Below are 42,966 nucleotides of genomic sequence, written 5' to 3' on the forward strand. Positions count from 1 at the left end.
CTTATAGAGAATCCGGCCCGCAGGGCCGGGTCCGCGAAGCGGACTCAAGCCGGGGTCGCGGGGCGGAGCGCCCGCGAGCGGCCGTCGCGCGTAGCGCGCTCCGGGCGCAGCCCGGGCAGGCCGCCCAAGCCCCCTGCGGCTTCTTTCCCCCATTTCTTGTCCGTATAAGAAATGGGGCCGCCCGCCGGGGCGGGACCCGGCAAACTATACCGCTCACTGAGCGGTGAACCTAAGGTCCGCCGTCGGTCGACTACCGACAGGCCCTCCGCCCCCGGGGCGGAATATCTAAAACGGCCGTCGGTCGACTACCGACAAACTCCGCCGATCACTGAGCGGATAATCTAAACCCGCCGTCGGCCGACCACCGACAAGCTCCGCCGCTCACGAGCGGCAAAGAAAAACCCGCCGGTGACGATCACTCGTCATCGGCGGGTTTGCGCTCCGCGGAAGAAAGATCCGGAACCAGAGCACAATCGGGATTCCTCCGCGCTCGGATGGAATAGATCGGCTGGCCGAGATTGGAAAAATACCGCTCGTATTCGGTCATGATGTTGCCCTCCGCGTATTCACTGCGGTGCAGGTCGGTGGTGGAAAAATACCGCTCCATGCAGGCGTCGAATTCAAAGGTGGAAAAATGGTAGAGCATATAGTTGTCCGTCTTGAACCACACCTCGCCCCCGTCGGCGAGTAGGGCGTTGTAGACGGCGAGACGGCCCCGGTAGGTGAGGCGGCGCTTAAACTGCCGGTGCTTGTGCCAGGGATCACAGAAGTTGATATAGATGCGCCCGACCTCGCCGGGCAGGAAGATTTCCGGCAAATGGTCGGCGTCGTCGAGAATGAAGCGCAGGTTGGGCAGCCGGGCCTCCATGGCGCGCTCGGTGGCGATGACGGCGACGTTAGCCTCCTTCTCCATCGCGACGAAGTTGATTTCGGGATGCAGGGAGGCAAGCGCGCAGATAAACGCGCCCTTGCCGCAGCCGAGTTCCAGGTACAGCGGCGCGCCGGGGTTGGGAAACTCCTCGCGGATGCGGCCCTTCTTTTCCTCCGGGCTTTGGATGACGACCGGCGCGCAGGCCGCGAGCCGGGGGGCGAGATTCGGTTTTTTTCTCGGTCTCATGGCATTTCCTCCCTGATGTCCGGATTGGTGGCGAGTACGTCGGAAGCCAGCCGCACCGCGTCCTCGTAGGTGCAGAGCTCGCCCGAACGCTTGCGGAAGGCGGCCGCGCCGCGCATCCCCTTCATATACCAGGCGGCGTGCTTGCGCGCCTCGCGCATCCCCTGGCGCTCCCCCTTGTTTTCGCAGATGAGCCTCAGATGGCGGAGCATGACCTCCATGCGTTCCGCGAGCGGCGGCGCGGGCAAAACGCTGCCGTCGTCAAAATAGCGGTCGACCTGCCGGAAAAGCCAGGGACTCCCGAGCGCTCCGCGGCCGATCATGACAAGGTCACATCTTGTATAATCATACATGTGCAATACGGATTGTATATCAACGCAGTCCCCATTTCCGATCACGGGGATCGAAACGGCGGCCTTTACCGCGGCGATGACGTCCAGATCGACGGGCGGGGAATAGAACTGCTGGCGGGTGCGGCCGTGCACGGTGAGCGCGGCCGCGCCGCTCTCCTCCATGATGCGCGCAAATTCCACCGCGTTGACATGCTCGTCGTCCCAGCCCTTGCGGAACTTGACGGTGACCGGCAGGGGAACCGCCTTGACGACCGCCTCGGCGATCCTGCCCGCGAGGGCGGGATTTTTCATGAGCGCGCTGCCGCCCCCGTTGCCCGCGATCTTGGGCGCGGGACAGCCCATATTGATGTCAATCACGTCGGGACGGTAATCGAGCGCCTTTTTTGCCGCCTCCGCCAGGATGTCCGGCTCGTCCCCGAAGAGCTGCACCGCGACCGGCCGTTCGGCATCCTGTACGCCGAGCAGCTTGGCGGTCTTCTTATCGGAGTAGTGCATCCCCTTGGCGCTCGCCATCTCGCCGACCATATAGGCCGCGCCGAACTCCTTGCAGATCTGGCGGAAGGCGCTGTCCGCCACGCCCGCCATCGGCGCGAGTGCCGCCGTCCGTTTGATTTCGATGTCCCCGATCTTCATGGGAGCCTCCCCGTGCAAAACTTTTTCAAATTCCACATGATATCTTAACAGAAATTTGACTGTCAGGCAATGTTTTATGCTATAATATCCAGTATGTAAGCGGGAAGGGAAGAGACGCATATGGAGATTCGGACCGCCGTGGAGGCGGATATTCCGCGAATCGTGGAGATTTACAAGCAGCTCTTCGCGCTTTCGGCGCGGATGCAGCCGGAACGCTTTCGCGATACCCCGCAGGACGAGACGTTTTTGCGGGAGGTTGTCGCAGCCGGGGATCAGGAGCTTTTTGTGGCGGACGACGCGGGGGAGGTCTGCGGGTTCGCGCTGGCGCAGGACCTTGCGACGCCGCCCTACGACTGTGTCATCCCCTACCGCTACGCCTACCTGATGGACCTCTGCGTCGACGAGCGGCACCGAAACGGCGGCGTCGGCGCGCTGCTGATGGAGAGCGTCAAATCGTGGGCGCGCGGCCGCGGGCTCCGGTATGTCGAGCTCTGCGCGCTGGCCCAGAACGAGGGCGCCGTCCGCTTTTACCGCAGGAACGGGTTCGCCGAGGCGCGGCGGATTATGCAGTTCGACCTCTAGCGCGGCTGGGCGGAAAACCGGGCGGCGGAGCCGCCCGCGCGCGCTTCGCGCGCGGACGCGCCTGCGGCGCGTCGTTTTCCGCCGCCCTGTTTTGCGGGGCGCACTGTCCGGCGGCGGGGAGACTGCCCCGCCTCACGTCTCGCGCCCGCGGTGATGGGACGGGGCCGGCCTGATAAAAGTTTTCGGGGTCCGGGGGACTTTTTCAAAAGCCCCCCGGAGAAAGGATTGTTGCTTATGAAGCTGCTTGCGATCGACGGCAACAGCATTTTAAACCGCGCCTACTATGGCATCAAGGCGCTGACGACCAAGAACGGAGAGTTTACCAACGGCATCTACGGGTTCCTGAGCATCCTGCTCAAGGTGCTCGACGAGGTGCAGCCGGAGGCGGTGGCGTGCGCGTTCGATCTGCACGGACCGACCTTCCGGCATGAGATGTACGACGGCTACAAGGCTCAGCGCAAGGGGATGCCCGACGAGCTGGCCTCCCAGATGGAGCCGCTCAAGGAGCTGCTGGACGCGCTCGGTTTCACGATCGTCACCTGCCAGGGCTACGAGGCGGACGATATCCTCGGCACGCTCGCGAAGGCGTGCTCCGACGGCGGGAACGACTGCGTCATCGCGACCGGCGACCGGGACAGCCTCCAGCTTGTGGGGGGGCATGTGTCGGTGCGGCTGGCGACGACCAAGATGGGCCAGCCCGCCTCCACCCTCTACGACCGCGCGGCGGTGATGGAGAAATACGGCGTCGAGCCGCCCCAGCTCATCGACGTGAAGGCGCTGATGGGAGACGCCTCGGACAACATCCCGGGCGTGGCGGGCATCGGCGAAAAGACGGCGCTGGCGCTCGTCTCTCAGTTCCACGACCTCGACGCGGTCTACGAGCACCTCGACGACCCGTCCGTCAAGCCGGGCGTGCGCAAAAAGCTCGCGGAGGGCCGCGAGATGGCCTACACCAGCCGCAAGCTGGGGGAGATCTGCTGCGACGCGCCGATCGACGCGGAGCCGGGGCATTACCTCCGGGGGCCGGTCGATCAGAAAAAGGCGGCCGCTCTCTTCGCGCGGCTGGAGATGTTCAAAATGATGGAACGCTGGGGCGTCGACCCGCAGGCCGCCGCCGGGGAGGGCGGCGACGTGCCGCCTGCGGCGGCGTGCGAGCCGTCCAGGCCGCTTACCGTCTCGGCGGGCCCTGCGGACTTTGCCGGGCGCGTGGCCGCGGCGGGCGGGGCGGATGTGATCGCCGGCCTGGACGGCAGCGGCGACATTGTCGCCGTCGCCGCCGTTCTTCCGGACGCGCTGCTGCTCGCGGGCAAGGACGCGGCGGCGGAGCTGCTCCGTTCGGACGCGCCGCTGCGGGTGTGGAGCAGCAAGCCGTTCCACCGAATTGCGTATAAAGAAAACCAATATATACAGAATGTAAAGTTCGACGCCGAGCTGGCAGCCTACCTGCTCAGCCCGACGAGCGCCGTCTACGACCCGCTGCAACTGGCGGCCCAGTACGGCATCGCGCCGCGCGAGCTGGCGGGCGAGGTGCCGGAGGATTTTGCAGCGCTGGCGGGGCAGGCGGCGGTACTGGACGAGTTGTGCGGCCGGCTGGCGGCGGAGATCGCGGAGAAGGGGCAGGAGAAGCTGCTCTTCGAGATCGAGATGCCGCTCGCGCGGGTGCTGGCGGGTATGGAGTGTGAAGGCTTCTCCCTTGACGCCGACGCCCTGCGGGAGTACGGCGGTGAGCTCGACGACCGGCTGGAGGAGCTGCACGCGGGCATCGTGGAGTACGCGGGGTACGACTTCAACCTCAATTCGCCCAAGCAGCTGGGGGACGTCCTCTTCGTGAAGCTCGGCCTGCCCGCCAAAAAGAGGACCAAGACGGGCTATTCCACCAACGTGGACGTGCTCGAGGCGCTGCGGCCCCACCACCCGATCATCAACCTGATCCTCGAATACCGCAAGCTCTCCAAGCTCAAGTCCACCTATGTGGACGGGCTCCTCAAGGTGGTCGGGCCCGACGGGCGGGTGCGCTCCACCTTTCAGCAGACCGAGACGCGCACCGGCCGGATCAGCTCGACCGAGCCGAACCTCCAGAACATCCCGGTGCGCACCGAGGAGGGCAGCAAGCTGCGCCGGTTCTTCCGCGCGCGGGAGGGCTGGAAGCTGGTCGACGCCGACTATTCGCAGATCGAGCTGCGGGTGCTGGCCGACCTCGCGGACGATGAAAACATGATCGCCGCCTTCCAGAGCGGCGAGGACATCCACACGACCACCGCCGCGCAGGTGTTCGGCCTGCCGGAGGAGATGGTCACGCCGGTCATGCGCTCGCGCGCCAAGGCGGTCAACTTCGGGATCGTCTACGGCATCGGGGCGTTTTCCCTCTCGCAGGATATCGGCGTCTCGATCGCCGAGGCGGACAGCTACATCAAGAATTACCTGGAGCACTACGCGGGCGTCCGGAAGTATATGGAGGACACCATCAAATTCGCGCGGGAAAACGGCTATGTGAGAACTCTCTTCGGCCGCCGCCGCTATCTGCCCGAGCTGGCCGCGTCCAACAAGGTGACGCAGGCATTCGGGGAGCGGGTCGCGCGCAACACCCCCATCCAGGGGACGGCCGCCGACATCATCAAGATCGCCATGGTGCGGGTGTTTGAACGCCTGCGCCGGGAGGGGCTGCGCGCCCGTCTCATTTTGCAGGTGCACGACGAGCTGCTCGTCGAGGCGCCCGCGGAGGAGGTCCCGGCCGCGACCGCGATCCTCAAGGAGGAAATGGAACATGCCATTACGCTCAAGGTCCCCCTCGTGGCCGACGCCAACGTCGGGGACAACTGGCTCGAAGCCAAATAGACCGCGCCGCCTCCGGCTGATTTCCCGCCTCTCGGGAACGCCCCAGTACCTCGTCCGCTTTGGGCGGATGACCGGGGCGGACGTGGCGGGGGTGGCCGAAATCGAGGCGGAGTGCTTCTCCCAGCCGTGGAGCGGGCGCACCCTCGCGGGGGAACTGGAAAACCCCTGCGCGGTCTTCTTCGTCGCCCGCAGCGGAAGCCGGGTGGTCGGCTACGCCGGGATGCACCGGGTGCTGGACGAGGGATACATCGCGAACGTGGCGGTCACGGCGGAATTCCGCCGCCGGGGGATCGCCACCGCGCTCATGCGGCGGATGTTCCTCTACGCCCGCCGGGAAAAGCTCGGCTTTCTGACCCTCGAGGTGCGGGAGGGGAACCGCGCGGCCATCGCCTTCTATGAGAAGCTCGGCTTCGGCGCGGTGGGCCGCCGCCGCAATTTTTACGCCAACCCGGCGGAGGACGCCATCCTGATGACGGCGTTTTTGACGCGGGGGGCGCGGGAGGAAACAGCGACATGAAAATTTTAGCGATCGAAAGCTCCTGCGACGAGACGGCCGCCGCCGTGGTGGAGGACGGGCGCAGGGTCCTTTCTTCGGTCATCAACTCGCAGGTGGCGGAGCACCGCGTCTACGGCGGCGTGGTGCCGGAGATCGCCTCCCGCCGCCACTGCGAGAACATCGTGCCGGTGGTACAGGGCGCGCTCGACGAGGCGGGCGTCCCGCTCGAGGGGATCGACGCCGTCGCGGTGACCGCCGCGCCGGGGCTCATCGGCGCGCTGCTCGTGGGGGTCAACTACGCCAAGGGGCTCGCCCTCGCGGCGGGAAAGCCCCTCGTGCCCGTCCACCACATCCGCGGGCACATCGCCGCCAACTACCTGGCCCATCCCGAGCTGGAGCCGCCCTTCCTCTGCCTCGTGGTGTCGGGCGGGCACACCCACATCGTCGAGGTGCGCTCCTACACCGAATTCCGCGTCGTCGGCCGCACGCGGGACGACGCGGCGGGGGAGGCGTTCGACAAGTCCGCCCGCGCGATGGGGTTCCCCTACCCGGGCGGCGTCTACATCGACGAGGCCGCCGGGCGCGGCGACCCGGGCAGATATAAGCTCCCCAAGCCCCGCGTCGAGGGCGCGCCCTACGACTTCAGCTTTTCGGGGCTCAAGACGGCGGTCATCAACCTGCTGCACAACGCCGGGCAGAAGGGGGAGGAGGTCGACGCCGATTCGCTGGCCGCGAGCTTCCAGAGGACGGTCTGCGAGGTGCTGACCAGCCACCTCGAGGCCGCGGCGAAGGAGCTCGGATACCGCGTCGTCGCGGCGGCGGGCGGGGTTTCCGCCAACAGCGGCCTGCGCGCCGCGCTCGGGGAGATGTGCCGGAAAAACGGCTTTGCGCTTTACGTGCCGCCCCTCTCCCTCTGCGGGGACAACGCCGCGATGATCGGCGCGCAGGGCTACTATGAATTCCTTGCAAATCCGCCCGCGGCGCTCTCCCTCAACGCCGCCCCGTCCATGGATATCGCGGCGGCGTTTTCGGCGCGGGACTGACAAAATGCAGGAGGGAACTTTGCCCTCCTGCAAAACTTTGACGAAAAATTAACACAAATTCCAGAAAACCCATTGCAATTTCAAAAGGTTCGGTCTATAATGATAAACGTGGGAGATTTCGATTTTCTAGGGAAACTCCACAGAAAACCGACCAAATTCCCCCGCATTCCGGCATGGTTTTTATAAATTATTCCAAATACACCGAGAGGAGAACAATCATGACAAACAACAAGAATGTCCTCAACTGGATTGAGGAGATGAAGGCGCTTGTAAAACCCGACAAGGTTGTTTGGATCGACGGCAGCGAGGCCCAGCTCAAAGAGCTGCGCGACCAGGCTCTCGCGACCGGCGAGATGGAGGCTCTCAACCCCGAGAAGCTCCCGGGCTGCCTGCTCCATCGCACCGCCATCAACGACGTCGCGCGCGTCGAGGGCAGGACCTTTATCTGCTCCCGCAGGAAGGAGGACGCCGGCCCGACCAACAACTGGGAGGACCCGCAGGTCATGTACGCCAAGCTGCGCACCCTCTTCGACGGTGCGATGCAGGGCCGCACCATGTATATCCTCCCCTACTGCATGGGCCCGATCGGCTCCCCCTTCTCCAAGGTGGGCGTTGAGCTGACCGACTCGATCTACGTCGTGCTCAACATGGACATCATGACCCGCATGGGCCAGCAGGCGTTCGACCAGCTCGGCGACACCTCCAACGACTTCGTCCGCGGCCTGCACTCCAAGGCCAAGATGGAGGAGGAGAACCGCTACATCGTCCAGTTCCCCGAGGACAACACCATCTGGTCGGTCAACTCGGGCTACGGCGGCAATGTCCTGCTCGGCAAGAAGTGCTTCGCCCTGCGCATCGCCTCCTACCAGGCGAAGAACGAGGGCTGGATGGCCGAGCACATGCTCATCCTCGGCCTGGAGAACCCCAAGGGCGAGATCAAATACGTCTGCGCGGCGTTCCCCTCCGCGTGCGGCAAGACCAACCTGGCCATGCTCATCCCGCCGAAGAAATTCCAGGATGCCGGCTACAAGGTCTGGACGGTCGGCGACGACATCGCCTGGCTGCGCGTCGGCCCGGACGGGCGCCTCTGGGCGATCAACCCGGAGAACGGCTTCTTCGGCGTCGCCCCCGGCACCAACATGAAGTCCAACCCCAACGCGCTGATCTCCACCCAGAAGAACACGATCTTCACCAACGTGGTCCACAACCTCGACGACAACACCGTCTGGTGGGAGGGCCTCGACAAGAACCCGCCCAAGAACGCGCTCAACTGGAAGGGCGAGAAGTGGGACTGCACCGACGGCTCCAAGGGCGCGCATCCCAACTCCCGGTTCACCGCTCCGGCGGTCAACTGCCCCTGCATCTCCTCCGAGTTCAATAACCCCAACGGCGTGCCCATCTCCGCGATCATCTTCGGCGGCCGCCGCGCCAAGACCGCTCCGCTGGTCTACCAGGCGAGGGATTGGAAGCACGGCGTCTTCGTCGGCTCCACCATGGCCTCCGAGACGACTGCCGCCGCCGCCGGCGCCGTGGGCGTCGTCCGCCGCGACCCGATGGCGATGCTGCCCTTCTGCGGCTACAACATGGGCGACTACTGGGCGCACTGGCTCGAAATGGGCGAGAAGCTCGGCGACAAGGCCCCCAAGATCTTCAACGTCAACTGGTTCCGCACCGACGACGAAGGCCACTTCATCTGGCCGGGCTTCGGCGACAACATGCGCGTGCTGAACTGGATCATCGACCGCTGCGAGGGCAGGGCCGAGGCGGTGGAGACCCCGATCGGCTACGAGCCGAAGCCGGAGGATATCGACGTGGAGGGTCTCGGCGACGTCACCACCGACACCGTCAAGGACCTGCTGACCGTCGACAAGGCCCTCTGGAAAGAGGAGGTCAAGGGCATCAAGGAGTTCTATGCGAAGTTTGGCGACAAGCTGCCGAAGGAACTCGAAAGCCAGCTCTCGACCCTCGAAGCCAACCTCGACAAGTAAGGTGCCGTTATGATGAAAGAACTGCGGCTCTTCAACCCCTGGCGCGGGATCGCGGCCACGGCCCTCGTGGGCGCGGCCGCGGCGATCGCCGTGACGTTCGGCGTCATGGCGGCGCTCATCCTCCGCGACAAAAGATAGCTCTTTCAACGATGTCAAAAGGCCCCGGACGCAAAGCGTCCGGGGCCTTTTTGCGTCCCTCCGCGGGGGATGACGCAAAGAGCGCCGGGCGCATTCGCGCCCGGCGCTCTTCAGATGCTTGTGGAAGTCAGGCGCCCACGGGGATGCGGGTGAACTGGGAGCCCGGATGCAGCGAGGTATAGGTCTCCACGAACTGGTTGACCGCCGCAAGAATGGCCTTCTGGGCCTCCTGGCTCGCCTTGACCGACTTATCGTAGCTGGCCTTGGAGGGGGAGCGGGTCATCGCGGTGAAGCTGTCGTAGTAGGCGGCGGTCTTTTCCGCGGCCGCGGCGAAGAGCTTGTGGGCCTCCTGGTACTCGGCGGGGGCGGCGGCCGAAGCCAGCTCGGAGAGCAGGTCCCGGCTCGCGGCGATCTCGTCGCCGATTTTGCCGAAGGTGCGCTTGTCGCGGTAGTCGTAGCCCTTGAGCGCGCCGCCGAGGGCGGCGCTCAACTCGGTGGCCATGTTCACATAGCCGAGCTCGTATTCTGCGGCGGTCAGCGCGACGGTAGGCGCCGCGGCGGTCGGGACCAGCTCCTCGGGGATGACCGGGGTCTCGTCCTCCACTTCCACGGCGGCGGGCGCCGCCTCCTCGATGGGCTTGAGCAGGCGCTCGGCGAAGACCGGGCAGGAGAGGGAAAGCAGCATTGCAAACGCGATTACCGCGCTAATCCATTTTTTCACAGTCAGCACTCCTTTTGTCACAATTTTCCACACTTATTGTACCATTTGTGACCAGAATGTCAATGAACTGTGAAGAAATTTATAGGGAACCGGCGGAAATTTGAAGACCGCTCAGCGGGCGAGCAGCTCGGAGATTTCGCGGGGGAGACGGCGCTTGACCAGCTCCAGCCAGGATTTCTCGAGGTTTTTGGCGGTGACGACCGCCGGCACGGTGACGATGTGGGGCAGGGGCTGCTTGCCGAGCAGGCTGCACGCGCAGGCCAGCGCGGCGGCGCGTCCGGTCTCATAGGAGCGGGGGCAGCTGACCGCGGTGATGTTTTTTTCGGCCGCGAGCAGCTTGGCCACGCCGTAGTCGAGCCCCGCGGCGACGACAGCGACATCCGGGCGCGAAAGCTCGCGCAGCGCGGCGGCCGCGTCGGCGGCGAGCCGTTCGTCGCTCGCGTAGAGGCCGTCGATTTCGGGGTGGGCCTCCAGCAGGCCGCGGATGAGGGGGGCGTTCCCGCAGGGGCTGTAGAAGTCCCGCCGCGCCACCGTCTCGAGCTGGGGGAACTCCTCGGCGATGATGCCGGTGGCGGAGAGGTCGCGCTGCCGGGTACAGAAGGACTGCGCGCTGCCGTAGAGGAAGCCGAGGCAGCTCCCGCCCCGGCGGAGCACCTCGGCGGCGAGGAGCTTGCCCGCGGCGCGGCCGTTTTCCGACTCGTTGGCCGCGACGCAGGTGTCGTAGGAGAAGGGCGGCATCGAGGCGGGCACATCCCCCGCGAAGACCAGCCGGATGCCGCTCCGGCAGAGCTTGCGGTAGCGGTCGAGCTCCCGCCCCTCCAGCACGGGCAGGCAGACGATCGCGTCGGGGTGCATGGCGGCGAGGCTGTCCAGCTGGATCTTCTGGAGCTGCGCGTCCTGCTGGGCGTTGACGGTGCCGAGCACCCCGATGCCGAGCGCGGCGAAGCCGTCCCGCATCCCCTGCGCGAGCAGGCGGGAGGAGAGGGAGCGCTCGTCGTTGATCGAGATGCAGACCGAATAGCCGCGGTGCTGCACCTCCTCGATCTCCGCGTCGGTGAGCTCCAGCAGCTCGGCCCGCCCGGCCTGCGCGCCCGACGGGCCGCGCGCCAGCGTGCGGGTCGATTCCCCGAGGATGAAGTCGGCGGAGATCAGCCGGTGCCGCCGCTCGTTCCCGCCGAGGATGAGCTCGCGGATGCCGGCCACCAGCTCGCGCACCTTCATATCCACCCGCGTGATGTTGGGGAAAAAGACCTTTGCGATGTACATGTCGCCGATCGTGATGAGGGAGAGGTCCTGCGGGAACTGCAGGTCGTTGAGGCGGATGTAGTCCATGATGTGCATGGTGGCGCCCGTCTCGGCGGTGATGACCGCGGTGATTCCCGGATGCGCCTGGAAGCAGGCGCCCAGCTGGCGGACGAGCTCGTCCCGGCTGTAGGTGTCGTCGATCGTCCAGAAGTGGCCGTCGTCGAAGGCGAGCCCGTACTGGCGGCAGGTCTCATGCGCGGCGGAGAGGACCGACTGGTTGATGAAGGAGCTGCTCTGGCAGGCGAGGAAAGCGATGTCGGCGTGCCCCCGGTTAAGCAGGTGGCGGAGGGCGAGCCCCACGGCGTGGGGATAGTCGAAGTTGATGTAGTAGCAGTTTTCCCGCTCGGTGGGGATGTGGTTGATGAAGATCGTCTGCACCGGCGGCGGGGCGCCGCCGTCGTCCCGGATCTCAACCGAGTAGTGCACGATGGCGGTGTCGAGGTGGTAGAGGCGGACATACTCGAGGAAATCCTTCCACGCCAGGCGCTGCTCGGTGACGATCGCGACGATCCGCACCCGCTTGTCGAGCAGCTCGGCGGCCAGGCAGTCGGCGAGATCGGAGGCGTAGCTGCCCCGGATGCTGCTTAAAAAGATGCCGGCCACGCGCATCCCGCAGAGCTTCTGCCGGTGGGAGACCCGCAGCGGGGTGTAGCCGAGCTCTCCGACGGCGCGCATCACCCGGTCGGCAAGCTCGGGGCGCACATAGCGGGTCTTGTTGATCACATGGGAAACGGTAGTGGCGGACACGCCGCACCGCCGCGCCACGTCCTGGATCGTTATCATCTGCATCCCCCCTTTCCATGATAAACCGGCGGCGGGGCCCCGTCAATTTGAAAGGGGGCCGCGGTGAAAAATCGGAGCTTTCCAGTAAAGGGCAGGGGGGCGCTTTGTTCACAATGACCATCCGGCGGGTAAGAAATGGAACAAATGAAGTTAAATGCGCAAATAAAGATGTTTCGTTGTGATTCTACGAATCGGTCTCCGGTCTAAAACGCCGGATTTCGGCCGCCGGGCGGAAAAGCGGCCGAATAAAAAGTGCAATTTCCGATTCCGAATTGTGGTTTTTTCATATCCGTCAGGGCCGGATTGGGGGTATGGAAAATTAAATGCGCAAATAAAATGGGGATTTGAACGAAAAAACCATAAAAATCATGGAATATATTGGGAGTATTATACAAGCGTGATTTGACAGGCAAAATTCCTGCTGATACGATGGGTTCAAATGCGGGGGATCGGCAAAAAAAGAGACAGATTTGGCGATTCACCACAGAACGAATAAGGAGGGTTCCTATGAAACTGGAACGGGAAGGCATCCAAATCATCCCCGAATCGGAACAGAAAACCGGACTTTGGGACATGGCGTTCGTCTGGTTCTGCGCCAACGTGGCGGTTCCGCGCCTGCTGATGGGCGGCTCAATGGCCGGGCTCGGCTTCGCGCGCGCGGCCGCCATGCTGCTGTGGGGCAACGTGCTCGTCATCCTTCCGCTGCTCGCGCTCGGCGTCATCGGCTACAAGGTGCGCATCCCGACCATGGCGGCCGCCCGCATGACCTTCGGCATCAAGGGCTCCTACGTCCCCGCCATCGCCAACGCGGTTCAGCTGATCGGCTGGGGCGCGTCTGTCACCGTCGTCTGTGGCAGCTCGATCGACGCGGTGGTCTCCGCCATGACCGGCTACAGCAACATCACGCTCTGGATCATCCTGACCGGCATCGTGCAGCTGCTCATCACCGCCTACGGCTTCCGTTCGATCACCTGGCTTCAGCGGGTGTCGGTGCCGCTGCTGGCGCTGCTGTCGATCTACGCGGCCTACCTCATGATCAAAAACTACGGCTGGAGCAACCTCACCGCCTTCCGCCCCGAGAGCCCGATGCCCATCATGCTCGGCATCGACGTGCTCGCGGCCAACGCGTTCGCATGGGGGCCGATGGTGTGCGACTACACCCGCTACGCGAAAAACAAGTCCTCCTCCAGCGTGGGCACGCTGATCGGGTCCCTCGCGGGCGCGGCGGGCTTCATGTTCGTCGGCATGATCTCCTCAATCGTGACCGGCGACCCCAACCCCTCCTCGATGCTCGTGTCGCTCGGCCTGGGCGTCCCCGCCCTGCTCATCATCATCCTTTCGAGCGTCACCACCAACGTCATGAACCTCTATTCCTCCGCGATCTCCTTCGTCAACGTCTTCCCCAAGATCGAGCCGTGGAAGATCATCGTGGGCGGCGGCGTCGCGATCACCGGCGTGGCGGTCATCCCCAACCTGATCGGCCACTTCATCCAGTTCCTTACGATCGTCGGCTCGATCTTCGTGCCGCTGATCGCCATCCTGCTCGTCGACTACTTCCTGCTCAAAAAGCAGCAGGTCGACGCGGAACAGCTGTTGGTGGACAACGCCTCCTCCAGCTACTGGTATAAAAACGGCTTCAACGTCCGCGCGATCGTGATCTGGCTTGTCGGCGTGGCGATCTTCAACATCCTGCCCCACGTCGCCCCGACCATCGGCGCCACGGTCCCGACCTTCCTGCTGATCGCCGTCGTCTACTTTGCGGTCGAAAAGCTTTCGCCGCGCAAGGCGTAAGGAGGAGAGAAGATGCGGGAAGAACTGTTCGTCAAAAACGCTCGTCTGCGCGCCAGGGACGCGCTGCATGACATCCACATCCGCGAGGGGAAATTTTACCGCGTCGCGCCCGCCGCCGTGCTGGCCGCGCCCGAGGACGCGCGGGTGATCGATGCGGGCGGAAGGCTCGTGATTCCGCCCCTCTGCGACCCCCACCAGCATCTCGACGCCACGCTGAGCGTGGGAAATCCCCGCTACAACATGAGCGGGACCCTGCTGGAGGGCATTCAGATCTGGGGGGAGCGCAAGCGGACGCTCACCAAGGAGATTATCAAGGAAAACGCGATTAAGGCGATCAAATGGGAGGTTGCCAACGGTGTGCTGCGCATGCGCACCCACGCCGACGCGACCGACCGCAGCCTGCTCACCGTGGAGGCGCTCGCCGAGGTGCGCGAGGAGATGAAGGACCTCGTGGACCTGCAGATCGTCGCCTTCCCACAGGACTGCGTCTTCACCTTCGAGGGCGGGACCGACCTGATGGACCGCGCGATGCGGATGGGCTGCGACGTGGTCGGCGGCCTGCCCTACATCGAGTTCTCGCGGGAGGACGGGGTCGCGGACGTCAAGTTCGCCTTCGACCTCGCGGAGAAGTACGGGGCGCTCGTGGACATCCACTGCGACGAGAACACCGACGACCAGTCGCGGTTCGTCGAGGTGGTGGCGCGCGAGGCGATCGTGCGCGGCATGGAAGGCCGCGCGACCGCCAGCCACACGACCGCCATGCACAACTACAACAACGATTACGCCTTCAAGCTGATGGGGGTTTTGCAGCGGGCGAGCCTCAACATCATCACCAACCCCTATCCCAACTCGGTGCTCCAGAACCGGACCGACGGCTACCCCCGCAGGAGGGGCTGCACGCGGGTGGACGAGCTGCTCGCGGCGGGGGTCAACGTCTGCATCGGGCACGACGACCTGATGGACCCCTGGTACCCGATGGGCAAGGGCTCGATGCTCGGCGCGGCCAACCTGCTGATGCACACCGCGCAGCTCAGCGGCTACGACCAGATCGGCCAGCTGCTGGACATGATCACCGTCAATTCCGCCCGCACGATGTGCCTGGAGGATTACGGCATTGAGGAGGGCAACTCCGCCGATTTCGTGGTGCTCGACGCGGACACCCCCTTCGACGCGGTCCGCCTCACCTGCGAATGCCTCTATGTGGTTCGCCGCGGAAAGATCGTCTGCGAGACGGAGCCCGCGCGCCGCGAGCTCCGGTTCGGCGGGCGGACCGAAACCATCGATTTCAAGCTCTGACCGCCGGATACGGCGGAGAACCATAACATCTGGAAAGAAGGGTCCGTATGTCACTGCAAAGGGAGGATTCCCGGAGTAAAAAGATCATCTTCGTATCGAGCTGCCTGCTCAACACCAACAACAAGGTGCGCGACCTCGCGCGGTACGGCGGGTTCAGCCTCGACGTGGTCAAGATCCTGCACAAATACGACCTCGGCATGCAGCAGATGGACTGCCCCGAGACGCTCTACCTCGGCATCCAGCGCTGGCAGCACACCAAGAACCTCTACGACAACGTCGGCTTCCGCCGCTTCTGCCGCCAGATCGCCGTGCGCAACGTCGACTACATGGAGAGCTACGTACAGATGGGCTACCAGACGGTGGCGGTGCTCTCCTGCAACGGCTCCCCGACCTGCGGCGTCACGCTGACCAGCCACAATGACGACTGGGGCGGCCCGCCCAAGGACCTCGACTACGGCGACGCGCTCGTCGAGGGCACCGGCGTCTTCATCGAGGAACTGCAGAAGGAGATCATGGAGCGGGGCATCCTGATGCCGCCCTTCTACGGCCTCAACCTCGACGAACCCGCGAAGCCCTTTGAAAAAATCCTTTCCGAGTTCGAGCAGTTCATCGCCGACCTCATGGAAGCCTGAACCGGCGAACCGATCCTCAACGAAAGAAGCGCCCGGCGCGTATGCGCCGGGCGCGTGTTTTTTTTTTAATAAGAGGGCCCGCCCCCCCGCCCCGCCGATGCGCGCCACCCCCGCCCCGACCCCGTCGGGCCCGGCCGCCGCGTCCGCGACGGCGTTCGCGGCGGCGAGGTAGGCGGGCCGGCGGGCGTCGAAGAGCGCCCGCAGCTCCCCCGGGGAGCTGCGCCGCACGATCGGCCGGTCGCTGCCGCTGATGCGCGCCAGACAGACGTCAAACGGCGCGTCGAGGAAGACGACGAGGTCGCGCGGGGAGAGGGCGGAAACGTTGCGCGGGACTGCCAGCGCGCCGCCTCCCGTCGAGACGACGCAGTCCGCGCGTCCCGCGAGGGCCCTGACCGCCTCGTGCTCGAGGTCGCGGAAACGCGCCTCGCCGTATTCGGCGAAGATGGCGGGGATCGCCATGCCCGCCTCCGCCTCGATTTCGGCGTCGAGGTCGGCGTACTCCATCCCGAGCCGCCGGGCGAGCAGGGTGCCCACGGTTGTCTTGCCGCAGCCCATGAAGCCGCAGAGGATGATGTTGTTCATGGCGTTTGCTCCTTCAGCAGCAGGTACGCGGCCATCTCCTCGACGATCCTTCCCACGGCGCGGTCGGAAAACCGGGTGCCGTGCCAGATCTCGTGGGCGATCGCCGCCTGCCAGACAAGCATCTCCATGCCGCCGACCGCCTTGACGCCGCGTTCGCGCGCATGGCGCAGGAGCAGCGTCTCGGAGGGGTTGTAGACGCAGTCGAAGACGGTGTCCACCCCGTCGAGGAGGGCGGGCGGCACCGGGCAGGCGTCCGTGTTCGGGTACATGCCCACGGGGGTGCCGTTGATGAGCAGCGAAAAGCGGCCGTCGAGGGCGTCGATGCCGCGCACCGAAAGCTCCGCCCCAAGCTTTTCCCGCGCCTCGCGCAGGAGCTCGGAGGCCTTTTCGCGCCCGCTCTCCCGCACGGCCACGGTCACCCGCGCGCCCTGCCGCGCGCACTCGAGGGCGAACATCCGTCCCACCCCGCCCGCGCCGAGCACGCAGATGTCGCCCGCGATGGCGACGCCGTGCGCGCCCAGGGCGCGCAGAAAGCCGCCACAGTCGGTGTTGTCACCGACCAGGCGGCCGTCCGCATTATGCACGGCGTTGACCGCGCCGAAGAGGCGCGCGGCATCGCCGAGGGAGTCGAGCAGGGGGATGACGGCGCGCTTGTGGGGGATCGTCACGTTGAAGGCGGCGAGCTCCCGCAGGGTATCCGCCCGGGACGCGAGCTCCTCGGGAGGAATATCGAGAAGCGCGTAGTCCGCGTCGAGGCCCTCCAGCGCGAAGAGGCGCCGGTGGATCTCGGGGGAGAGCGAATGTCCGAGCGGGTGTCCGATCAAAGCATACCGTTTCATAGGGCCCGGGCTCCTTATATCAATTGTCGGGAATTACAGGGTTTCGCGCAGCTTTTCGACCGCGCTGGGCTTCTCGATGTTGCAGGCGCTGACCTGCTTGAAGCCGCGCTTGATGAGGGAGGTGAGCACCTTGTTGGGGCCGAGCTCGATGAACATGTCGACGCCGTCGGCCACCATGTCGGAGACCTCCTCGTGGAAGTGCACGGGGGAGACGAGGTGCTGGATGAGGTACTGGCGCAGGTCGGCGTCCGGATGGATCTGCCGGCCGGTGATGTTGGAATAGAAGGGGATCGCCAGCGGGTGGAAGGCGACGTCCGCGATCGCCTCGGAGAACTCTTGCGCGGCGGAGGCCATCAGCTTGGAGTGGAAGGCGCTGGACACCGCCAACTTCTTGGCCTTGTAGCCCATCTCGGCAAGCGCGTTGGCGGCGGCCTCGGCGGCGGCGTTTTCACCCGCGATGACCGTCTGGGTGGCGTTGTTGTAGTTGACGGGCAGGACGTAGCCAGGGGTCTCCTTGCAGACGCGGGCGATCGTCCGCTCGTCGCTGCCGAGGATCGCGTACATGCTGCCGGGGTTCTTGTCGGCGGCGCGCTGCATCGCGATTCCGCGCGCCGCGATCATCCGGAAGCCGTCCTCGAGCGAGAAGGCGCCCGCCGCGGTCAGCGCGGCGTATTCGCCCAGCGAGTGGCCCGCCACGGCGGAGGGCTCGCACATCTGGGAGACGACCGAATAGGCGGCCATCGAAACGGCAAAAATAGCGGGTTGGGAAATCTTCGTCTGCGCGAGGGTTTCGGCGTCGCCTTCGAAGGTGACCTTCGCCAGGTCGAACCCGAGCACGTCGCTGCCGCACTCATAGACGTTGCGGACCGACTCAAAGCTGTCGTACAGCTCCTTGCCCATGCCCGGGTACTGGGAGCCCTGGCCGCTGAATACAAAAGCTAACTTCGACATCAATAACCCCTCATTCCTATAAAAGTTGACCGTGTTCGGGCAAAAAAAGAAAATATTCACAAATTAATAGTTGACAAATTGGCCCGGTTGACGGTATGATAACAATCGAAATATAACAACTGTTACATTTTTGCCCATTATAGCACAAAGAAATTCATGATGCAATAGGCAAAATGTAAAAACGATAATGAGGAGACGCCATGACAGGAATCAGATTTTGCGGTACGGGCAGCTATCTGCCACCCCTGACGGTCGACAACGGCGAGTACGCCAAGATCGTGGACACCTCGGACGAATGGATCCGTCCGCGCACGGGCATCGTCACCCGCCACATCGCCAACGGCGAGACCACCTGGCGGATGGGCGCGCGGGCGGCCAGGGCCGCGATCGACGACGCGGGCATCGACCCCGCGGAGATCGGGCTGGTGCTGGTCACGACGGTCACCGCCGATTTCGCGACCCCCTCGATGAGCTGCTGCATCCAGCAGGAGATCGGCGCGAAAAACGCGATGTGCATCGACGTCAACTGCGCCTGCGCGGCGTTCGTCTACGCGGTGGACATGGCGCGGCGGTACCTCGCCACCGGCGACGGCGTCGACACGGTGCTCGTCGTGAGCACGGAGATGCTCTCCCGCCTCACCAACTACGCCGACCGCAGCACCTGCGTGCTCTTCGGCGACGGCGCGGGCGCCTGCGTGATCAGGGCGGAGGAAAACGCCATGTACGGCGCGATGGTCGGCGCGGACGGCTCCGGCTACGGGCTGATGTTCTGCAAAAACCCGCCGCCCGCCTCCCCCTGGACCACCAACCCGCCCGAGCCGGATGAGGTCTACACCCGTCCCGAGCTGCCCGGGCAGATGGTCATGGGCGGGCGCGAGATCTACAAGTTCGCGACCAAAATGATGCCGCAGGCGATCAACACCGCCTGCGCGCGGGCGGGGATTACCTCCGGAGAGCTCGACTGGATCGTGCCGCACCAGGCCAACGTGCGCATCGTCCAGACGGCGATGAAAAATCTCGGCCTGCCGATGGAAAAGGCGTTCATGACGATCGACCACACGGGCAACACCTCGTCCGCCTCTGCGGCCATCGCGCTCGACGAGCTGAACCGGAGCGGCAGGCTCCGCCGCGGCGACAAGGTCGGCATCGCGGGCTTCGGCGCGGGGCTCACCTACGGCGGGGCGGTCTTCACCTGGTAAAAAATCTGCAAAATCCTGCTGGACGCGCGCGTGAGGCGCGATTATCATAGAGATGAAGCGGCTACGCCATGGGCGGCGCCGGAGGGGCGCGGCCCCACAGTCTTACGTGGAGGAGAAAACCAATGCTGAAAACAAGAATTACCGAACTGCTCGGCATCCGCTATCCCGTCTTCCAGGGCGGCATGGCGTGGGTGGCCGACGCAAAGCTGGCGGCGGCGGTGTCCAACGCCGGCGGCCTCGGGCTCATCGGCGCGGCGGCCGCGCCCGGCGAGGTGGTCGAGGCGATGATCCGGGAAGCGAAGTCCCTCACCGACAGGCCCTTCGGCGTGAACGTCATGCTCATGAGCCCCTTCGCGGACGATGTGGCGCGCATCTGCGCCGAACAGAAGGTCGCGGTCGTCACAACGGGCGCGGGCAACCCCGGCAAGTACATGGAGGCGTGGAAGGCCGCAGGCATCAAGGTGATCCCGGTGGTCGCCTCGGCGGGAATGGCCAGGCGGATGGAGCGTGCGGGCGCCGACGCGGTCGTCGCGGAGGGCACCGAATCGGGCGGCCACATCGGCGAGCTGACCACCATGTGCCTCGTGCCGCAGGTCGTGGACGCGGTGAGCGTGCCGGTCGTCGCGGCGGGCGGCATCGCGGACGGGCGCGGCGTGGCCGCGGCCATCGCGCTCGGCGCGCAGGGGGTGCAGTGCGGCACCATCTTCGTCTGCGCCGACGAGAGCCCGGCCTGCGCCAAGTATAAGGAGCTCGTCGCCGGGGCCAAGGACACCGACACGATCGTCACCGGACGGGAGGGCGGCGCGCCCATCCGGTCGCTCAAGACCAAGTTTACGCGGAAGCTCGCCAAGCTCGAGCATGAGGAGGTCAGCCGGGAGGAATTCGAACGGATGGCGGCCGGCAGCCTGCGCAAGGCGGTGCAGGACGGCAACCTCGAGGAGGGCACCTTCATGGCGGGGCAGATTTCGGGGCTCGTGAAGGGCGCCGCGCCCGCCAGGGAGATCGTGGAAAACCTGATGGCGCAGGGGGAGCATCTCCTCCGCAACTTGCTTACGGAAAGGGGTATCACCATTGAATAAGACGGCGGTAATCACCGGCGGCGGCACCGGCATCGGCCGGGCGATCTCGCTGAAACTGGCGGAGGACGGCTTCAATATCGCGGTCAACTGCCTCGAAAGCCTGCTGCCGCAGGCGCAGGCGGTCGCGGAGGAATGCCGCGCAAGGGGAGTCGAGGCGGAGTGCTTCGTCGCGGACGTGTCCAAATTCGACGCGTGCGCGGAGATGGTGAAGGCCGTGCAGGAGCGGTTCGGCTCGGTCGACGTGCTCGTCAACAACGCGGGCATCACCCGCGACGGCCTGATCGCCCGCATGAGCGAGGACCAGTACGACAGCGTCGTGAACGTCAACCAGAAGGGCGTTTTCAATATGATCCGGCACGTCACGCCGGTGATGATGAAGCAGCGTTCGGGCCGCATCGTCAGCATGGCGTCGGTGTCGGGACTCTACGGCAACGCAGGGCAGCTCAACTATTCCGCCTCCAAGGCGGCGATCGTGGGCATGACCAAGACGGCGGCCAGGGAGCTCGGCGGGCGCGGCATCACCGTGAACGCGGTGGCCCCCGGTTTTATCCAGACCGACATGACCGCCAAGCTCTCCGACAAGGCGAAGGAGGCGATCCTCGGCGGCGTGGCGCTCAAGAGGATGGGCCAGCCGGAGGACGTGGCGAACGCGGTGGCGTTTCTGGCAAGCGACGCGGCCGGTTACATCACCGGGCAGGTGCTCGTCGTCGACGGCGGCATGGGCCAGTGACATTTTGAAAAACAGGAGTATTTGCATATGAAACGAGTCGTAATCACCTCGACGGGGGTCGTTTCCCCCGTCGGCATGAACACAGCCGATTTCTGGCGGAACGTGGTGCAGGGCCGCCACGCCTTCAGACCGATCACCTCCTTCGACACCTCCCGCATCAAGGTCAAATGCGCGGCCGAGATCGACAGCTGGGACCCCGTCGCGCAGGGGCTCAACAAGAAGGAGGCCCGCCGCATGGACCGCTACACCCAGTTTGCGATGGCCGCCGCGAAGCAGGTCGTCGAGGGCGCGGGGGACCTGAGCGGCATCGACCCCTTCCGCGCCGGCGTCATCGTGGGCAGCGGCATCGGCGGGTTCCAGACCACGCTGGCCGAGCACCAGAAGTTCCTCGAAAAGGGCCCCGACCGCGTGAGCGTCTTCATGGTGCCGATGATGATCTCCAACATGGCCGCGGGCCAGATTGCGATCGAATACGGCTTCAAGGGGGACAACTTCGCGGTGGTCACCGCCTGCGCGACCGGCTCCCATTCGATCGGCGAGGCGTTCCGCAAGATCAAGTACGGTTATCTCGACCTGGCGATCGCGGGCGGCGCGGAGGCGCCGATCACCGAGGTCGCGGTCGCGGGATTTTCCAACATGAACACCCTGACCGAGTCGGAGGACTGCGACCGGCTGTCGATCCCCTTCGACAAGGAGCGCAGCGGCTTCGTGATGGGCGAGGGCGCGGGGCTCGTGCTGCTTGAGGAGCTCGAGCACGCCCGCCGCCGCGGCGCGAACATCATCGCCGAGGTCGTGGGCTACGGCGCGACCGACGACGCCCACCACATCACCGGGCCCTCCCCCGACGGCGAGGGCGCGGCGCACGCGATGATGAACGCGATGGCGGACGGCGGCGTTTCCCCCGAGCAGGTCGGCTATATCAACGCCCACGGCACCTCCACCCAGCTCAACGAGAAGTGCGAGACGCTCGCGATCAAGGCGGCGTTCGGCGAACACGCCTACAAGCTGGGGGTCAGCTCGACCAAGTCGGTGACCGGGCACATGCTCGGCGCGGCGGGCGGCGTCGAGACGATCGCCACGGCGCTCGCCCTGCGGGACGGCGTCATGCCGCCGACGATCGGCTACAGGGTCCCCGACGAGGACTGCGACCTCGACTATGTGACCGAGGGCGCGCGCAGGACGGACATCCGGTACGCGCTGTCCAATTCGCTGGGCTTCGGCGGGCACAACGCGAGCCTGCTCTTCAAAAAATACGAGGGGTGATCGAATGGCGCTCTATAATAAGGAACAGATCATGGAGATCATCCCCCACCGCGATCCCTTCCTGCTCATCGACGAGGTCGAGGAGCTGGAGGTCGGCAAGCGGGTGGTGGCCACAAAGTTTATCAGCCCCGATTCCTTCTGGTTTCAGGGGCACTTCCCCGGGCATCCCGTCACGCCGGGCGTGCTGATCATCGAGATGCTCGCGCAGGCGGGCGCGGTGTGCGCGCTGTCGATGCCGGAGAACCAGGGCAAGATCGCCTTTTTCGCGGGCATCGACAAGGCGAAGTTCCGCCGGCAGGTGCTCCCGGGCGACACGCTCCGCCTCGAGGTGGAGATGCTGCGGGTGCGCGGGAACTTCGGCATGGGCAAGGGGACCGCGACGGTCGGCGGCGAGCGCGCCGCGAGCGCCGAGATCACCTTTGCGCTCATGAAATAGACGCCTGTGCGCGGGCGGGAAACAGCCGCCGCGGGGGCTTTTCCAAAGTTTGTGTGGCCTGGCCAAATGCAAATTGGAAAACCCGACAAAATATGTGCAAATACCTATTGCCAAACCGTGGCAAAACGGGTATGATAGTTGTCGTTAGCAAGGCGGGTCCGCCCACGGCGGCCCCTTCCGTCAGATCATACGAGGTACCGATAGAACGAATTATAGGAGGAAACAATCATGGTATTTGAAAAAGTCAGAGAGCTTCTCGTGGACCAGCTGGACGTCGAGGAAGACGTCGTCACAATGGAGGCCAACATCCAGAGCGACCTGGGCGCCGACTCGCTGGACATCGTCGACCTGGTCATGTCCCTCGAGGAGGAGTTCGACTGCGAGATCCCCGACGAGGAGATCGAGAACATCAAGACCGTCGGCGACATCGTCAAATATATCGAAGACCACGCCAACTGACGCGTTTCGGAATCCCCGCCGGGACGGCGGGGATTTTATTTTTTCACTTCATTAGGAAAGGATGAACCCGGATGAACGAGAACGGCTACGGCGGCTTCCAGGACGGCGCCGACCTCGACGCGGTCCGCCAGCAGGTGCAGACCCCCCTCTACCGGCATGTGGCCAAAACCTACGGCTGGATGTTTTTGGGGCTCCTGCTCACCTTCGTCACCTCCTTTTTGCTCTACGCGACCCGGATGGTGCTCCTCTTCTTTATCACCCCCTGGCTGCCCTTCGCGCTGCTGATCGGCAAGCTCGCGCTCGTCTTCTACCTCACCTCCCGCATCCGGAAGTATTCGGTGACCACCGCGCGGGTGATCTTTCTCTGCTATTCGGTGCTCACCGGCATCGCGCTCTCGCCGCTCCTGCTCCTCTACGACGCGGGCAGCGCGATCTTCGTCTTCGGCGTCGTGTCCGTCTTCTTTGGCGTGATGGCCGCGGCGGGCCTCATCACCAAGCGCGACGTCTCCGGCTTCGCGCCGCTCATCCTTTTCGGCCTGCTCGCGCTGCTGCTTATGGGGGCCGTCAACCTCTTCCTCGGGCTCGAGGGCTTCGAGACGGCGATCTGCTTTATCGGCGTCGCGATCTTCCTCGGCGTCACCACCTACGACTCCAAGAAGGTCAAGGACTACTACCACGCCTTCGAGGGCGACGCGGAGATGCTGGAAAAGGTTTCGATCTATTCGGCGCTCAACCTCTATCTCGACTTCATCAACCTCTTCCTCTATCTGCTGCGCCTGCTCGGCAAGCGCAAGTGACCGGAGCGCGGAAGGCCGCCGTCCTGCGGACGGCGGCCTGTTTTGCGGTTCCCGGGGAAGCCGGGGCGGGAAACCGGCGGGCGGGGAAGGCCGGGCCTTGCAATTCGCGCGAAAATTCGTTATGATACAAGGGTAATGCCGCGGCGGCCCCGGGTCGCCGATCATATTTTGGGGCGCCCCGCGGGACGCCGAAGGAGAACATGCTTTATGGCGGACAAGAAAAAGATGGTGGAAGCGATCACCTCGATGGAGGAGGACTTCGCGAAATGGTACACCGACATCGTTAAAAAGGCCGACCTGGCGGACTATTCGTCGGTGCGCGGCTGCACGGTCGTGCGCCCCTACGGCTGCGCGATCTGGGAGAACATCCAGCACGACCTCGACGGCCGCTTCAAGGCGACGGGGCATGAAAACGTCATGATGCCGATGTTCATCCCCGAGGGCCTGCTCCAGAAGGAGAAGGACCATGTCGAGGGCTTCGCGCCCGAGGTGGCGTGGGTGACCCACGGCGGCGAGGAGAAGCTCACCGAGCGCCTCTGCGTGCGCCCGACCTCCGAGACCCTCTTCTGCGAGCACTACGCGAACATCATCCACTCCTACCGCGACCTGCCCAAGCTCTACAACCAGTGGTGCTCGGTCGTGCGGTGGGAGAAGACCACCCGCCCCTTCCTGCGTACCTGCGAGTTCTGGTGGCAGGAGGGCCACACGATGCACGAGACGGCCGAGGAGGCGATGGCGGAGACCGAGCGGATGCTGAACGTCTACGCCGACTTCTGCGAGGAGAGCCTCGCGATCCCCGTCACCAAGGGCCGAAAGACCAAAAAGGAGCAGTTCGCGGGCGCGGAGGCCACCTATACGATCGAGGCGATGATGCACGACGGCAAGGCGCTCCAGTCGGGCACCTCCCACTATTTCGGCGACGGGTTCGCCCGCGCGTTCGACATCACCTTCCAGGGCCGCGACAACAAGCCCCAGTACCCGCACCAGACCTCGTGGGGGATGTCGACCCGCATCATCGGCGCGATCATCATGACCCACGGCGACAACGACGGGCTGGTGCTGCCGCCCGCCATCGCGCCGGTGCAGGTGATCGTCGTGCCGGTCGCCCAGCACAAGGAGGGCGTGCTCGAAAAGGCGGGGGAGATCACCGAAAAGCTGAAATCCTTCTGCCGCGCGAAGATGGACGATAGCGACAACTCGGCGGGCTGGAAGTTCGCGGAGTACGAGATGAAGGGCGTGCCGCTCCGGCTGGAGATCGGCCCGCGCGACATCGAGCAGAACCAGTGCGTGCTCGTGCGGCGCGACAACCGCGAGAAAACGGTCGTCTCCCTCGACGAACTGGAGGCGAAGGTGCCCGAGCTGCTGCGCGCGGTGCACGACGGCCTCTATCAGAAGGCCCTTGCCAACCGCGAGGCGCGCACCTGGACCGCGCGGACCTTCGACGAGCTCAAGGCGCTGGCGGCGGAAAAGAGCGGCTTCTTCAAGACGATGTGGTGCGGCGACGAGGGGTGCGAGCTGCGCGTCAAGGAGGAGGCGGGGCTCACCTCCCGCTGCATGCCCTTCGAGCAGGAGCGGATCGGCGACGTCTGCCCGATCTGCGGCAGGCCCGCCACGACCTCGATCATCTGGGGCCGGGCGTACTGATCCGGATCCGAATTTCCCGGCGCGCGCCGGAATAAACAGCAAACGGGGGTAAGAACATGGAAATGACCTATCAGAACACGCTGCTCAAGGTGACGGCGATTTTGATGATCGTCTTCGCGGTGCTCGGGCTGGTGTCCGCGGGCATGATCTCGATGGACGTCCAGAAGGAGCTGGGCGGCAGCTCGAGCGGTTTTACGAGCATGATCATGGAAATCGCGATGGAGGACCCCTCCTTCGCGGCGCAGGCGGGCATCGACGACCCGGAGCAGTTCTATGAGCTCATGCAGGACGAGGAGTTCCAGTCGGTGATGGGCGGCGTCTTCGCCGTGATCAGCGCGGTCATGATCCTCTTCGCGGCGATCGCCGCCATCCCGCGCGCCATCGCGGGCATCATGGGGCTGAGCCGCAGCTCCCGCCCGGAGAAGAGCGGCTTCTTCATGGCGTGGGGAATCGTGCTGCTCATCCTCGGCGTGATCGGCATGCTCTTCTCGGGCGGCGTCTTCTCGCTGAACGGGCTGGTGAGCCTCGTGGGCGGCGTCGTCCTGCCGATCCTCTACCTCGTCGGGTCGAGCCAGCAGAAGAAGGCCTACCTCGCGAGCCTTTCGGCCGCGCAGGGAGCCGGCATCAATTACGCCGCGATGCCCGCGGGCAGCAGCCCCAAGGCCCCGCCCGCCGCGCCGGAGGCGCCGCAGCAGCCGGAAAACAAGGGCCCGGAGTTTTAAAGAATCCCTCAAAAGAGGGGCGGCGGAGCCGCCCCTCTTTTTTCGCCCCGGGCCGCCCGCATAAGCCGCCGGGGGGGCGGGAAAACTTTCCTGAAAAGGGACTTTTGACGGCGGCCGGGAAGCGAAAATTTTTTGGAGCTTTTTACGAATTTTTATCAGAAAATACTTGCATTGTGACGGGGGTTGTGGTATTATAATCGAGCGTGACTGCACAGATATGCGATGATGCGGGAGGTGGCCGCCCTTTGAGGCGGGGAATTTCCGCGGAGTATGTCCGATTTCAAACCGGGCGACTTTAATACTGATGAAAGCGTGCGCAATGCGCCTCCAGAGGCATTTTGCGCGGCGCGGCGGCTTTTGGCCGCGGGCGGTATGAAGTCCGGCTAAACTGGAAGGTTTACCGGATTTTTTGTATGCCCGCCCGCGAAACACCCGGAGGGGTGTACAGAGCGATTCGGTATGTGAAGTGTCGTCAGAAAACATTAAGGAGGCGATCTTCAGTGGCAGTCAAGGAGAAAATCAGAATCAGGCTCAAAGGTTACGATCACCAGCTCGTCGATGCATCGGCGGAGAAGATTGTGGAAACGGCAAAGCGCACCGGCGCCCGCGTTTCCGGTCCGATCCCCCTGCCGACCGAGAAGGAAATCGTCACCATCCTGCGCGCCGTCCACAAGTACAAGGACAGCCGCGAGCAGTTCGAGATGAGGACCCACAAACGGCTCATCGACATCCTGCGTCCCTCGAACAAGACGGTCGAGGCGCTCACGGGACTCGAACTCCCCGCCGGCGTGGAGATTGAAATCAAGCTCTAAGCCGCGCGAAACCCCGACGACGGATCCGCCGTCAGGTCAAGTCGGCGAGAGCCGACCAATAACCTTCAGGAGGTAAGAAAGGTATGCAAAAGTGCATCGTAGGCAAAAAGATCGGCATGACCCAGCTTTTTGACGAGAACGGAAAAGTGATCCCCGTGACCGTCGTTGAGGCCGGCCCCTGCGTTGTCGTCCAGAAGAAGACAATCGAAAACGACGGCTATGAAGCCGTGCAGATCGGTTATGGCGACATCTCGGACAAGGCGATCAACAAACCGCTCAAGGGACACTTCGCGAAGGCTGACGTCGCGCAGAAGCGCACCCTCAAGGAGTTCCGTCTGGAGGACTGCTCGTCCTTAAACGTCGGCGACATCATCAAGGCCGACGCCTTCGCCGCGGGAGACGCGGTGGATGTCGCGGGCACCTCGAAGGGCAAGGGCTACGCCGGCACCGTCAAGCGGTTCGGCAACCACACCCTCAAAGCGACCCACGGCTCCGGCCCCGTCGGACGCCACGCCGGCTCCAACGGCGCCTGCTCGTCCCCGTCCCGCGTCTTTAAGGGCAAGGGCCTCCCGGGCCACATGGGTGACGAACACGTCACCGTCCAGAACCTTGCGGTCGTCAAGGTGGACGCGGAAAACAATCTCATCGCGATCAGAGGTGCGATCCCCGGCGCCAAGGGCGGCGTGGTCTGCATCACCGATAGCGTCAAGGCGTAAGGGAAGGAGGACACACACAATGCCAAAGGTTCAAGTTTATGATATGGCCGGCAAAGCCGTTTCTGAGATCGAGCTTTCCGACGCCGTCTTCGGCATCACCCCCAATCAGGCGGTCGTGCACGCGTGCGTCGTGAATTATCTGGCCAACCAGCGCCAGGGCACCCAGTCGACCCTGACCCGCACCGAGGTTACCGGCGGCGGCAGGAAGCCCTGGAGGCAGAAGGGCACCGGCCACGCGCGCCAGGGCTCCATCCGCGCTCCCCAGTGGCGCAAGGGCGGCATCGCGCTCGGCCCCAAGCCGCGCGACTACAGCTACTCCCTCAACAAGAAGACCCGCCGCCTGGCGATCAAATCGGTCTTCTCCGACAAGGTCCTCACGAACGACCTGATCGTGGTCGACCAGATCACCGTCGACGGCTACAAGACCCGCCCGGTGGTCGACATGCTCAAGGCGCTCGGCGCGGAAAAGAAGGCGCTCATCGTCATGGGCGACAAGAACGACCAGTTCATCAAATCCGCTTCCAACATCCCGGGCGTCAAGACCGCGCTGGTCAACACGCTCAACGTCTACGACATCGTCAACTGCGACAAGTTCATCGTCGCGAAAGACGCCGTCGCCAAACTCGAGGAGGTGTACGCATAATGAAAGCTCCGCAGGACATTATCCTCCGTCCGGTCATCACCGAGGCTTCGATGGCGAACGTGCAGCTTCGGAAGTACACCTTCCGGGTCGCCAAGGACGCCAACAAGATTGAAATCGCCAAGGCCGTCGAGGCGCTGTTCCCCGGCGCCAAGGTGTCGTCGGTCAACACGATCAGCTGCCGCGGCCGCCTGAAACGGATGGGCCGCAACCAGGGCTACACCCCTTCCTTCAAGAAGGCGATCGTGACGCTGACCGAGGGTTCGAAGACGATCGAGTTCTTCGACACCATGCTCTAATGGCGCCCTGCGCCGCGTATGGGGTTCTCTGCCCCGCTAACTAAAATGAGGAGAGTGAAACCGAATGGCTATTAAGAGCTATAAGCCCACTACGCCCAGTCGCCGGCAGATGACTGTCACCGACTACAGCGAGTTGAGCAAGGTCGCTCCGGAAAAGAGCCTGCTTGAGCCTGTCAAGAAGCACTCCGGACGCAACAGCAACGGCAGGATCACCGTCCGCCACCGCGGCGGCGGCAACCGCCGGAAATACCGCATCATCGATTTCAAGCGCGACAAGGCCGATATCCCGGCCAAGGTCCTGACGCTCGAGTATGACCCCAACCGCACCGCCCACATCGCGCTCGTCCAGTACGAGGACGGCGAGAAGCGCTACATCATCGCGCCCAACGGCCTCAAGGTCGGCGACACGGTGGTCTCCGGCGCCAAGGCGGACATCAAGCCGGGCAACTCGCTGCCGATGATGAACATCCCGACCGGTACCTTCATCCACAACATCGAGCTTTACCCGGGCAAGGGCGCGCAGCTGGCGCGTTCGGCCGGCGTCATGGCCCAGCTGATGGCGAAGGAAAACGGCATGGCGCTCGTCCGCCTGCCCTCCGGAGAGCTTCGCAACATCCCCGAGATCTGCGTGGCAACGATCGGCCAGGTCGGCAACATCGATTTCGAGAACGTCAACTACGGCAAGGCCGGCCGCCGCCGCCACATGGGCTGGCGCCCGACCGTCCGCGGCTCCGTCATGAACCCCTGCGACCACCCGCACGGCGGCGGCGAGGGCAAGAGCCCGGTCGGACGTCCGGGCCCGGTCACCCCTTGGGGCAAGCCCGCGCTGGGTTACAAGACCCGCGCCAAACACAACCGCTCTGACAAGTTTATTGTCAAGCGCCGCAACGCGAAGTAAGACGGGCTGAAAGGAGGAAATATTCATGGGTAGAAGCATTAAAAAGGGACCGTACGTTCAGCCCGTTCTGCTGGAGAGGGTCCGCAAGATGAACGAGAGCGGCGAGAAAAAGCAGGTCCTCAAGACCTGGAGCCGCGCTTCGACGATATTCCCCGATTTTGTCGGGCACACCTTCGCGGTCCACGACGGCCGCAAGCACGTGCCGGTTTATGTGACCGAGGACATGGTTGGGCACAAGCTCGGCGAGTTTGCCCCCACCAGGACCTACCGCGGACACGCCGGCGCCAGGAAGAGCAACTAAAACGAGGCCGAAAGGAGGAACTCAACCATGGAAGCAAGAGCTTCGCTGAGACATGCCCGCATCGCGCCTCGCAAGGTGCAGATCGTGCTTGATCTTATCCGCAACAAGCCCGCCGACCAGGCGATGGCGATTCTCCGGCAGACCCCCAAGGCCGCTTGCGAGCCGTTGGAGAAGCTGCTGAAGTCGGCCGTGGCAAATGCCGAGAACAATTTCAACATGGACAGGAACAACCTGTACGTGTCCGAGTGCTACGTCACCCCCGGCCCGACGATGAAACGGATCCGCCCCCGCGCGCAGGGCAGGGCGTTCCGCGTACTCAAGAGGACGTCCCACGTCTTCATCACCGTCAAAGAACAAGAATAACGCTGAAAGAGGAGGTAAACTATGGGCCAAAAAGTGAATCCGCACGGCCTTCGTGTCGGAGTTATTAAGGATTGGGATTCCCGCTGGTTTGCTAAGGACGATGCTTTCGGCGATATCCTTGTCGAGGATTATAAGCTCCGCAAGTTCTTAAAGAAAACCCTTTACGATGCAGGAATCCCCCGCATTGAAATCGAGCGCGACGCCACCAAGGTGCGCATCCACATCCACTGCTCCCGCCCGGGCATCGTCATCGGCAGGGGCGGCGCCGAGATCGAGAAGATCCGCCGCCAGTGCGACGAGATGATCAACAAGAGCAAGGCCGCGGCCGACAAGCGCCAGGTCTTCATCAACGTCGTCGAGGTCAAGTCCCCCGACAAGAACGCCCAGCTCGTGGCCGAGTCGATCGCCGCCCAGCTGGAAGCCCGCGTCTCCTTCCGCCGCGCCATGAAGCAGTCGATCGGACGCGCGATGAAGTTCGGCGCCCGCGGCATCAAGATCCAGGTGTCCGGCCGTCTGGGCGGCGCCGAGATCGCGAGGACCGAGCACTACCATGAGGGCACCATCCCCCTGCAGACCATCCGCGCCGACATCGACTACGGCTTTGCCGAGGCGAACACCACCTACGGAAGAATCGGCGTCAAGGTATGGATCTACGCCGGAGAGGTTCTCGGGGATGCCAAGAGGCCCCGCAGGGATGACCGTCCCCAGAGGGAAGGAGGCAAACAGTAATGCTGCTGCCAAAACGTGTGAAATACCGCCGTGTTCAGCGCGGCCGCCTCAAGGGCAAGGCCCTGCGCGGCAACACCGTCACTTACGGAGATTTCGGCCTGCAGGCGCTTGAGCCGGCGTGGGTCACCTCCAACCAGATCGAGGCCGCCCGTATCGCCATGACCCGCTACATCAAGCGCGGCGGCCAGGTCTGGATCAAGATTTTCCCGGATAAGCCGATCACCGAAAAACCGGCCGAGACCCGCATGGGTTCCGGTAAAGGAAGCCCCGAGTACTGGGTCGCAGTCGTCAAGCCCGGCCGCGTGATGTTTGAAATCGGCGGCGTGCCCGAGGACCTGGCCCGTGAGGCAATGCGTCTTGCCGCGCACAAGCTGCCCATCAAGTGCAAGTTCGTTGCCAAAGAGACTGAGGAAAAGGGGAGTGAAGAGTAATGAAGGCAACTGAGATCAGGGAACTGTCTGACAAGGAGCTTCAGGAGAAGCTCAACGACCTCAAAGCCGAGCTTTTCAACCTTCGTTTCCAGCACGCGATCAACCAGCTCGATAACCCGATGCGCCTGAACATCGTCAAGAAGGACATCGCGCGGGTGAAGACCCAGATCCGGGCCAACGAGCTTAAGAGCGCGCAGTAAGCGGAAGGGAGGACGAAGGTAAATGAGCGAAAGAAATCTCCGCAAGACCCGTGTCGGCACGGTTGTCAGCGATAAGATGGATAAGACGGTCGTCGTCGCCATCCAGGACAACGTCAAACATCCCCTTTACAAGAAGATCATCAAGCGCACCGTGAAGTTCAAGGCGCACGACGAAGAGAACGCGTGCGGCGTTGGCGACAAGGTCAAGATCATGGAGACCCGCCCCCTGTCCAAGGATAAACGGTGGAGGGTCACCGAAATCATCGAGAAGGCGAAATAACATCCGGACGGTCTTTTCCGACAGTCCGATTGAAAGGAGGAACGCTCTGTGATACAGATGCAGACCTATCTCAAAGTAGCCGACAACACCGGCGCGAAGGAACTCATGTGCATCCGCGTGCTCGGCGGCTCCCGCAGGAGATACGCCAACATTGGCGATGTGGTCGTGGCTTCCGTCAAGAAGGCCGCGCCCGGCGGTCAGGTGAAAAAGGGCGACGTGGTCAAGGCGGTAATCGTTCGTTCCGCTAAGGGGATCCGCCGCGACGACGGGACCTATATCCGCTTCGACGAGAACGCTGCGGTCATCATCAGAGAAGATAAAAACCCCAGAGGTACCCGTATCTTTGGACCGGTTGCGAGGGAACTCCGCGAAAAGGAGTACCTCAAGATTTTAAGCCTCGCTCCCGAGGTGCTGTAATGGAGGTGCTCAAAAGTGAATAAGCTTCACGTCAAAAAGGGCGATACAGTCATCGTTCTGTCCGGCAAGGACAAGGGCAAGCAGGGCAAGGTTCTTGAGGTCTCCCCCAAGGAGGGCAAGGTCATCGTCGACCACGTCAACATGATGACCAAGCACGTCAAGCCCCGCAAAATGGGCGATCCCGGCGGCATCGTGAAGGCGGAGGGCGCCATGTACGCCTCCAAGGTCATGCTCGTCTGCCCCAAATGCGGCAAGCCCACCCGGATTGCCCACAAGGTCCTCAACGACGGCAAGAAGGAACGTATCTGCAAAAACCCGAAATGTGGCGAAACTTTTTAAGTAAGGAGGAGAAATCATGGCACGACTCAAGGACCAGTACGTGGGCGAGATCGCTCCCGCGCTGATGAAGAAATTCAGCTATAAATCTGTCATGCAGATCCCCAAGCTTGATAAGGTCGTCATCAATGTCGGCTGCGGCGAGGCGCGGGACAATCCCAAGATCATCGACGCAATCGTTTCTGACCTTTCCAAGATCACGGGCCAGCGCCCGGTCATCTGCAAGGCGAAAAAATCCGTGGCGAACTTCAAGCTGCGTGAAGGCATGAACATCGGCGCAAAGGTCACCCTGCGCGGCGACCGGATGTATGAGTTCGTCGACAGGCTGTTCTCCGTGGCCCTGCCCCGCGTGCGCGACTTCCGTGGGATCAACCCCAACGGCTTCGACGGGCGCGGCAACTACAACATGGGCCTCAAGGAGCAGCTGATCTTCCCCGAGATCGACTACGACAAGATCGACAAGGTCCGGGGCATGGACATCTGCTTTGTCACCACTGCGAAAACCGACGAGGAGTCCCGCGAGCTCTTGACGCTCATGGGCGCCCCATTTGCGAAGTAAGGAGGGAAAACTGTGGCAAAAACATCGATGAAGATCAAGCAGAGCCGCCCGGCGAAGTTCTCCACCAGGGAATACACCCGGTGCAAGATCTGCGGCAGGCCGCACGCTTACCTTCGCAAATTCGGAGTCTGCCGTATTTGTTTCAGGGAACTGGCGTACAAAGGGCAGATCCCCGGCGTCAGGAAGGCAAGCTGGTAAAACAAAGCTGAGCGAATAAAGGAGGTTGACGGCATGCATATCACCGATACGATCGCTGACATGCTGACCCGTATCAGAAATGCGAACAGTGCAAAACATGATACGGTCGATATTCCTGCTTCCAACATGAAGAAAGCAATTGCTCAGATTTTGTTGGATGAAGGATATATAAAGAGCTTCACCGTCGTCGAGGACGGCAAACAGGGCACCATCCGCGTTGTCCTGAAATACGGGCAGGGCAAGACCCCGGTCATCCAGGGCCTTCGCAGGGTTTCCAAACCCGGCCTGCGCATCTACACCAGCTGTGAGGATATGCCCCGCGTGATGAAGGGACTCGGCGTTGCCATCCTGTCCACCAACAAGGGCGTTATGACCGACAGGCAGGCTCGCAAAGAGAATGTCGGCGGCGAAGTCCTCGCGTTCATTTGGTAAGGGGGGTGCGGTGAAATGAGTCGAATCGGAAGAAAGCCCATCACCGTGCCCGCGGGCGTCGACGTCAAAATCGACGGCAGCACGGTAACCGTCAAGGGCCCCAAGGGCACCCTGACCCAGACCTTCCGCCCCGAGATGGGCATCAAGCAGGAAGGCAGCGAGATCCTCGTGACCCGCCCCAACGACGAGAAGGAGATGCGCAGCCTGCACGGGCTGACCCGCACCCTGGTCGCCAACATGGTGCAGGGCGTCACCGAGGAGTTCAAGAAGGAACTCGAGATCAACGGCGTCGGCTACCGCGCGGCCAAGCAGGGCAAACAGCTCGTCATGACCCTCGGCTACAGCCACCAGGTCTTCATGGAGGACAACGCCGACATCACGATCGACGTCCCCGCGCCCAACAAGATCATCATCCACGGCCCCGACAAGCAGAAGGTCGGCCAGTTCGCGGCGGAAGTCCGCGAGAAGCGCCCGCCCGAGCCGTATAAGGGCAAGGGGATCAAGTATATCGACGAAGTGATCATCCGCAAGGAAGGCAAAGCGGGCAAGGGCAAGAAGTAAAGGAGTGAAGTAACATGGTAACGAAGCCTGACAAGAATGTCGCCAGACTCAAACGGCACAGCAGGGTCAGGGCGAAGATCAGCGGCACGCCTGGCTGCCCTCGTCTTGATGTCTTCCGCTCCGCCAAACACATCTATGCCCAGATCATCGACGATGAAAACGGCGTGACGCTGTGCGCGGCGTCCTCGCTGGACAAGGATTTCGAGGGCAACGGCGGCAACAAGGAAGCGGCCAAGAAGGTCGGCGAAGCGATCGCGAAGAAAGCGGCCGACAAGGGCATCAGCGAAGTGGTGTTCGACCGCGGCGGCTATATCTACCACGGGCGCGTCAAGGAGCTGGCGGAAGCGGCCCGTGAAGGCGGCCTCAAATTCTAAAGAAGGAGGGATACTTTTGGCTCAGTTTAATGCGAACAACAATGACGAGCTCAAGGAGCGCGTCGTAGCGATTAACCGCGTTTCCAAAACGGTGAAAGGCGGACGCATCTTCAAGTTCGCGGCCCTCGTGGTTGTCGGCGACGGCAACGGCACGGTCGGCTTCGGGCTTGGTAAAGCGGGCGAGGTACCCGACGCCATCCGCAAGGGTATTGAGGACGCGAAAAAACACCTTCACAAGATCTCCCTCAAGGGAACGACCATCCCCCACGAGGCGATCGGCGTTTACGGCGCGGGACGCGTGCTGATGAAACCGGCCCCGGAAGGAACCGGCGTCATCGCGGGCGGCCCCGTCCGTGCGGTGATGGAGACCGCGGGCATCAAGGACATCCGTACCAAGTGCCTGCGCTCCAACAACCCCTGCAACGTCGTTTCGGCGACCATCCAGGGGCTGTGCTCCCTGCGTGACGCGGAGCAGGTCGCGGCCATCCGCGGCAAATCCGTGAAGGATATTATTGGATAAGGAGGAAGGCGTTATGGCGCTTACCATCAAGCTCGTTAAGAGCCTCGTCGGCAGAAAAGACGACCAGATTGCCACCGCCGAATCCTTGGGACTGCGCAGGATCGGCGATACCACCACCCAGCCCGACAACGACGCGACGAAGGGCAAGATCACGAAAATTTCCCACCTCATTGAGGTCACCAACGCATAAAGCAAGGAGGTGCAGGTCAAATGAAATTGCATGAACTTTCCCCCGTGCCGGGTTCGAACAAGGACGTGTTCCGCAAGGGCCGCGGCCACGGTTCCGGCAACGGAAAGACGGCGGGCAAGGGCCACAAAGGCCAGAAGGCCCGTTCCGGCGCCAAACAGCCCGGATTTGAGGGCGGCCAGATGCCGCTGGCGCGGCGTGTTCCGAAGCGCGGCTTCGTGAACATCTTCGCCACCCATTACGCCACGGTCAACGTTTCCGATCTCGAGAAATTCGAGGATGGCGCGGTCGTGGACGCCCAGGCGCTCCTCGACGCTGGTATCCTCAAAAAGACCCTTGACGGCGTCAAAGTCCTCGGCAACGGCGAGATCACCAAGAAGCTCACCGTCAACTGCGCGGCTTTTTCAGCGTCTGCCAAGGAAAAGATTGAGAAAGCAGGCGGGAAGGCTGAGGTGAAGTAAAATGTTCCAGACGTTAAAAAACGCGTGGCACATTGCGGACCTGAGGAAAAAGATCCTCTACACCTTGATGATCCTGGTGCTCTTCCGGCTCGGCACGGCCGTCCCGGTGCCCTTCCTTGACGCGCAGGTTCTCCAGCAGATGCTCCAGAACCCCGCCAACGCGGGCAACCTGCTCGGCTATCTCGACATCCTCTCGGGCGGCGCGTTCGCCAGGGCGACCATCTTCGCGCTGTCCATCACCCCGTATATCACCTCTTCGATCGTCATCCAGCTGCTCACCGTGGCCATCCCGGCCCTCGAGCGCATGGCGAAGGAGGGCGAGGACGGGCGCAGAAAGATCAACAAGATCACCCGTTACGTCACCGTCGCGCTTGCGCTTCTGCAGGCATGGGCCTACTACACCCTGCTGCGCAACCAGAGCGGCGCCGTGATGTACCGCAGCGGCTTCGCGGGGATCTTCTCCGCGATCGTCATCATCGCGGCCTTCATGGGCGGCGCGATGCTGATCGTCTACCTGGGCGAGCGCATCGACGAGCACGGCATCGGCAACGGCATCTCGATGATCCTGTTCGCCGGCATCGTCTCCCGCGGCCCGGCGGCGATCCAGAAGCTCTGGATCTACCTGCAGATGGGCTCCGAGCAGCCGATGTACTACTTCACCGTTCCGCTCATCGTGGTGCTCTTCCTCGCGCTGATCGTGGTGATCATCATCATGACCAACGCCGAGCGGCGCATCCCGGTGCAGTACGCCAAAAAGGTCGTCGGCCGCAAGATGTACGGCGGACAGTCGACCTTCATCCCCATCAAAGTGAACATGTCGGGCGTTCTGCCGATCATCTTCGCCTCCTCGCTGCTGGCGATCCCGGGCACCATCAAGGCGTTCGTGGCCCCCAACGGCACCGGCTTCTGGGCGAACTTCCTCGGCGCGTTCAACTACAACACCCCGCTCTACGCGGTGCTCTACTTTATCCTGATCCTCGCGTTCAACTACTTCTACGTGGCGATTCAGTATAACCCGATCGAGATGTCCAACAACCTCAGGAACAACTCGGGCACCATCCCCGGCATCCGTCCGGGCCGTCCGACCTCCGACTTCATCGCGCGGATCATCTCCAAGATCACGCTGGTCGGCGGTATCTTCCTGGCGCTCGTGGCCGTCCTGCCGATCGGCATCGGCGGTATCACCAAGATGAACATCGCGCTCGGCGGAACTTCGATCATCATCGTCGTGGGCGTGGCGCTCGACACCTTCCGGCAGCTGGAAAGCCAGATGATGATGCGCCACTACAAGGGCTTCTTAGAGTAAAGGAGATGTCGTTATGAAACTGATACTCCTCGGCGCTCCCGGCGCCGGCAAAGGCACCCAGGCGGAAGTCATCTGTGAAAAGCTGGGAATCCCGGCCATCAGCACGGGCAACATCATCCGTGAGGCGCTCAAGAACGGGACCGAGATGGGTCTGCGCGCGAAATCCTATATGGAGAGCGGCGCGCTGGTGCCCGACGAGGTCGTGATCGGCATCATCAAGGAGCGGCTCCAGCAGGACGACTGCAAAAACGGGTTCATCCTCGACGGATTCCCGCGCACCGTCCCGCAGGCCGCCGCGCTTGACGAGATGGGCGTCGAGATCGACAGGGTCATCGACATCGAGGTCGCCGACGAGGCGATCGAACGGCGGCTTTCCGGCCGCAGGGTCTGCGAGAGCTGCGGCGCCAGCTACCATGTCGACTACAAGCCTTCCAAGGTGGAGGGCGTGTGCGACAAGGACGGCGGGAAGCTGATCATCCGCAAGGACGACCAGCCCGAGACCGTGCGCGGCCGCCTGGCCACCTACCACGAGCAGACCGAGCCCCTCAAGGAGTTCTACCAGAAGAAGGGCAAGCTCCGCATCGTGGAAGGCCAGGAAGAAGTTGCGGACACCACGAAACTGACGCTTGCCGCGCTGGAGGCTTAAGTATGGTCGTGCTGAAAACGTCGAAGGAGCTTGCGAAGATGAAACGCGCCGGCTCCATCTCAGCACAGGCGTTGCAGGTGGGGGGCGCGGCGGTCAGACCCGGCGTTACGACGGGCGAGATCGACCGGGCCGTCAGAAGTTTCATTCAATCCAAAGGCGCCATCCCCTCGTTTTTAGGGTATGGTGGTTTTCCGGGCAGCGCGTGCGTGTCGGTGAATGACGAGATCATCCACGGCATCCCCGGGGGACGCGTCATCCAGGAGGGCGACATTGTGAGCATCGACGTGGGAGCCATCGTTGACGGCTACCACGGGGACAACGCGGCGACCTTCGCCGCGGGCAGGGTGAGCGATGCGGCCCAGAAGCTGATGGACGCGACAAGAGAGAGCCTGCTGGCGGCGATCGCGGTTGCAAAACCGGGCGCGCGGCTGGGGGACATCGGGTACGCGGTGCAGTCGTACGTGGAGGCGCTCGGTTACGGCGTCGTGCGCGAGTATGTCGGGCACGGGATCGGGACCGAGATGCATGAGGAACCGGAGGTGCCCAACTACGGGCGCCCCGGCCACGGCGTGCGGCTGGTCCCCGGCATGGTCATCGCCATCGAGCCGATGATCACCGAGGGCTCACCCGCGCTGCACGTGCTGGACAACGACTGGACGGTCGTGACCAACGACCATAAGCTCGCCGCGCATTTCGAGCATACCGTCGCGATCACCGAGAGCGGCCCGGTCATCCTGACTCTGCCTTGAGCGGGAGGTGCGGGATGCCGGTCGAAAGGGGTCGCGTGGTGTGCTCGAAGGCGGGGCACGACGCGGGAGGCTACTTTGTGGCCCTCGCGGAGGAAGAGGGGCGGGTCCTGCTCTGCGACGGCGGACGCAGGCCGCTGGAAGCCCCAAAGCGTAAGAGCGTCAAACACATCCGGAAAACCAACACGGTGCTCGACCTTTCGGGCATCGACACCAATCGAAAGCTGCGCAGGGCGCTTGCCGCCCTCCGGCGGGAATCAGACGAGGGAGGAAATCAGCTTGTCTAAGGAAGATGTCATCGAAATTGAGGGCGTCGTAGTGGAGAGCCTGCCCAACGCACAGTTCCGCGTGGAGCTGCCCAACGGGCATCAGCTTTTGGCGCACATTTCCGGCAAACTGCGGATGAACTTCATCCGCATCCTGCCGGGAGACAAGGTCACGCTGGAGATGTCTCCGTACGACCTGACCAAGGGGCGCATCACGTGGCGTTCCAAATAGCAGATACCGTTTTTACCGATTGAAGGAGGTAGTTTCGCATGAAAGTCAGACCTTCCGTGAAACCGATTTGCGAAAAATGCAAGATCATCAAGCGCAAGGGCCGCATCATGGTAATATGCCAAAACCCCAAGCACAAACAGCGTCAGGGCTAAAGTGCAGACCAGAATAATGGAGGTGCAAGAACAGTATGGCTCGTATAGCTGGCGTTGACCTGCCGAGAGACAAGCGGGTCGAGATCGGGCTGACCTATATCTTCGGGATCGGCCGCAAAACCGCACAGCAGATCCTCGAGTCCACCGGAGTGAACCCGGACATCCGTGTCAAGGACCTTACGGAGGACGACGTTTCCAAACTGCGTGAGTATATCGACCACAACGTGCAGGTGGAGGGCGACCTTCGCCGTGAGACGGCGCTGAATATCAAGCGCCTGGTTGAGATCGGCTGCTACCGCGGCGTGCGTCACCGCAAAGGGCTTCCCGTCCGCGGACAGCGCACCAAGACCAACGCGCGCACCCGCAAGGGACCCAAGAAGACAATCGCCAACAAGAAGAAATAATCAGGGAGGGATATAGACGATGGCAAAGGTTGCCGCTAAAAAGACCGCCACTCGCAGGCGTCGGGAACGCAAGAACATCGAGCGTGGCGCCGCACATATCCAGTCCACCTTTAACAACACGATCGTGACGATCACCGACACCCAGGGCAACGCCCTTTCGTGGGCCTCGGCCGGCGGGCTCGGCTTCCGCGGTTCCCGCAAGAGCACCCCGTTTGCCGCGCAGACCGCTGCGGAAGTCGCCGCGAAAGCTGCGATGGAGCACGGACTCAAGACGGTCGAAGTGTTTGTAAAGGGCCCGGGCTCGGGCCGTGAGGCTGCCATCCGCGCGTTGCAGGCGGCGGGACTCGAGGTCAACATGATCAAGGACGTCACCCCGATTCCGCACAACGGATGCCGCCCGCCCAAGAGAAGGCGCGTATAAGCAGCGGCTCATAGCCGCCAACCAATCAGGAGGTGCAATTTATGGCAAGATATACCGGCGCTGTATGCAGGCTCTGCCGCCGCGAGAACAAGAAGCTGTTCCTCAAGGGCGAGCGTTGCTACACCGATAAGTGCGCCGTCACCCGCAGGGCCACCGTCCCCGGGCAGCACGGCAAAGCGCGCACCAGAAAGGCTTCCGAATATGGAGTCCAGCTGCGCGCCAAACAGCAGGCCAGGCGTTACTACGGCATCCTGGAAAGCCAGTTCGCCAAGTACTTTGAGATGGCCGCCGCGAAACCCGGCGTCACGGGCGAGAATCTGCTGCGCATCTGCGAGAGCAGGCTCGACAACGTGGTCTACCGCCTCGGTTTCGCTTCCTCCCGCAAGGAGGCCCGCCAGCTCGTCCGCCACGGCCACTTCACCGTGAACGGCAAGAAGGCCAACATCCCCTCCATCCTGCTCAAGGCCGGCGACACCGTTGCCGTCAAGTCCAAGAGCGACAAGCTCAAGGGCGTGGTGGAAGCGTTTGGCTCCCGTCCCGTTCCCAAGTGGCTCGACTGCGACAAGACCAATATGACCGGACGCGTCATCGAGCTCCCGAACCGTGAAGACATCGACCTGGATGTTGAAGAGCATCTCATCGTCGAGTTGTACAGCAAATAATCCGGCTGCGTGAATCACGCGTCAAGCATGGTTGCAGGGAAACGAGAATGACCAGGCGGGAATGCTCCCGCCGCAGAAGGAGGGTCCATAATGGTCAAGATCATAGAGCCCAAGATAGAAACGGTCGAGCTCAAATCTGACGGCAGTTACGGCAAATTTGTTGCGGAACCGTTGGACAGGGGATTTGGTACAACGCTCGGCAACTCGCTGCGCCGCGTGCTGCTTTCCTCTCTTCCTGGTGTTGCGGTCATCTCTGTGAAGATCGACGGAATACAACACGAATTCTCGACAATCCCGGGCGTAAAAGAAGATGTAACCGAGATCATCCTCAATATCAAGGGCCTCACCGCAAAGCTCTATTGCGACGAGCCCAAGACGGTGAGGATCGATGCGCAGGGTGAATGTGAAGTGACTGCGGGCAGCATCGAGTGCGACAGCGAGGTCGAGATCCTCGACCCGAGCATGCATATCGCGACGCTCGACGCCGGCGCGAAGCTCTCCATGGAGATCACGCTCAAGAAGGGCCAGGGATACGTCTCGGCCGAGCGCAACAAGCACACCGAGCTGGAAAAAGCCCCGGTGGGCACCATCGCCGTGGACAGCATCTATACCCCCGTGCTCAAGGTCAACTACACGGTGGAAAACACCCGCGTGGAACAGATAACCGACTACGATAAATTAACGCTGGAAGTCTGGACGGACGGCACCATCTCCGCGAAGGAGGCGGTCAGTCTGGCGGCCAAGATCCTCAATAGGCAACTCAATCATTTCGTCGATCTTTCCGACGAGGTGAGTGCGACCGAGATCATGGACAAGAAAGAGGATACCGGCAAGGATAAACTCCTTGAGATGACCATTGAAGAGCTTGACTTATCTGTTCGCGCGTTCAACTGTCTGAAGAGGGCCGGCGTCAACACCGTGGCAGACCTCATCAACAAGTCCCCCGACGAGATGATGAAGGTCCGGAACCTCGGCAAAAAATCGCTGGAAGAGGTCATCTGGAAGTTACAGTCACTGGGATTCGACCTTTCTAAGGACGACGACAACTGAATTTACCGGCCGCGCCCCGCGGCCCAACCCCGTCCGGGCTGTTAACGGGCGGGAATCTCAAAGCATTGGGTAAGGAGTGAAACAGAATGCCAGGAACCAGGAAACTCGGCCGGTCTTCCAGCCACAGAATGGCGATGCTCAGGGCGATGGTTACCTTCCTGCTGGAAAACGGCAAGATCGAAACCACCGTCACCCGCGCCAAGGAAGTCCGCGCGATGACCGAGAAGATGATTACAACGGCGAAAACCAACGATCTCCACTCCAAGCGTCAGGTGCTCTCCTTTGTCACAAAGGAGGACGTTGCGAAGAAGCTCTTCGACGAGATCGCCCCGAAGTACAAAGAGACCAAGGGCGGCTATACCAGGATCGTCAAGATCGGACCTCGCCGCGGTGACGCCGCAGAGATGGCTATCATCGAGCTCGTTTGATTTGTTTAAAAGAGGGACCGCACACCGTGCGGTCCCTCTTTTTATCTTCCCCGGGGTTGGCCCCGGGCGGCGGGCTTAGATTGTCCGCTCAACGAGCGGCGGAGTTGCCGGGTCCCGCCCCGGCGGGCGGCCCTATTTCTTGGCCGCCCAAGAAATGGGGGAAAGAAGCCGCAGGGGGCTATGCCCCCTTGACCCCCGCGCCGCCTCCGGTCGGCCTGCGGCCAAAGTCGGCGGCGCCCTGTCATGGATCAGCGGACGGGCGTACAGCATCCCGCCCGCCTCCGCGCCGCAGGCGCAATGCCTCTGCCCGGGAGTCTCCGGAACCGTACCGGGAGTGCTTCCGGGGAGACACGGCCGCATTTGCGTGGCGCGCATCTCCCATGGGGAAGCGGAAAACTGCGCGGCTTTGCCGCGCACGCGCGCAGAGCGCGCGAACGCCCGGAACGGGCGTTGTTTTCCGCCGTATGTCCCCGGCGAGCCATCCGGCTTCGGTCGTTGGGCGCACCCGCAACCTGAATTGAGCCTTCA

56 protein-coding genes and 1 pseudogene are annotated in these 42,966 nt (G+C 63.0%); 50 read left to right on the forward strand and 7 right to left on the reverse strand.

The window, feature by feature from the left end:
• Positions 1 to 415 precede the first annotated feature (415 nt).
• Together trmB and dusB are read right to left on the reverse strand one after the other, a co-directional pair.
• On the reverse strand, positions 416 to 1,117 hold the full coding sequence (trmB, locus tag RCI06_RS07810) for a tRNA (guanosine(46)-N7)-methyltransferase TrmB (RefSeq protein ID WP_306575439.1): 702 nt from the start codon (positions 1,115 to 1,117) through the stop codon (positions 416 to 418).
• Complete coding sequence (dusB, locus tag RCI06_RS07815; RefSeq protein ID WP_306575442.1) at positions 1,114 to 2,100, reverse strand: tRNA dihydrouridine synthase DusB; 987 nt, start codon at positions 2,098 to 2,100, stop codon at positions 1,114 to 1,116. The genes trmB and dusB overlap by 4 nt, the downstream gene beginning before the upstream one ends.
• A gap of 120 nt (positions 2,101 to 2,220) precedes the next feature.
• Between dusB and RCI06_RS07820 the strand changes: the two genes are divergently transcribed.
• The 6 genes from RCI06_RS07820 (at position 2,221) to RCI06_RS07845 (ending at position 9,182) form a co-directional block, all read left to right on the forward strand.
• Complete coding sequence (locus tag RCI06_RS07820; RefSeq protein ID WP_101548224.1) at positions 2,221 to 2,682, forward strand: GNAT family N-acetyltransferase; 462 nt, start codon at positions 2,221 to 2,223, stop codon at positions 2,680 to 2,682.
• A gap of 234 nt (positions 2,683 to 2,916) precedes the next feature.
• On the forward strand, positions 2,917 to 5,517 hold the full coding sequence (polA, locus tag RCI06_RS07825) for a DNA polymerase I (RefSeq protein ID WP_306575445.1): 2,601 nt from the start codon (positions 2,917 to 2,919) through the stop codon (positions 5,515 to 5,517).
• A gap of 67 nt (positions 5,518 to 5,584) precedes the next feature.
• The gene (gene rimI, locus RCI06_RS07830) at positions 5,585 to 6,034 is read left to right on the forward strand and encodes a ribosomal protein S18-alanine N-acetyltransferase (RefSeq protein WP_101548231.1); all 450 of its coding nucleotides are present in this window, start codon (positions 5,585 to 5,587) and stop codon (positions 6,032 to 6,034) included.
• A complete protein-coding gene (gene tsaD, locus RCI06_RS07835; RefSeq protein ID WP_306575448.1) occupies positions 6,031 to 7,056 on the forward strand; it encodes a tRNA (adenosine(37)-N6)-threonylcarbamoyltransferase complex transferase subunit TsaD in 1,026 nt (341 codons plus the stop codon). Before rimI ends, tsaD begins: the two co-directional genes overlap by 4 nt.
• A 218-nt stretch (positions 7,057 to 7,274) precedes the next feature.
• Positions 7,275 to 9,044, forward strand: coding sequence for a phosphoenolpyruvate carboxykinase (GTP) (locus RCI06_RS07840; protein WP_121587223.1), 1,770 nt, complete (start codon positions 7,275 to 7,277; stop codon positions 9,042 to 9,044).
• A gap of 12 nt (positions 9,045 to 9,056) precedes the next feature.
• On the forward strand, positions 9,057 to 9,182 hold the full coding sequence (locus RCI06_RS07845; protein ID WP_256152454.1) for a hypothetical protein: 126 nt from the start codon (positions 9,057 to 9,059) through the stop codon (positions 9,180 to 9,182).
• Between the two features lie 127 nt (positions 9,183 to 9,309).
• Here RCI06_RS07845 and RCI06_RS07850 read toward each other — a convergent pair whose 3' ends face one another.
• Complete coding sequence (locus RCI06_RS07850; protein ID WP_306575449.1) at positions 9,310 to 9,903, reverse strand: hypothetical protein; 594 nt, start codon at positions 9,901 to 9,903, stop codon at positions 9,310 to 9,312.
• A 111-nt stretch (positions 9,904 to 10,014) separates the two neighbouring features.
• A complete protein-coding gene (locus RCI06_RS07855) occupies positions 10,015 to 11,991 on the reverse strand; it encodes a LacI family DNA-binding transcriptional regulator (protein WP_306575451.1) in 1,977 nt (658 codons plus the stop codon).
• A gap of 507 nt (positions 11,992 to 12,498) precedes the next feature.
• On the opposite strand from RCI06_RS07855, the gene RCI06_RS07860 reads away from it, so the two are divergent.
• The 3 genes from RCI06_RS07860 to RCI06_RS07870 are packed head-to-tail and all read left to right on the forward strand — an operon-like array spanning position 12,499 to position 15,710.
• On the forward strand, positions 12,499 to 13,782 hold the full coding sequence (locus tag RCI06_RS07860; RefSeq protein WP_172439112.1) for a cytosine permease: 1,284 nt from the start codon (positions 12,499 to 12,501) through the stop codon (positions 13,780 to 13,782).
• A 12-nt stretch (positions 13,783 to 13,794) separates the two neighbouring features.
• Complete coding sequence (gene codA / locus RCI06_RS07865; RefSeq protein ID WP_306575452.1) at positions 13,795 to 15,078, forward strand: cytosine deaminase; 1,284 nt, start codon at positions 13,795 to 13,797, stop codon at positions 15,076 to 15,078.
• A 47-nt stretch (positions 15,079 to 15,125) separates the two neighbouring features.
• Positions 15,126 to 15,710 carry a CD3072 family TudS-related putative desulfidase gene (locus RCI06_RS07870; RefSeq protein WP_101548246.1) on the forward strand — a complete coding sequence of 195 codons (585 nt, stop codon included), beginning with the start codon at positions 15,126 to 15,128 and terminating at the stop codon, positions 15,708 to 15,710.
• A 144-nt stretch (positions 15,711 to 15,854) separates the two neighbouring features.
• Here RCI06_RS07870 and RCI06_RS14365 read toward each other — a convergent pair.
• From RCI06_RS14365 to fabD, 3 genes and pseudogenes are all read right to left on the reverse strand, one after another.
• A pseudogene (locus tag RCI06_RS14365) lies at positions 15,855 to 16,292 on the reverse strand (shikimate kinase); the annotation flags it as partial.
• Entirely contained in the window at positions 16,289 to 17,131 is an 843-nt protein-coding gene (gene aroE, locus RCI06_RS07875; RefSeq protein ID WP_101548250.1) for a shikimate dehydrogenase, read from the reverse strand. The gene aroE and the pseudogene RCI06_RS14365, both read right to left, overlap by 4 nt.
• 33 nt (positions 17,132 to 17,164) lie before the next feature.
• Positions 17,165 to 18,082, reverse strand: coding sequence for an ACP S-malonyltransferase (gene fabD, locus RCI06_RS07880; protein WP_101548252.1), 918 nt, complete (start codon positions 18,080 to 18,082; stop codon positions 17,165 to 17,167).
• A 200-nt stretch (positions 18,083 to 18,282) separates the two neighbouring features.
• Between fabD and RCI06_RS07885 the strand changes: the two genes are divergently transcribed.
• The 41 genes from RCI06_RS07885 (at position 18,283) to rplQ (ending at position 42,438) form a co-directional block, all read left to right on the forward strand.
• Positions 18,283 to 19,281, forward strand: a complete 999-nt coding sequence (locus RCI06_RS07885; protein ID WP_101548254.1) for a 3-oxoacyl-ACP synthase III family protein — start codon at positions 18,283 to 18,285, stop codon at positions 19,279 to 19,281.
• Positions 19,282 to 19,406: 125 nt separating this feature from the next.
• Positions 19,407 to 20,360 carry a nitronate monooxygenase gene (locus tag RCI06_RS07890; RefSeq protein ID WP_256152463.1) on the forward strand — a complete coding sequence of 318 codons (954 nt, stop codon included), beginning with the start codon at positions 19,407 to 19,409 and terminating at the stop codon, positions 20,358 to 20,360.
• Positions 20,353 to 21,090: a 3-oxoacyl-[acyl-carrier-protein] reductase gene (gene fabG, locus RCI06_RS07895; protein ID WP_101548256.1), complete on the forward strand. Its 738-nt coding sequence runs from the start codon at positions 20,353 to 20,355 to the stop codon at positions 21,088 to 21,090. The genes RCI06_RS07890 and fabG overlap by 8 nt, the downstream gene beginning before the upstream one ends.
• A 27-nt stretch (positions 21,091 to 21,117) precedes the next feature.
• Entirely contained in the window at positions 21,118 to 22,353 is a 1,236-nt protein-coding gene (gene fabF, locus RCI06_RS07900) for a beta-ketoacyl-ACP synthase II (protein WP_306575456.1), read from the forward strand.
• A gap of 4 nt (positions 22,354 to 22,357) precedes the next feature.
• On the forward strand, positions 22,358 to 22,789 hold the full coding sequence (gene fabZ, locus RCI06_RS07905) for a 3-hydroxyacyl-ACP dehydratase FabZ (RefSeq protein WP_101548265.1): 432 nt from the start codon (positions 22,358 to 22,360) through the stop codon (positions 22,787 to 22,789).
• 228 nt (positions 22,790 to 23,017) lie between these two features.
• The gene (locus tag RCI06_RS07910) at positions 23,018 to 23,248 is read left to right on the forward strand and encodes an acyl carrier protein (RefSeq protein ID WP_101548267.1); all 231 of its coding nucleotides are present in this window, start codon (positions 23,018 to 23,020) and stop codon (positions 23,246 to 23,248) included.
• 71 nt (positions 23,249 to 23,319) lie between these two features.
• On the forward strand, positions 23,320 to 24,045 hold the full coding sequence (locus RCI06_RS07915) for a Bax inhibitor-1/YccA family protein (protein ID WP_306575458.1): 726 nt from the start codon (positions 23,320 to 23,322) through the stop codon (positions 24,043 to 24,045).
• 207 nt (positions 24,046 to 24,252) lie between these two features.
• Positions 24,253 to 25,689 carry a proline--tRNA ligase gene (gene proS / locus RCI06_RS07920; RefSeq protein WP_306575459.1) on the forward strand — a complete coding sequence of 479 codons (1,437 nt, stop codon included), beginning with the start codon at positions 24,253 to 24,255 and terminating at the stop codon, positions 25,687 to 25,689.
• Between the two features lie 56 nt (positions 25,690 to 25,745).
• The gene (locus RCI06_RS07925) at positions 25,746 to 26,411 is read left to right on the forward strand and encodes a hypothetical protein (RefSeq protein WP_306575461.1); all 666 of its coding nucleotides are present in this window, start codon (positions 25,746 to 25,748) and stop codon (positions 26,409 to 26,411) included.
• 500 nt (positions 26,412 to 26,911) lie between these two features.
• A complete protein-coding gene (gene rpsJ / locus RCI06_RS07930) occupies positions 26,912 to 27,223 on the forward strand; it encodes a 30S ribosomal protein S10 (protein ID WP_006873286.1) in 312 nt (103 codons plus the stop codon).
• A gap of 83 nt (positions 27,224 to 27,306) precedes the next feature.
• The gene (gene rplC / locus RCI06_RS07935; protein WP_101548275.1) at positions 27,307 to 27,939 is read left to right on the forward strand and encodes a 50S ribosomal protein L3; all 633 of its coding nucleotides are present in this window, start codon (positions 27,307 to 27,309) and stop codon (positions 27,937 to 27,939) included.
• Positions 27,940 to 27,958: 19 nt separating this feature from the next.
• A complete protein-coding gene (rplD, locus tag RCI06_RS07940; protein ID WP_306575465.1) occupies positions 27,959 to 28,582 on the forward strand; it encodes a 50S ribosomal protein L4 in 624 nt (207 codons plus the stop codon).
• The gene (gene rplW, locus RCI06_RS07945) at positions 28,582 to 28,878 is read left to right on the forward strand and encodes a 50S ribosomal protein L23 (RefSeq protein WP_101548279.1); all 297 of its coding nucleotides are present in this window, start codon (positions 28,582 to 28,584) and stop codon (positions 28,876 to 28,878) included. Before rplD ends, rplW begins: the two co-directional genes overlap by 1 nt.
• 64 nt (positions 28,879 to 28,942) lie before the next feature.
• The gene (gene rplB, locus RCI06_RS07950) at positions 28,943 to 29,776 is read left to right on the forward strand and encodes a 50S ribosomal protein L2 (protein ID WP_101548284.1); all 834 of its coding nucleotides are present in this window, start codon (positions 28,943 to 28,945) and stop codon (positions 29,774 to 29,776) included.
• 25 nt (positions 29,777 to 29,801) lie between these two features.
• On the forward strand, positions 29,802 to 30,077 hold the full coding sequence (rpsS, locus tag RCI06_RS07955; RefSeq protein ID WP_101548286.1) for a 30S ribosomal protein S19: 276 nt from the start codon (positions 29,802 to 29,804) through the stop codon (positions 30,075 to 30,077).
• Between the two features lie 27 nt (positions 30,078 to 30,104).
• The gene (gene rplV, locus RCI06_RS07960; RefSeq protein WP_101548289.1) at positions 30,105 to 30,440 is read left to right on the forward strand and encodes a 50S ribosomal protein L22; all 336 of its coding nucleotides are present in this window, start codon (positions 30,105 to 30,107) and stop codon (positions 30,438 to 30,440) included.
• Between the two features lie 21 nt (positions 30,441 to 30,461).
• Positions 30,462 to 31,169 carry a 30S ribosomal protein S3 gene (gene rpsC / locus RCI06_RS07965; RefSeq protein ID WP_288234819.1) on the forward strand — a complete coding sequence of 236 codons (708 nt, stop codon included), beginning with the start codon at positions 30,462 to 30,464 and terminating at the stop codon, positions 31,167 to 31,169.
• Positions 31,169 to 31,600: a 50S ribosomal protein L16 gene (rplP, locus tag RCI06_RS07970; protein ID WP_101548295.1), complete on the forward strand. Its 432-nt coding sequence runs from the start codon at positions 31,169 to 31,171 to the stop codon at positions 31,598 to 31,600. The genes rpsC and rplP overlap by 1 nt, the downstream gene beginning before the upstream one ends.
• On the forward strand, positions 31,600 to 31,800 hold the full coding sequence (gene rpmC / locus RCI06_RS07975) for a 50S ribosomal protein L29 (RefSeq protein ID WP_101548296.1): 201 nt from the start codon (positions 31,600 to 31,602) through the stop codon (positions 31,798 to 31,800). Before rplP ends, rpmC begins: the two co-directional genes overlap by 1 nt.
• 22 nt (positions 31,801 to 31,822) lie before the next feature.
• Positions 31,823 to 32,080 carry a 30S ribosomal protein S17 gene (gene rpsQ, locus RCI06_RS07980; protein WP_101548297.1) on the forward strand — a complete coding sequence of 86 codons (258 nt, stop codon included), beginning with the start codon at positions 31,823 to 31,825 and terminating at the stop codon, positions 32,078 to 32,080.
• A gap of 48 nt (positions 32,081 to 32,128) precedes the next feature.
• Entirely contained in the window at positions 32,129 to 32,497 is a 369-nt protein-coding gene (rplN, locus tag RCI06_RS07985) for a 50S ribosomal protein L14 (RefSeq protein ID WP_101548298.1), read from the forward strand.
• Between the two features lie 15 nt (positions 32,498 to 32,512).
• Positions 32,513 to 32,836: a 50S ribosomal protein L24 gene (gene rplX, locus RCI06_RS07990; RefSeq protein ID WP_101548299.1), complete on the forward strand. Its 324-nt coding sequence runs from the start codon at positions 32,513 to 32,515 to the stop codon at positions 32,834 to 32,836.
• 16 nt (positions 32,837 to 32,852) lie between these two features.
• Positions 32,853 to 33,392, forward strand: coding sequence for a 50S ribosomal protein L5 (rplE, locus tag RCI06_RS07995; RefSeq protein ID WP_101548301.1), 540 nt, complete (start codon positions 32,853 to 32,855; stop codon positions 33,390 to 33,392).
• A gap of 12 nt (positions 33,393 to 33,404) precedes the next feature.
• Positions 33,405 to 33,590: a type Z 30S ribosomal protein S14 gene (locus tag RCI06_RS08000; RefSeq protein ID WP_101548303.1), complete on the forward strand. Its 186-nt coding sequence runs from the start codon at positions 33,405 to 33,407 to the stop codon at positions 33,588 to 33,590.
• A gap of 33 nt (positions 33,591 to 33,623) precedes the next feature.
• Positions 33,624 to 34,022 carry a 30S ribosomal protein S8 gene (gene rpsH, locus RCI06_RS08005; protein ID WP_101548305.1) on the forward strand — a complete coding sequence of 133 codons (399 nt, stop codon included), beginning with the start codon at positions 33,624 to 33,626 and terminating at the stop codon, positions 34,020 to 34,022.
• A gap of 15 nt (positions 34,023 to 34,037) precedes the next feature.
• Positions 34,038 to 34,583 carry a 50S ribosomal protein L6 gene (gene rplF, locus RCI06_RS08010; protein WP_101548307.1) on the forward strand — a complete coding sequence of 182 codons (546 nt, stop codon included), beginning with the start codon at positions 34,038 to 34,040 and terminating at the stop codon, positions 34,581 to 34,583.
• A 14-nt stretch (positions 34,584 to 34,597) separates the two neighbouring features.
• Positions 34,598 to 34,957 carry a 50S ribosomal protein L18 gene (gene rplR / locus RCI06_RS08015; protein ID WP_101548309.1) on the forward strand — a complete coding sequence of 120 codons (360 nt, stop codon included), beginning with the start codon at positions 34,598 to 34,600 and terminating at the stop codon, positions 34,955 to 34,957.
• Between the two features lie 16 nt (positions 34,958 to 34,973).
• Complete coding sequence (rpsE, locus tag RCI06_RS08020) at positions 34,974 to 35,477, forward strand: 30S ribosomal protein S5 (RefSeq protein ID WP_101548311.1); 504 nt, start codon at positions 34,974 to 34,976, stop codon at positions 35,475 to 35,477.
• A 13-nt stretch (positions 35,478 to 35,490) separates the two neighbouring features.
• Entirely contained in the window at positions 35,491 to 35,667 is a 177-nt protein-coding gene (gene rpmD, locus RCI06_RS08025) for a 50S ribosomal protein L30 (protein ID WP_101548314.1), read from the forward strand.
• Between the two features lie 20 nt (positions 35,668 to 35,687).
• Entirely contained in the window at positions 35,688 to 36,125 is a 438-nt protein-coding gene (rplO, locus tag RCI06_RS08030; RefSeq protein ID WP_101548316.1) for a 50S ribosomal protein L15, read from the forward strand.
• A gap of 1 nt (position 36,126) precedes the next feature.
• The gene (secY, locus tag RCI06_RS08035) at positions 36,127 to 37,431 is read left to right on the forward strand and encodes a preprotein translocase subunit SecY (protein WP_101548318.1); all 1,305 of its coding nucleotides are present in this window, start codon (positions 36,127 to 36,129) and stop codon (positions 37,429 to 37,431) included.
• A gap of 13 nt (positions 37,432 to 37,444) precedes the next feature.
• Positions 37,445 to 38,077 (forward strand): adenylate kinase, encoded by a 633-nt coding sequence (locus RCI06_RS08040; protein WP_101548321.1) that lies wholly within the window; start codon positions 37,445 to 37,447, stop codon positions 38,075 to 38,077.
• 2 nt (positions 38,078 to 38,079) lie between these two features.
• Complete coding sequence (gene map, locus RCI06_RS08045; RefSeq protein ID WP_101548323.1) at positions 38,080 to 38,826, forward strand: type I methionyl aminopeptidase; 747 nt, start codon at positions 38,080 to 38,082, stop codon at positions 38,824 to 38,826.
• Between the two features lie 14 nt (positions 38,827 to 38,840).
• Positions 38,841 to 39,110: a KOW domain-containing RNA-binding protein gene (locus tag RCI06_RS08050; RefSeq protein ID WP_207726248.1), complete on the forward strand. Its 270-nt coding sequence runs from the start codon at positions 38,841 to 38,843 to the stop codon at positions 39,108 to 39,110.
• Positions 39,103 to 39,321, forward strand: a complete 219-nt coding sequence (gene infA / locus RCI06_RS08055; protein WP_066455331.1) for a translation initiation factor IF-1 — start codon at positions 39,103 to 39,105, stop codon at positions 39,319 to 39,321. Before RCI06_RS08050 ends, infA begins: the two co-directional genes overlap by 8 nt.
• A gap of 38 nt (positions 39,322 to 39,359) precedes the next feature.
• The gene (gene rpmJ, locus RCI06_RS08060) at positions 39,360 to 39,473 is read left to right on the forward strand and encodes a 50S ribosomal protein L36 (RefSeq protein WP_066455330.1); all 114 of its coding nucleotides are present in this window, start codon (positions 39,360 to 39,362) and stop codon (positions 39,471 to 39,473) included.
• Positions 39,474 to 39,508: 35 nt separating this feature from the next.
• Entirely contained in the window at positions 39,509 to 39,877 is a 369-nt protein-coding gene (rpsM, locus tag RCI06_RS08065; RefSeq protein WP_101548325.1) for a 30S ribosomal protein S13, read from the forward strand.
• A gap of 19 nt (positions 39,878 to 39,896) precedes the next feature.
• Entirely contained in the window at positions 39,897 to 40,298 is a 402-nt protein-coding gene (gene rpsK, locus RCI06_RS08070) for a 30S ribosomal protein S11 (protein ID WP_101548327.1), read from the forward strand.
• Positions 40,299 to 40,339: 41 nt separating this feature from the next.
• Positions 40,340 to 40,960, forward strand: coding sequence for a 30S ribosomal protein S4 (gene rpsD / locus RCI06_RS08075; protein WP_276871472.1), 621 nt, complete (start codon positions 40,340 to 40,342; stop codon positions 40,958 to 40,960).
• Between the two features lie 90 nt (positions 40,961 to 41,050).
• Complete coding sequence (locus tag RCI06_RS08080; protein WP_101548347.1) at positions 41,051 to 42,010, forward strand: DNA-directed RNA polymerase subunit alpha; 960 nt, start codon at positions 41,051 to 41,053, stop codon at positions 42,008 to 42,010.
• Between the two features lie 86 nt (positions 42,011 to 42,096).
• Positions 42,097 to 42,438 carry a 50S ribosomal protein L17 gene (gene rplQ / locus RCI06_RS08085; protein WP_101548349.1) on the forward strand — a complete coding sequence of 114 codons (342 nt, stop codon included), beginning with the start codon at positions 42,097 to 42,099 and terminating at the stop codon, positions 42,436 to 42,438.
• The last annotated feature ends 528 nt before the right edge of the window (positions 42,439 to 42,966 follow it).

This window comes from Anaerotruncus massiliensis (ex Togo et al. 2026) (assembly GCF_030825285.1).
GTDB lineage: Bacteria > Bacillota > Clostridia > Oscillospirales > Ruminococcaceae > Anaerotruncus > Anaerotruncus massiliensis.

Coding starts and splice junctions, on each gene's coding strand:
- trmB (WP_306575439.1), bottom strand. CDS start 1,117: ATGAGACCGAGAAAAAAACCGAATCTCGCCCCCCGGCTCGCGGCCTGC.
- RCI06_RS07885 (WP_101548254.1), top strand. CDS start 18,283: ATGACAGGAATCAGATTTTGCGGTACGGGCAGCTATCTGCCACCCCTG.
- rplD (WP_306575465.1), top strand. CDS start 27,959: ATGCCAAAGGTTCAAGTTTATGATATGGCCGGCAAAGCCGTTTCTGAG.
- rplC (WP_101548275.1), top strand. CDS start 27,307: ATGCAAAAGTGCATCGTAGGCAAAAAGATCGGCATGACCCAGCTTTTT.
- rplF (WP_101548307.1), top strand. CDS start 34,038: ATGAGTCGAATCGGAAGAAAGCCCATCACCGTGCCCGCGGGCGTCGAC.
- RCI06_RS07855 (WP_306575451.1), bottom strand. CDS start 11,991: ATGATAACGATCCAGGACGTGGCGCGGCGGTGCGGCGTGTCCGCCACT.
- codA (WP_306575452.1), top strand. CDS start 13,795: ATGCGGGAAGAACTGTTCGTCAAAAACGCTCGTCTGCGCGCCAGGGAC.
- RCI06_RS07840 (WP_121587223.1), top strand. CDS start 7,275: ATGACAAACAACAAGAATGTCCTCAACTGGATTGAGGAGATGAAGGCG.
- rpsQ (WP_101548297.1), top strand. CDS start 31,823: ATGAGCGAAAGAAATCTCCGCAAGACCCGTGTCGGCACGGTTGTCAGC.
- rpsH (WP_101548305.1), top strand. CDS start 33,624: ATGCATATCACCGATACGATCGCTGACATGCTGACCCGTATCAGAAAT.
- rpmD (WP_101548314.1), top strand. CDS start 35,491: ATGGCGCTTACCATCAAGCTCGTTAAGAGCCTCGTCGGCAGAAAAGAC.
- RCI06_RS07845 (WP_256152454.1), top strand. CDS start 9,057: ATGAAAGAACTGCGGCTCTTCAACCCCTGGCGCGGGATCGCGGCCACG.
- aroE (WP_101548250.1), bottom strand. CDS start 17,131: ATGAAACGGTATGCTTTGATCGGACACCCGCTCGGACATTCGCTCTCC.
- map (WP_101548323.1), top strand. CDS start 38,080: ATGGTCGTGCTGAAAACGTCGAAGGAGCTTGCGAAGATGAAACGCGCC.
- rpsC (WP_288234819.1), top strand. CDS start 30,462: ATGGGCCAAAAAGTGAATCCGCACGGCCTTCGTGTCGGAGTTATTAAG.
- rplO (WP_101548316.1), top strand. CDS start 35,688: ATGAAATTGCATGAACTTTCCCCCGTGCCGGGTTCGAACAAGGACGTG.
- RCI06_RS07925 (WP_306575461.1), top strand. CDS start 25,746: ATGGAAATGACCTATCAGAACACGCTGCTCAAGGTGACGGCGATTTTG.
- rplR (WP_101548309.1), top strand. CDS start 34,598: ATGGTAACGAAGCCTGACAAGAATGTCGCCAGACTCAAACGGCACAGC.
- polA (WP_306575445.1), top strand. CDS start 2,917: ATGAAGCTGCTTGCGATCGACGGCAACAGCATTTTAAACCGCGCCTAC.
- RCI06_RS08040 (WP_101548321.1), top strand. CDS start 37,445: ATGAAACTGATACTCCTCGGCGCTCCCGGCGCCGGCAAAGGCACCCAG.
- fabD (WP_101548252.1), bottom strand. CDS start 18,082: ATGTCGAAGTTAGCTTTTGTATTCAGCGGCCAGGGCTCCCAGTACCCG.
- RCI06_RS07910 (WP_101548267.1), top strand. CDS start 23,018: ATGGTATTTGAAAAAGTCAGAGAGCTTCTCGTGGACCAGCTGGACGTC.
- secY (WP_101548318.1), top strand. CDS start 36,127: ATGTTCCAGACGTTAAAAAACGCGTGGCACATTGCGGACCTGAGGAAA.
- tsaD (WP_306575448.1), top strand. CDS start 6,031: ATGAAAATTTTAGCGATCGAAAGCTCCTGCGACGAGACGGCCGCCGCC.
- dusB (WP_306575442.1), bottom strand. CDS start 2,100: ATGAAGATCGGGGACATCGAAATCAAACGGACGGCGGCACTCGCGCCG.
- rimI (WP_101548231.1), top strand. CDS start 5,585: ATGACCGGGGCGGACGTGGCGGGGGTGGCCGAAATCGAGGCGGAGTGC.
- rpsK (WP_101548327.1), top strand. CDS start 39,897: ATGGCAAAGGTTGCCGCTAAAAAGACCGCCACTCGCAGGCGTCGGGAA.
- RCI06_RS07820 (WP_101548224.1), top strand. CDS start 2,221: ATGGAGATTCGGACCGCCGTGGAGGCGGATATTCCGCGAATCGTGGAG.
- RCI06_RS08050 (WP_207726248.1), top strand. CDS start 38,841: ATGCCGGTCGAAAGGGGTCGCGTGGTGTGCTCGAAGGCGGGGCACGAC.
- rpmC (WP_101548296.1), top strand. CDS start 31,600: ATGAAGGCAACTGAGATCAGGGAACTGTCTGACAAGGAGCTTCAGGAG.
- rplW (WP_101548279.1), top strand. CDS start 28,582: ATGAAAGCTCCGCAGGACATTATCCTCCGTCCGGTCATCACCGAGGCT.
- rplP (WP_101548295.1), top strand. CDS start 31,169: ATGCTGCTGCCAAAACGTGTGAAATACCGCCGTGTTCAGCGCGGCCGC.
- rpsS (WP_101548286.1), top strand. CDS start 29,802: ATGGGTAGAAGCATTAAAAAGGGACCGTACGTTCAGCCCGTTCTGCTG.
- rplE (WP_101548301.1), top strand. CDS start 32,853: ATGGCACGACTCAAGGACCAGTACGTGGGCGAGATCGCTCCCGCGCTG.
- fabZ (WP_101548265.1), top strand. CDS start 22,358: ATGGCGCTCTATAATAAGGAACAGATCATGGAGATCATCCCCCACCGC.
- RCI06_RS07915 (WP_306575458.1), top strand. CDS start 23,320: ATGAACGAGAACGGCTACGGCGGCTTCCAGGACGGCGCCGACCTCGAC.
- proS (WP_306575459.1), top strand. CDS start 24,253: ATGGCGGACAAGAAAAAGATGGTGGAAGCGATCACCTCGATGGAGGAG.
- rplB (WP_101548284.1), top strand. CDS start 28,943: ATGGCTATTAAGAGCTATAAGCCCACTACGCCCAGTCGCCGGCAGATG.
- rpsM (WP_101548325.1), top strand. CDS start 39,509: ATGGCTCGTATAGCTGGCGTTGACCTGCCGAGAGACAAGCGGGTCGAG.
- RCI06_RS07860 (WP_172439112.1), top strand. CDS start 12,499: ATGAAACTGGAACGGGAAGGCATCCAAATCATCCCCGAATCGGAACAG.
- rplQ (WP_101548349.1), top strand. CDS start 42,097: ATGCCAGGAACCAGGAAACTCGGCCGGTCTTCCAGCCACAGAATGGCG.
- RCI06_RS07870 (WP_101548246.1), top strand. CDS start 15,126: ATGTCACTGCAAAGGGAGGATTCCCGGAGTAAAAAGATCATCTTCGTA.
- rplV (WP_101548289.1), top strand. CDS start 30,105: ATGGAAGCAAGAGCTTCGCTGAGACATGCCCGCATCGCGCCTCGCAAG.
- RCI06_RS08080 (WP_101548347.1), top strand. CDS start 41,051: ATGGTCAAGATCATAGAGCCCAAGATAGAAACGGTCGAGCTCAAATCT.
- rpsD (WP_276871472.1), top strand. CDS start 40,340: ATGGCAAGATATACCGGCGCTGTATGCAGGCTCTGCCGCCGCGAGAAC.
- fabF (WP_306575456.1), top strand. CDS start 21,118: ATGAAACGAGTCGTAATCACCTCGACGGGGGTCGTTTCCCCCGTCGGC.
- rpmJ (WP_066455330.1), top strand. CDS start 39,360: ATGAAAGTCAGACCTTCCGTGAAACCGATTTGCGAAAAATGCAAGATC.